56 protein-coding genes (2 of these 56 running past the window's edge) are annotated in these 57,671 nt (G+C 34.7%); 38 read left to right on the top strand and 18 right to left on the bottom strand.

What is annotated here, in order from left to right:
- Positions 1-584 carry the end of a S41 family peptidase gene (locus ABJF08_RS03850; RefSeq protein ID WP_348114726.1) on the top strand. 994 nt of this gene lie to the left of the window's left edge, so the window shows 584 of its 1,578 coding nt (coding positions 995-1,578); the start codon falls outside the window, past its left edge; it ends in the stop codon at positions 582-584.
- Between the two features lie 7 nt (positions 585-591).
- Here ABJF08_RS03850 and ABJF08_RS03845 read toward each other — a convergent pair whose 3' ends face one another.
- The 3 genes from ABJF08_RS03845 to rpe all read right to left on the bottom strand — a co-directional run bounded on the left by ABJF08_RS03845 (position 592) and on the right by rpe (position 2,279).
- Positions 592-792: a hypothetical protein gene (locus ABJF08_RS03845; RefSeq protein WP_348114725.1), complete on the bottom strand. Its 201-nt coding sequence runs from the start codon at positions 790-792 to the stop codon at positions 592-594.
- 2 nt (positions 793-794) lie between these two features.
- Positions 795-1,397 (bottom strand): MarC family protein, encoded by a 603-nt coding sequence (locus tag ABJF08_RS03840; RefSeq protein ID WP_348114724.1) that lies wholly within the window; start codon positions 1,395-1,397, stop codon positions 795-797.
- A 222-nt stretch (positions 1,398-1,619) separates the two neighbouring features.
- Complete coding sequence (gene rpe / locus ABJF08_RS03835; RefSeq protein WP_348114723.1) at positions 1,620-2,279, bottom strand: ribulose-phosphate 3-epimerase; 660 nt, start codon at positions 2,277-2,279, stop codon at positions 1,620-1,622.
- Between the two features lie 151 nt (positions 2,280-2,430).
- Between rpe and ABJF08_RS03830 the strand changes: the two genes are divergently transcribed.
- The 4 genes from ABJF08_RS03830 (at position 2,431) to ABJF08_RS03815 (ending at position 7,099) form a co-directional block, all read left to right on the top strand.
- Entirely contained in the window at positions 2,431-4,929 is a 2,499-nt protein-coding gene (locus tag ABJF08_RS03830; RefSeq protein ID WP_348114722.1) for a chondroitinase-B domain-containing protein, read from the top strand.
- Positions 4,930-5,057: 128 nt separating this feature from the next.
- Complete coding sequence (locus tag ABJF08_RS03825) at positions 5,058-5,315, top strand: hypothetical protein (protein WP_348114721.1); 258 nt, start codon at positions 5,058-5,060, stop codon at positions 5,313-5,315.
- An 85-nt stretch (positions 5,316-5,400) separates the two neighbouring features.
- A complete protein-coding gene (locus ABJF08_RS03820) occupies positions 5,401-5,925 on the top strand; it encodes a hypothetical protein (protein ID WP_348114719.1) in 525 nt (174 codons plus the stop codon).
- A 481-nt stretch (positions 5,926-6,406) separates the two neighbouring features.
- Positions 6,407-7,099, top strand: coding sequence for a hypothetical protein (locus ABJF08_RS03815; protein WP_348114718.1), 693 nt, complete (start codon positions 6,407-6,409; stop codon positions 7,097-7,099).
- A gap of 517 nt (positions 7,100-7,616) precedes the next feature.
- On the opposite strand, the gene ABJF08_RS03810 is transcribed toward ABJF08_RS03815, so the two are convergent.
- The 3 genes from ABJF08_RS03810 to rpsO all read right to left on the bottom strand — a co-directional run bounded on the left by ABJF08_RS03810 (position 7,617) and on the right by rpsO (position 10,383).
- On the bottom strand, positions 7,617-9,848 hold the full coding sequence (locus ABJF08_RS03810) for a polyribonucleotide nucleotidyltransferase (RefSeq protein WP_348114717.1): 2,232 nt from the start codon (positions 9,846-9,848) through the stop codon (positions 7,617-7,619).
- 94 nt (positions 9,849-9,942) lie between these two features.
- Positions 9,943-10,068, bottom strand: coding sequence for a hypothetical protein (locus ABJF08_RS03805; protein WP_348114716.1), 126 nt, complete (start codon positions 10,066-10,068; stop codon positions 9,943-9,945).
- Between the two features lie 45 nt (positions 10,069-10,113).
- Positions 10,114-10,383 (bottom strand): 30S ribosomal protein S15, encoded by a 270-nt coding sequence (gene rpsO / locus ABJF08_RS03800; RefSeq protein ID WP_104514560.1) that lies wholly within the window; start codon positions 10,381-10,383, stop codon positions 10,114-10,116.
- A gap of 231 nt (positions 10,384-10,614) precedes the next feature.
- Between rpsO and ABJF08_RS03795 the strand changes: the two genes are divergently transcribed.
- From ABJF08_RS03795 to ABJF08_RS03780, 4 genes are all read left to right on the top strand, one after another.
- Complete coding sequence (locus tag ABJF08_RS03795; protein ID WP_348114715.1) at positions 10,615-11,232, top strand: TIGR04282 family arsenosugar biosynthesis glycosyltransferase; 618 nt, start codon at positions 10,615-10,617, stop codon at positions 11,230-11,232.
- Entirely contained in the window at positions 11,229-12,050 is an 822-nt protein-coding gene (locus ABJF08_RS03790) for a purine-nucleoside phosphorylase (protein ID WP_348114714.1), read from the top strand. Before ABJF08_RS03795 ends, ABJF08_RS03790 begins: the two co-directional genes overlap by 4 nt.
- 146 nt (positions 12,051-12,196) lie before the next feature.
- A complete protein-coding gene (locus ABJF08_RS03785) occupies positions 12,197-12,973 on the top strand; it encodes a DUF547 domain-containing protein (RefSeq protein WP_348114713.1) in 777 nt (258 codons plus the stop codon).
- A 36-nt stretch (positions 12,974-13,009) separates the two neighbouring features.
- Positions 13,010-13,714 carry a TIGR04283 family arsenosugar biosynthesis glycosyltransferase gene (locus ABJF08_RS03780; RefSeq protein WP_348114712.1) on the top strand — a complete coding sequence of 235 codons (705 nt, stop codon included), beginning with the start codon at positions 13,010-13,012 and terminating at the stop codon, positions 13,712-13,714.
- A gap of 5 nt (positions 13,715-13,719) precedes the next feature.
- Here ABJF08_RS03780 and gldA read toward each other — a convergent pair whose 3' ends face one another.
- Positions 13,720-14,622, bottom strand: coding sequence for a gliding motility-associated ABC transporter ATP-binding subunit GldA (gene gldA, locus ABJF08_RS03775; protein ID WP_348114711.1), 903 nt, complete (start codon positions 14,620-14,622; stop codon positions 13,720-13,722).
- Positions 14,623-14,922: 300 nt separating this feature from the next.
- Between gldA and ABJF08_RS03770 the strand changes: the two genes are divergently transcribed.
- From ABJF08_RS03770 to ABJF08_RS03660, 23 genes are all read left to right on the top strand, one after another.
- The gene (locus ABJF08_RS03770) at positions 14,923-15,735 is read left to right on the top strand and encodes a prephenate dehydratase domain-containing protein (protein ID WP_348114710.1); all 813 of its coding nucleotides are present in this window, start codon (positions 14,923-14,925) and stop codon (positions 15,733-15,735) included.
- Complete coding sequence (locus ABJF08_RS03765) at positions 15,732-16,895, top strand: aminotransferase class I/II-fold pyridoxal phosphate-dependent enzyme (RefSeq protein WP_348114709.1); 1,164 nt, start codon at positions 15,732-15,734, stop codon at positions 16,893-16,895. Before ABJF08_RS03770 ends, ABJF08_RS03765 begins: the two co-directional genes overlap by 4 nt.
- Positions 16,892-17,752, top strand: coding sequence for a prephenate dehydrogenase (locus ABJF08_RS03760; protein WP_348114708.1), 861 nt, complete (start codon positions 16,892-16,894; stop codon positions 17,750-17,752). The genes ABJF08_RS03765 and ABJF08_RS03760 overlap by 4 nt, the downstream gene beginning before the upstream one ends.
- Complete coding sequence (locus ABJF08_RS03755) at positions 17,742-18,824, top strand: bifunctional 3-deoxy-7-phosphoheptulonate synthase/chorismate mutase type II (protein ID WP_348114707.1); 1,083 nt, start codon at positions 17,742-17,744, stop codon at positions 18,822-18,824. The genes ABJF08_RS03760 and ABJF08_RS03755 overlap by 11 nt, the downstream gene beginning before the upstream one ends.
- 111 nt (positions 18,825-18,935) lie before the next feature.
- Positions 18,936-19,943: a ribosome small subunit-dependent GTPase A gene (gene rsgA, locus ABJF08_RS03750; protein WP_348114706.1), complete on the top strand. Its 1,008-nt coding sequence runs from the start codon at positions 18,936-18,938 to the stop codon at positions 19,941-19,943.
- Positions 19,940-20,389: a D-aminoacyl-tRNA deacylase gene (gene dtd, locus ABJF08_RS03745; RefSeq protein WP_348114705.1), complete on the top strand. Its 450-nt coding sequence runs from the start codon at positions 19,940-19,942 to the stop codon at positions 20,387-20,389. Before rsgA ends, dtd begins: the two co-directional genes overlap by 4 nt.
- A 72-nt stretch (positions 20,390-20,461) precedes the next feature.
- On the top strand, positions 20,462-22,366 hold the full coding sequence (locus ABJF08_RS03740) for a DUF3857 domain-containing protein (protein WP_348114704.1): 1,905 nt from the start codon (positions 20,462-20,464) through the stop codon (positions 22,364-22,366).
- Positions 22,366-24,363, top strand: coding sequence for a DUF3857 domain-containing protein (locus ABJF08_RS03735; RefSeq protein ID WP_348114703.1), 1,998 nt, complete (start codon positions 22,366-22,368; stop codon positions 24,361-24,363). The genes ABJF08_RS03740 and ABJF08_RS03735 overlap by 1 nt, the downstream gene beginning before the upstream one ends.
- Before the next feature lies 1 nt (position 24,364).
- Complete coding sequence (locus ABJF08_RS03730) at positions 24,365-24,694, top strand: nucleotide pyrophosphohydrolase (protein WP_348114701.1); 330 nt, start codon at positions 24,365-24,367, stop codon at positions 24,692-24,694.
- Positions 24,695-24,697: 3 nt separating this feature from the next.
- Positions 24,698-25,981, top strand: coding sequence for a 3-phosphoshikimate 1-carboxyvinyltransferase (locus tag ABJF08_RS03725; RefSeq protein WP_348114700.1), 1,284 nt, complete (start codon positions 24,698-24,700; stop codon positions 25,979-25,981).
- Between the two features lie 67 nt (positions 25,982-26,048).
- A complete protein-coding gene (gene queA, locus ABJF08_RS03720; RefSeq protein ID WP_348114699.1) occupies positions 26,049-27,101 on the top strand; it encodes a tRNA preQ1(34) S-adenosylmethionine ribosyltransferase-isomerase QueA in 1,053 nt (350 codons plus the stop codon).
- A gap of 190 nt (positions 27,102-27,291) precedes the next feature.
- Complete coding sequence (locus ABJF08_RS03715; protein WP_348114698.1) at positions 27,292-28,947, top strand: T9SS type A sorting domain-containing protein; 1,656 nt, start codon at positions 27,292-27,294, stop codon at positions 28,945-28,947.
- Positions 28,948-29,044: 97 nt separating this feature from the next.
- Positions 29,045-30,088 (top strand): 23S rRNA (adenine(2503)-C(2))-methyltransferase RlmN, encoded by a 1,044-nt coding sequence (gene rlmN / locus ABJF08_RS03710; RefSeq protein ID WP_348114697.1) that lies wholly within the window; start codon positions 29,045-29,047, stop codon positions 30,086-30,088.
- Between the two features lie 249 nt (positions 30,089-30,337).
- The gene (locus tag ABJF08_RS03705) at positions 30,338-31,429 is read left to right on the top strand and encodes a T9SS type A sorting domain-containing protein (protein WP_348114696.1); all 1,092 of its coding nucleotides are present in this window, start codon (positions 30,338-30,340) and stop codon (positions 31,427-31,429) included.
- Between the two features lie 234 nt (positions 31,430-31,663).
- Positions 31,664-32,641 (top strand): polyprenyl synthetase family protein, encoded by a 978-nt coding sequence (locus ABJF08_RS03700; RefSeq protein WP_348114695.1) that lies wholly within the window; start codon positions 31,664-31,666, stop codon positions 32,639-32,641.
- Between the two features lie 142 nt (positions 32,642-32,783).
- On the top strand, positions 32,784-34,088 hold the full coding sequence (der, locus tag ABJF08_RS03695; protein WP_348114750.1) for a ribosome biogenesis GTPase Der: 1,305 nt from the start codon (positions 32,784-32,786) through the stop codon (positions 34,086-34,088).
- Positions 34,089-34,271: 183 nt separating this feature from the next.
- Positions 34,272-37,040: an outer membrane beta-barrel protein gene (locus ABJF08_RS03690; protein ID WP_348114694.1), complete on the top strand. Its 2,769-nt coding sequence runs from the start codon at positions 34,272-34,274 to the stop codon at positions 37,038-37,040.
- Positions 37,041-37,215: 175 nt separating this feature from the next.
- Entirely contained in the window at positions 37,216-37,698 is a 483-nt protein-coding gene (locus ABJF08_RS03685) for a hypothetical protein (RefSeq protein ID WP_348114693.1), read from the top strand.
- Between the two features lie 66 nt (positions 37,699-37,764).
- The gene (locus ABJF08_RS03680; protein WP_348114749.1) at positions 37,765-38,466 is read left to right on the top strand and encodes a glycosyltransferase family 2 protein; all 702 of its coding nucleotides are present in this window, start codon (positions 37,765-37,767) and stop codon (positions 38,464-38,466) included.
- Positions 38,463-39,947: a cellulose synthase family protein gene (locus ABJF08_RS03675; protein WP_348114692.1), complete on the top strand. Its 1,485-nt coding sequence runs from the start codon at positions 38,463-38,465 to the stop codon at positions 39,945-39,947. Before ABJF08_RS03680 ends, ABJF08_RS03675 begins: the two co-directional genes overlap by 4 nt.
- On the top strand, positions 39,947-41,353 hold the full coding sequence (locus tag ABJF08_RS03670) for a hypothetical protein (protein WP_348114691.1): 1,407 nt from the start codon (positions 39,947-39,949) through the stop codon (positions 41,351-41,353). The genes ABJF08_RS03675 and ABJF08_RS03670 overlap by 1 nt, the downstream gene beginning before the upstream one ends.
- 11 nt (positions 41,354-41,364) lie before the next feature.
- The gene (locus ABJF08_RS03665) at positions 41,365-42,021 is read left to right on the top strand and encodes a peptidoglycan-binding domain-containing protein (protein WP_348114690.1); all 657 of its coding nucleotides are present in this window, start codon (positions 41,365-41,367) and stop codon (positions 42,019-42,021) included.
- A gap of 274 nt (positions 42,022-42,295) precedes the next feature.
- On the top strand, positions 42,296-42,592 hold the full coding sequence (locus ABJF08_RS03660) for a DUF4870 domain-containing protein (protein WP_348114689.1): 297 nt from the start codon (positions 42,296-42,298) through the stop codon (positions 42,590-42,592).
- A gap of 321 nt (positions 42,593-42,913) precedes the next feature.
- Here the strand turns inward: ABJF08_RS03660 and ABJF08_RS03655 are convergent, their stop codons facing one another.
- The gene (locus ABJF08_RS03655) at positions 42,914-43,918 is read right to left on the bottom strand and encodes a pseudouridine synthase (RefSeq protein WP_348114688.1); all 1,005 of its coding nucleotides are present in this window, start codon (positions 43,916-43,918) and stop codon (positions 42,914-42,916) included.
- Between the two features lie 219 nt (positions 43,919-44,137).
- A complete protein-coding gene (locus ABJF08_RS03650) occupies positions 44,138-45,391 on the bottom strand; it encodes an ABC transporter permease (RefSeq protein ID WP_348114686.1) in 1,254 nt (417 codons plus the stop codon).
- Positions 45,392-45,563: 172 nt separating this feature from the next.
- Here ABJF08_RS03650 and mvaD point away from each other — a divergent pair, with 172 nt between their 5' ends.
- Both mvaD and ABJF08_RS03640 read left to right on the top strand, forming a co-directional pair.
- Positions 45,564-46,619, top strand: coding sequence for a diphosphomevalonate decarboxylase (gene mvaD, locus ABJF08_RS03645; RefSeq protein ID WP_348114685.1), 1,056 nt, complete (start codon positions 45,564-45,566; stop codon positions 46,617-46,619).
- Between the two features lie 9 nt (positions 46,620-46,628).
- Entirely contained in the window at positions 46,629-47,567 is a 939-nt protein-coding gene (locus tag ABJF08_RS03640; protein WP_348114684.1) for a mevalonate kinase, read from the top strand.
- 76 nt (positions 47,568-47,643) lie between these two features.
- Here the strand turns inward: ABJF08_RS03640 and ABJF08_RS03635 are convergent, their stop codons facing one another.
- The 9 genes from ABJF08_RS03635 to pepE form a co-directional block, all read right to left on the bottom strand.
- A complete protein-coding gene (locus ABJF08_RS03635) occupies positions 47,644-48,054 on the bottom strand; it encodes a hypothetical protein (RefSeq protein ID WP_348114683.1) in 411 nt (136 codons plus the stop codon).
- Positions 48,055-48,068: 14 nt separating this feature from the next.
- A complete protein-coding gene (locus ABJF08_RS03630; protein ID WP_348114682.1) occupies positions 48,069-48,719 on the bottom strand; it encodes a hypothetical protein in 651 nt (216 codons plus the stop codon).
- Between the two features lie 22 nt (positions 48,720-48,741).
- Complete coding sequence (locus ABJF08_RS03625; RefSeq protein WP_348114681.1) at positions 48,742-49,521, bottom strand: hypothetical protein; 780 nt, start codon at positions 49,519-49,521, stop codon at positions 48,742-48,744.
- 109 nt (positions 49,522-49,630) lie between these two features.
- Positions 49,631-50,401 (bottom strand): M48 family metalloprotease, encoded by a 771-nt coding sequence (locus ABJF08_RS03620; protein WP_348114680.1) that lies wholly within the window; start codon positions 50,399-50,401, stop codon positions 49,631-49,633.
- Positions 50,402-50,435: 34 nt separating this feature from the next.
- The gene (locus ABJF08_RS03615) at positions 50,436-51,125 is read right to left on the bottom strand and encodes a M15 family metallopeptidase (protein WP_348114679.1); all 690 of its coding nucleotides are present in this window, start codon (positions 51,123-51,125) and stop codon (positions 50,436-50,438) included.
- On the bottom strand, positions 51,122-51,577 hold the full coding sequence (locus ABJF08_RS03610; RefSeq protein WP_348114678.1) for a GNAT family N-acetyltransferase: 456 nt from the start codon (positions 51,575-51,577) through the stop codon (positions 51,122-51,124). Before ABJF08_RS03610 ends, ABJF08_RS03615 begins: the two co-directional genes overlap by 4 nt.
- A gap of 6 nt (positions 51,578-51,583) precedes the next feature.
- Positions 51,584-52,126, bottom strand: a complete 543-nt coding sequence (locus tag ABJF08_RS03605) for a GNAT family N-acetyltransferase (protein ID WP_348114677.1) — start codon at positions 52,124-52,126, stop codon at positions 51,584-51,586.
- The gene (locus ABJF08_RS03600; protein WP_348114676.1) at positions 52,123-52,404 is read right to left on the bottom strand and encodes a GNAT family N-acetyltransferase; all 282 of its coding nucleotides are present in this window, start codon (positions 52,402-52,404) and stop codon (positions 52,123-52,125) included. The genes ABJF08_RS03605 and ABJF08_RS03600 overlap by 4 nt, the downstream gene beginning before the upstream one ends.
- A gap of 24 nt (positions 52,405-52,428) precedes the next feature.
- Positions 52,429-53,145 carry a dipeptidase PepE gene (gene pepE / locus ABJF08_RS03595; protein ID WP_348114675.1) on the bottom strand — a complete coding sequence of 239 codons (717 nt, stop codon included), beginning with the start codon at positions 53,143-53,145 and terminating at the stop codon, positions 52,429-52,431.
- Positions 53,146-53,263: 118 nt separating this feature from the next.
- Here pepE and ABJF08_RS03590 point away from each other — a divergent pair, with 118 nt between their 5' ends.
- From ABJF08_RS03590 to ABJF08_RS03575, 4 genes are all read left to right on the top strand, one after another.
- The gene (locus ABJF08_RS03590) at positions 53,264-54,142 is read left to right on the top strand and encodes a carboxypeptidase-like regulatory domain-containing protein (RefSeq protein ID WP_348114673.1); all 879 of its coding nucleotides are present in this window, start codon (positions 53,264-53,266) and stop codon (positions 54,140-54,142) included.
- Positions 54,132-54,683 (top strand): hypothetical protein, encoded by a 552-nt coding sequence (locus tag ABJF08_RS03585; protein WP_348114672.1) that lies wholly within the window; start codon positions 54,132-54,134, stop codon positions 54,681-54,683. Before ABJF08_RS03590 ends, ABJF08_RS03585 begins: the two co-directional genes overlap by 11 nt.
- Positions 54,684-54,759: 76 nt before the next feature.
- The gene (locus ABJF08_RS03580) at positions 54,760-55,329 is read left to right on the top strand and encodes a DUF6702 family protein (protein ID WP_348114671.1); all 570 of its coding nucleotides are present in this window, start codon (positions 54,760-54,762) and stop codon (positions 55,327-55,329) included.
- Between the two features lie 62 nt (positions 55,330-55,391).
- Positions 55,392-57,671, top strand: partial view of a M1 family metallopeptidase gene (locus ABJF08_RS03575; RefSeq protein ID WP_348114670.1) — the 5' portion only. It continues 18 nt past the right edge of the window; only the first 2,280 of its 2,298 coding nucleotides appear in the window; its start codon is at positions 55,392-55,394; its stop codon lies off the right edge, out of view.

Below are 57,671 nucleotides of genomic sequence, written 5' to 3'. Positions count from 1 at the left end.
TAGGAGATGGTAGTTCAGTACGTTTAACTATTGCAAGATATTACACGCCTACCGGTAGGAGTATTCAAAGACCCTATGAAAATGGTAATGAAGATTACTTTAAAGAATATATAGATAGATATAATAATGGAGAGTTATTAGATGAGTCTAATATAGAAGTAAACGACTCATTGCGCAAGGTGACACCTGGTGGTAAAGTAGTTTATGGTGGTGGTGGTATCATACCTGACGTTTTTGTACCTAGTCCAGATGGTTATATCTTACAGACTTTAGATTACTTCGGTAGAACAGGATTTGCAGATCAATTCGTTAATAAATACCTGCAAGAAGAAGGACTTTCTATGAGATCAATGCCTCAAGAAGAATTCATAAATAACTATGAAGTTTCAGAACAACTGATGGAAGATTTTATAGTCTATGCACAACTATACAATACAAGCATGAAGTTGCCAGGCTACAGAAGTGAAATAGCCTTAATTATTAAGTCTTCCATGGCAGAGCAGCTTTTTACTACAGAGCTTAAAATCAAATTGTTAAATCAAGATGATATAATGATCGAAAAGCTGCTGGAATTAAGTAACTAAGGGTTGCTTAGTTTTTCTCGTATTTGTCCTTAATTTTATATGACACTAACATAATACTCATAAGTATAGCTACGCACAATGCTGCCACTATGCTTATAGCGCCTATCTGGCTTTCTCCTTGAAGCAAGTTGTTAATGTCTAATTTTGTTGCGTTAAAAACGATACTGGCGATCGCAAGAATTAGGATAAAATAAAATACATATTTCATAACTAGAATAGCTCTTTAATGTTTGCTGTAAATAATTTTACAGCTATGGCTAGCAAGATAACACCAAAGATTTTTCTAACCACGTTAATTCCTTGTTTACCTATTAGTTTTTCTATGCGACCAGAGTTTTTGAGTACTATGTACACAAAACCGATGTTAAAAATGATCGCTAGTATAATATTAATAGCAGAGTATTCAGACCTCAAAGAAAGTACAGAAGTTAATGTTCCTGCACCAGCGATAAGAGGGAACGCGATAGGGATAATCGCAGCAGTTTCTGGCGCGTCATCTTTATAAAGCTGTATACCTAAAATCATTTCTAGAGCAATAAAGAAAATGATAAAAGCACCAGCTACAGCAAATGAGTTTACGTCTATACCTATAAGTCCCAACATGCTCTCTCCTACAAACATAAAAACGATCATAAGAATACCAGCAACTATAGACGCTTTTTCACTTTGTACGTGACCTACTTTACGTCTTAGATCAACAATAATAGGAATACTACCTATAATATCAATAACGGCAAAAAGTATCATTCCAGCCGTAAAAGTCTCCTTAAAATCAAAGGCAGTAAAAAATTCTATAAATGCATTATTTCCCATAACATCTGTTTTTCAGCGTGCAAAAGTAATTCTAATAAACTGTTTAATGATTAACAATATAAGTTAAATAAACATTAAGGATGTTGTATAAAGTGCTACTGGTGTTTTTTATCGCTTAAATGCTAATAGCCTTATCATTACATCGATTAATTTGATGTAGCGACAAGGCTATGTAGTGTTTTTATGGAAACTAAATTATAACTTACTTGCTATTTCTATAAATTATGAATTTGCTAGTTTTTTAAGACCAGCAACGGTAGCTTCTTGATCACTAGATTTAAATACATAACTACCTGCAACTAGAACATCTGCTCCAGCGTCTACCAGTTGTTTTGCATTCTTATCAGTTACACCACCATCTATCTCTATAAGAGTGTCGGCACCTTTTTCAGTAATTATCTTTTTAAGAGCTTTTACTTTATCATAAGTGTTTTCGATAAAGCTCTGACCACCAAAACCAGGGTTTACACTCATAATACAGACCATATCTAGATCTTGTATCACATCTTTTAATAAATCAACACTTGTGTGTGGATTTAATGCTACGCCAGCTTTCATTCCATGAGATTTGATCAATTGCAGCGTTCTGTGTAAGTGTGTGCACGCTTCATAATGTACCGTGAGAATGTTACAGCCTAAATTTGCAAAAGTCTCTACATAACGATCTGGATCAATGATCATCAAGTGACAGTCGATAGTTTTTGTCGCATGCTTTACGATATCTCGCAATACAGGCATACCAAAAGAGATGTTAGGTACAAAAACGCCATCCATAATATCGATGTGAAACCAGTCAGCATCACTGCGGTTAATCATTTCTACATCACGTTGTAGGTTAGCAAAATCTGCAGCAAGTACTGATGGTGCAATAAGTTTAGACATCTTGTGTGTTTTAAAGGTTTTGCAAATTTAAGTTTTTTGATTCCGCTTTCGCGAAAGCGAATTCAAAAAAGATATCTTTCTGAGATAATTATTTATTTATAAATTCTTAAATTGGTCAACCAATTTTTATAGTATGTTTAAAAAGTCCCCTATGATTTCACGATATTCTCTTTTAGGGATTTTGGTTTTTACCGTATTAAGTTCATTTCAAGCACTAGCTACAGATTATACTGTAAATTCGGTAAGTCAGTTCAATGCATTGAATCTTCAACCGTGTGATGTCGTTACATGGACTGATGGTATTTATTCTAATCAAAATATAGTTTTTAATGCTTCTGGTATGCCTGGAAGCCCTATTGTTTTAAAGGCTCAATCGCCTGGTGGTGTTATTTTTAACGGTAGTTCAGAAATGAATATTTATGGGGATTATTTAATAATAGATGGTTTTTACTGGAATGGTGGAGTAGGTACTAGAAATCATGTAGAATTTAGACGCGATGGGTCGAGCAGTGATTTTGCTAACAATAGCATTATTAGAAATTGCACCTTTAATAACCTAGCGACCGCAGGAGATGAAAAAAGTCGATGGATAGTTCTTTATGGGCATGATAACACCATTGAAAATTGTACGATGATGAACAAGAACTCTACAGGTGTTTTTATTCTGGTAGAATTATCTCATCAAAATAGTGGCGTTGCAGGTCATGTTATAAAAGATAATTATTTCTATAATGTGCCTCCTAAAGATGGACGCGCAAACTCAGGCGATTCTGAAGGTATACGTATAGGGTCTAGTGGTAGGCAATTTGTTAATGCCGGTGTGTTGGTTGAGGGGAATTATTTTCAAGATGTAGATGGCGAGTCTGAAATTATATCAAATAAGAGTTTAGGAAATACGTATCGCAATAATACTTTTAGAAGCTGTCGTGGCTCATTAGTATTAAGACATGGTGCTGGAGCTCTCGTAGAAGGGAATTATTTTTTAGGTGAAAATAAATCTAGTTCTGGAGGAATTAGAGTTATAGATCAGGATCATATTATCATTAACAATTACATGCAAGGACTTAATAACTCTAGCAGTACATTTAATGGTGGTATAATTATTATGGGAGGTGATTCGGTTTCTGGAGGAACTAGCAACAGTTATCAATTTGTAAACAACGTGTTGATTGCTTTCAATACGATCTATAATTCTGACGACCCTATTTATTATAATAGTGAGAGAGCGACTACACCACCACAAGGGATTATTGCAAATAACCTCATTTATAGTACTAATGGGACTATTATATCTGGTTCTGTTGCTGCAATAGGTGGGCAAATGACGTATCAAGGAAATGTTTTTGGTGGTTCCAACATCGGAATCACTAATTCTGGAATTACAAATGCAAATGCTAACTTCAGTCCAAGTGGCGAGATTTTTAAACCAAGTACAACTGGTCAGGCAGTTGATGCCTCTTCTGGAACTTTTAATCAAGTCTCTAAAGATATAGAAGGATTTACTAGGCCGTCTACAAATAAAGATGTGGGCGCGCATGAAATAGTAGGAGCGACTGGTATGGCTACAAATCCATCTCCTATTATAGATGCTCAGGTAGGTAATGGTAAAGGATCTTGTTATATTAATGCCATAGGAACTACCGTTGCTTCAACATGTTCCCCTATTGTTACATGCGCACCTATTTCAGTAACTGGGCTGAGTGTTAATCCGACTACCGCAACGGTTCAAGAAACAGGAACTATTCAAGTGATAGCAACTGTTACTCCATCAACTGCCACAAATCAACAAGTGAATTGGTCTTCTAGTGATATCACGATAGCAATTGTGGACGCAAGCGGTGTAGTAACTGGAGTGGCAGCAGGAAACGCAACCATCACAGCTACTACAGTAGATGGTGGTTTTACGACAACATCTATGATTACGGTAACAGCGCCGTTAATGGCTCCAGATTGTACACCTGGAACTAACCTTGCGTTAAATGCTAGTGTAGATAGTTTTACAGATGAGCAAGCTGGTAATGAAGCTATAAATGTAATAGATGGAAACGATAGCAATAGATGGAGTGCGATGACATTTCCACAGTCTATGGTGATCGATTTAGGAGAAGGACTCAATGTAAGCGGTATGAATCTATTTCCATTTTCAGGACGTGATTATCAATATCTAATTGAAGGTTCTTCCACATCAGCGACTTCAGGATTTACAACCTTAGTAGATCGTCAGGCAAATACGACTGGAGGTACTTCTATAAACGACACGTTTAATCCTACTGTTGTACGTTATGTAAAATTAACAGTTACAGGAGCAGCAACCTATACAGGTCCATGGGTCTCCATATCTGATCTAGAGATTATTTGTGGTGGAGCGGTATTATCTACTACAGATGCTATTCTTGAGAAACCTCAGGTACGTATCTATCCTAATCCATTTAAAGACCAGTTTACCATATACATTCCAGATGCTTTTATCGATGAAGTTAGTTCCATAAGACTGGTTGATCTTTTAGGGAAAGTGGTTTATAAAAACGATCAAATAAATTCAAGTAATAAAATTTTAATAAGCAAATCATTGAAACTTGGAATGTATTTTATACAAGTCACAGGAAATAATAATCAAGTTTTATTTACTGATAAAGTGATCAAACAATAGTAATAAGTAACGATTTATGTAATCAAAAAAGCCTTGTAACTTAGTTAACTATAGATTTTTTGATTCCGCTTTCGCGAAAGCGAGATAGCAAATAGTTGCCCCATAAAAAAAACTATTATTTTAGAATCATGAAAAAAACAACCAGCCTTCCTATCCTTATCTTTTTATTTCTTTTTGTTTATTACATGTTTGTAATGAAATATGTTGAGGACTTCAGAATTCAGATGGCTATTTTATTAGTAGCAATAGCTGTTTTTAGCTTCTTGATTTTTAAGAAGGTTAAAAATGGCGAGATTGTAAAAAGTAGAACCTCTTGGATTATTTCTGGAGTGTTCATTTTAGGGGCTTTGGTATATGGCGGCTACATGATATTTAATGAATTGTAAATTCTTTACTAAAAGTTTTTTAAGATTATAGTAGTTTTATAAAAGCCAAGATAATTTGGGTAGCTTATAATTTAAATTTTTTATAATGAAAAAATATTATCAACGATTCTTAGTTTTAATCTTTTTTTCTTTTTCGATAATATTTTTGTACAGTTTTTCTAAAGCTCAAGCTTTAGAAAATGAAGAGATAATATTTACTGAACAAGCCTTTGTAGAAGCTGGTGGGCTAGTACATTGGTATGATGGTCATTTCACATCAACTTCTGATCTTATGTTTAGATCTGGGAAATGTGCTTTTGTGAGAGTTACAGTCTTTTACCATGAACCAGACGGAACCAAAATTATATGGACATCAGGTATATGGAGATCAGACGAATGCGATGGAATGCAACATCAAATAGGCAACGGATATAGAAATGAGTATGAGATTCCATGTAGATACGTCGAATATTTAAATGGAAATTTACAGAGTTTCTATCTCGAAATAGATGGAGATGAAGAAACTAAACCATGTTTATATGATTTCTTTATTGAACATCCAGTTGGTGAACAAGTAAATTCTGTTGTAAAGAAATCTATAACAGATATTATTGATAATCTTGATGAATAACTTGTTTCATTTTATATAAGTATTTTTAAATCCCTCTTGAAATTTCAAGAGGCATTTTAATTTATAAGCTTTCGCGAAAGCTAAAATATGATCTAATTATTCTGACTTAGATTCATTATCATCTCCACAAAGTATAGGTTTACTTCTTTTTCGCTTTTCAATTGGACTTGCTGCTCGTTTTATTTAATTCAGTGGATGTTTTATTTCATTTTCATGAAAGGTTATATTTTATAGCGTTTAACTATTATTAAGAAGCAATAACTTTGTTTAATTTCAATAAGAGATGTCACTTTTATTTCTTAAACAATACATTTACAATGAGTTAAAAAAAAATTAAAAAGATGTGGGAAGCTTGTTAATGATTAGGAAGCAAGCGTTTTTTTTCTTTATAAAAGATTTGCAAATCTATATTAGTTTATCCCCTTAAACTTGGTAAGCCGAAAATCGTTAAGAGTAGGCATTAACTTTAATTTACTTTATAATGAAAAAACATTTTAAATTTTTACCATTTTTATTATTAGGACTTTGTTTAATTTTGAATTCTTGTAGTGAGGATGAAACTCTAAATGACTTAAATCAAAACTCGGTTTATCCTGAAACTAATTTAAAATCAGAAAATGTTAGTTACTCTGAAGATGAAACTGAATTAGCTCTTGGATTGCTTTATATAATGGAAGACATCTCTTTTGATAACAGAGTCAATGATTTTGATTCAGAGGTAATGAATGAGGAGGCTAAGTCTTATTTTGAAGCAAATGAAAATCAAAATTATCAATCATTTGGAGATTTTATTGAGAGCTATGCAGGTCTTAGTTCAACAAAAAATGTGGAACTACTGAATTATATAGAGTCTAATTCAGAGCTAATAATTAATATGGAAGCTGAATATTTGTATAACCTTCTTATAAATGTTTATAACTCACCAGCGTATAATACGCGCTTTGAGACAAAAGGATTCTTTTCTAGTTTAATTAATATAGTTGCCGATGCAACTGGTACTGAAATAGGAGCCTGCGCGAGAGCAGGAATGGCATTTGTTGAAACCGTTATAAGTGGTGCAGTAATGGTAGCAACTGCTCCTACGGGCGTTGGTGCTGTAGTAGGATACGCAAATATGGCAGGGTCATATGCTGAAACCATATATTTTGCAACGCAATGTGATGGTACTTTGTAACTGTTAATTTTTATTTATTATGATGTCTTTTATAGAAATATTGCGAATAATTATGTTGCCAGTTACAATAGCTGTTCTTATTATCGATAGGAAGCAAAGAAGGAGTAAGCCTAGTGAGAAAGAGAAAAAAATAATTTTGAAAAGAATTATTGTATTGCTAGTGATTGTCACAATAATTATGCTACTATTAAATCCAGAAACATATTATGAATTAATTCAAGGCGTTATTACAATTATTTGGTTAACAGCATTAATTTGGTGGATTTCATCTAGACTTATTAAGTCAAAGAAATCATCCATTTAGAGCTTCTTGATTTTCATTGAATATCATATTGAAAAAAATACGCATGGCATATAAGACACTAACTCAATAGAGCAGTTGGTTTACTAGTATAAATAAATCAATCACACTAAAAAATCCCTCTTGAAATTTCAAGAGGGATTTTAAATTTATAATAATCTATAAGAATAATACTATCAGACTCTGAAATGAATTCAGAGTGATAGTTTTAATTTATTACTCAGACTTAGAATCATTAGCATCACGACGTGGCCTGTCGTCTTTCTTGCGGTCATCACGACGTGGACGACGGTCATTAGAACGACGGTCATCACGCTGGCGTGGTGGACGCTCTACCCAACCTTCTGGTTTAGGCATACATTCTTTACGAGAAACTTTTTGCTTCTTAGTACGTGGATCTACACCCATGTATTTTACGTCAAGAACATCTCCTACTTTAAGAACTGTAGATGGGTCTTCAATACGCTTGTAATCAAACTCACTTACGTGAAGTAATGTTTCTTTACCAGGTCTTAATTCTACTACTGCACCAAAGTCAAGCATTTTTACAACTTTTACGCTGTAAACCTCACCGACAGTCGGTTCAAAAATGATGTTTCTGATTTTTTCTAGAGCTGCCTCGATCTTAGCACGGTCTGTACCAGCTATCTCGATAACACCCATATCACCATCTTCTTTGATGTTGATTACAGTCTCAGTTTCTTTTTGCATCTCTTGGATAACTTTTCCACCAGGTCCTATTACAGCACCTATGAATTTACCTTCGATCTCTAAAGATTCCATTTTAGGAGCGTGTGACTTCACGTCTGCAGCTGGTACAGCGATAGTGTCAGTAAGTTTTCCTAATATGTGCATACGACCATCTCTAGCCTGCATTAAAGCGTTAGTAAGGATTTCATAAGAAAGACCTTTTACTTTAATATCCATTTGACATGCAGTGATACCATCTTCTGTACCAGTTACTTTAAAGTCCATATCTCCTAAGTGATCTTCATCACCTAAAATATCAGAAAGAACTGCGTATTTATCACCATCTGTGATTAATCCCATTGCGATACCAGAAACTGGTTTTTTCATAGGTAAACCTGCATCCATCATAGCCATAGTACCAGCACAAACTGTTGCCATAGAAGAAGAACCGTTAGATTCAAGTACTTCAGATACTACTCTTACTGTATAAGGAAGATCTTCTGGTAACATTCTTTTTAATGCACGTTGTGCTAGGTTACCGTGTCCTATCTCACGTCTAGACGTACCACGTAATGGGCGAGCCTCTCCTGTAGAGAATGGAGGGAAGTTATAGTGTAAGTAGAAACGCTCTTCTCCTTCTTGAGATGCCATGTCTATTACATTTGCATCTCTAGATGTACCTAGAGTTACTGTTGCTAGTGCTTGAGTTTCTCCACGAGAGAAAATAGCACTACCGTGAGTTGATGGAAGGTAATCTACCTCACACCATATATCACGTATGTCTGTAGTCTTACGACCATCTAGACGTACACCTTCGTTAAGTAGTACATCACGTACTGCTTTCTTATGTGTTTTGTTGAAATACTTAGAGATAAGATCTCCATTTTCAGCTTGATCTTCTTCAGAAAAAGTTGCTTTGATTTCTTCTTTGATTTCAGAGAATGCTGCGCTACGTTCGTGCTTTGCACTTCCTTTTTTAGCAACATCATATACTTTTTGGTAAGCAAGTTCTGCTACTTTAGCTTCTATAGTAGCGTCTTCTTTTTCACCTTCGTACTCACGTACATCTTTCTTACCTACTTGTTCAGCAAGAGCGATTTGTGCAGCACATTGATCTTTGATAGCTTCATGAGCGGCTTTGATAGCAGCGATCATTTCTTCTTCAGAAATTTCACTCATCTCACCTTCCACCATCATTACAGAGTCAGCACTAGCACCTATCATCATCTCAAGATCTGCCGCTTCTAGCTGTGCATAACTTGGGTTGATAACAAACTCACCATCCACACGCGCAACACGTACTTCAGATATAGCACATTCAAAAGGTAAATCAGATAGTTGTATTGCAGCACTTGCAGCAAGACCAGCCATCGCGTCTGGCATTACTTCTGGGTCATGAGACATTAATTGAATCATTACCTGTACTTCTGCATGGTAATCTTTAGGGAATAATGGACGTAATACACGGTCTACAAGACGCATAGTAAGTACTTCTCCATCGTTAGGACGTGCCTCACGCTTAAAGAATCCACCTGGATATTTACCGGCAGCGGCAAATTTCTCACGGTAATCTACAGTAAGTGGTAAGAAGTCTAGTCCAGTTGATTTGTAGCTGGATACTACGGTTCCTAGAAGCATTGCTTTTCCACATGTGATCACAACAGATCCATGTGCTTGTTTTGCAAGCGCTCCAGTTTCGATAGTGATGTCAGGCCCATTGGCCATTTTAATCACTTGTTTAAAAACTTGTGGTTTCATAATTATAGTTAAACATTAATCTCAAGTTGTGTGGTAGAGAAGGCGTTTACTTTGTGAGAAACCAGCTTTGATTTGCAGTGCAGTCCTTACACTGTTAAGACGCATCGCATGCATCTAGAACTGCGATTTGTATTTTTGTTACGCTTTCGCGAAAGCGTAAGTAGAATCTATCTTCTACGTTTAATAACCGCAATGTATGCGGTAAGAAATTTCTACGCATGCGATGCGCAGAAAACAAAAAAGGGGACGCAAGGTCCCCAATTTATTATTTTCTAATACCTAAGTCTTTAATCAACTCACGGTAAGCAACGATATCTTTTCTCATCTTGTAATCAAGAAGTGAACGACGCTTTCCTACTAGTTTTACTAGACTACGCTCTGTGTTATAGTCATGACGGTTTTTCTTAAGGTGTCCCGTTAAGTAGTTAATGCGGTAAGTGAATAACGCGATTTGTGCGTCTGTGTTACCTGTGTCGTTTGCGTCTTTTCCGTACTTTGCGAAAATCTCTGCTTTTTTTTCTGGTGCTAAATACATGCCAAAATTATTTGATAATGAATATTATGTATGTCAGTCTATCTGACGGTGCCGCGAGATTCATTCTCTTAGCGTTTGCAAAAATACGATTAATTAATAATATGCGATCATTTATATCTTTATTTTCTAGATAACTATATTTAAGGTTGAAAAATACAACGTTAAATTAATGATAGCTGTCATAAAACCGTGATCTCTTTATCTTAATATTGTAATCATAAATCATTTCTTTTGAATACAAATAACTCTAATTGTCTTATCATTTTTACTCGCAATCCTGAAATAGGAAAGGGTAAACGCCGTCTTGCCGCTACGGTAGGAGATCAAGTTGCATTTGATATTTATAAATTTTTACTGGCTCACACCAGAGAAATTACGGTAGACCTTAACGCTACTAAACAAGTCTGGTATAGTGAGCGTGTTCATGAAAACGATTCTTGGGATAATAAGGTGTATGATAAACATGTGCAAAATGGTGAAGATCTCGGCCTGCGTATGGAAAATGCTTTTCAAAAAGCATTTAAAAATCATGACCATGTTATTATCATTGGGTCTGATATGCATGATATGAGTCAGGCAGATTTAGAACATGCTTTTAATCAGTTAAAAACTAAGGATGCTGTAATAGGCCCTGCCGAAGATGGAGGTTATTACCTTCTAGGGTTTACTAAAAAACTAGTTGATGGAGTTTTTGAAGATAAAGAATGGGGAACTGAAACGGTTTTAGAAAAAACACTTAGTAATCTAAAAAATGTAAATTATGCTATGCTGGAAGAGCGTAATGATGTAGATTATTATGAAGATATAAAAGACATTCCAGCATTTCAACCTTTTTTAAAAAACATATGATGCTTAGTAAAAAACAACTCACACAGTCTATAGAATATTTACAATCTCAGGGTTTTGAAGCTCCTGAGGTAGGAATCGTTCTTGGGACTGGTCTAGGTAAACTAGTAGACAGTATAGAAAATCAAAAAGTAGCACACTATAATCAGATACCTTCTTTTCCACTGGCGACGGTAGAATTTCATTCTGGTAAATTAATTTATGGAGATTTAGGTGGTAAAAAAGTAGTGGTCATGCAAGGTCGTTTTCATTTGTATGAAGGTTATGATTTTATTGATATAACCTATCCGGTAAGAGTAATGCATGGTTTGGGAATTAAAAACTTATTAGTTTCTAACGCTGCAGGTGCTGTTAATCTAGATATGAAAAAAGGTGATTTAATGCTTATCGATGACCATATCAACTTGCAAGGTGGTAGTCCACTTGCGTTTAAAGGTGTAAGTGAATTTGGCGAGCGATTCACAGATATGAGTGCTCCCTATGATAAGGAGATGAATGATAAATTAAAATCGCTTGCAGCATCTCAAAATATTTCTCTTAAAGAAGGTGTTTATGCTAGTGTAGTAGGACCGCAACTAGAAACTAGAGCAGAATATAGAATGCTCAAACTATTAGGAGCAGATGCCGTTGGTATGAGTACGGTTCCAGAAATTATTGTTGCAAATCATTTAAACTTGCCAGTAAGTGCTATATCAGTATTAACTGACGAGTGTGATCCTGATAACCTTGAGCCAGTAGACATTGCAGATATTATCGCAATAGCTGGTACGGCAGAACCTAAGATGGTTGCCTTATTTAAAGGTTTGATAGAATTGATCTAATGATATCTATATCAATTGTTATATTGATGTGATACTATCCTATTACTTTTACAATGAATTAAAAAGCGGAATCTTGTTTCCGCTTTTTTGTTCTTTAAATCTAAGGTAGAATTGTTGTGCTTGCAGCAACACTAAGTTTTGATATTATGAAATACATAGTTGTAGTGTTATTAGTTTTATTAACGGCATCTTGTGTGGGTGGTGGAGATCTTTATTACCAGACTTTACAAAAAGATCAAGAAATACCATCTGAAAAAGGTCAGCTAGATCATAGCAAATGGGACGCAATTCTCAAAGAATATGTAGATGACGAGGGATTTGTAGATTATGCAGGTCTTAAAGAAGAACAGGCAGAATTAAAAGAATATTTAAATTACTTAAACGTAAATGCTCCTCAAAAATCATGGGGTATTAATGAGCAATTTGCTTATTACATCAATTTATATAATGCAAATACAGTAGATCTTATTCTTATGAATGATATGCCTACTAGTATTAAAGATATAGATGGACCTTTGGGTCAGGTGTGGTTAAAGAAGTTTGCTCAAGTAGGTAATAAAGAATATTCTCTCGCAGCAATAGAAAAAAATGTCCTTCAAAAAATGGGAGATGCCCGCATACATTTTGCTATTAATTGTGCTAGTTTCTCATGTCCTAAATTACAGAATACAGCTTTTACAGCAGCTAATGTGGATGCGCTTATGGATAAAAGTGCAAAAGAATTTGTAAATTCAGATAAGAATGACCTTAGTGATCCACAAAATCCTAAATTGAGTTCTATTTTTGATTTTTACCCAGCAGACTTTACTCAAAACGGTATGACCCTTGCACAGTTTATTAATCAATATGCTGACACACAGATAGCAGAAAAAGACTCTTATTCTTATAAGGATTATGACTGGTCACTAAATAGTCAGAAATAAAAACCGAACCTAGTTTGCTTACGTACATGTGACCATATGATCAGTATTATTATTCCGGTTCTTAATGAAGAATCTTCAATTATAAAATTATTAAACCACCTCTATGACTATGCAAATAATGCTAGTTTATTAGAAGTGATTATTGTAGATGGTGGTAGCAAGGATGCTACTGTAAAGTTAGTAAATGATTTTGCTCTTACTAATCCAGAAATGTCTGTTCAATTAATTACCTCAGAAAAAGGACGTGGTAAGCAATTACATAATGGCTCAAAAGTAGCTACAGGAGAAATTCTCTATTTTCTCCATGCAGATTCTTATCCGCCTAAGGATTATGATTTGTTAATTATAAATGCGGTTAGAAATCACCATCCTGCTGGTTGCTTCAGGATGAAGTTTAAAAGCTCTCATCCTTGGTTAATTATCATAGGATGGTTTACAAGATTCTCATGGAAAGCAAGTCGCGGTGGTGATCAATCTCAATATATTACACGAGAGCTTTATGACCAGATAGGTGGTTATAATACCAGCATTCCTATTTATGAAGATTATGATCTTATTACAAGATTGTATGAAATAGATCAATATTATGTAATCCCAAAATGGTTAAAAACCAGTGCGAGACGCTATCATGAAAAAGGCGTGCTCAAACTTCAGTGGTTTTATTTAACCATCTATTGGAGAAAATATCGAGGTGCAACTATTGACGAGTTGTATGAATATTATTTGAGTAAATGTGATTGATGCTATTACTCTGCAGTGAGTTCAGTGAACATAGCTTCTAGATTTTTGTTCTTTTTATTCAGCGATAGAATTTTTAATCCATTATCATGGGCAAAATCAAAAACCGTACTGCGCATATCTTCCTTAGTCTCAAATTTGAGACTGTAGTTAAAACCCTGTAGTTGTTTTACTTCTCGTACTCTATTTATTTGATTAAGTAATTCTGGCTCTACTCGGTAATCAAATTCTACTTCAATAACCTGAATTGCATCGCTATTAAGATTTTCAAGATAATCGTCTGCGACTATTTTACCTTTATTAATGATAATCACACGATCACACATAGCTTCTACCTCTTGCATGATGTGCGTGGAGAGAAGAATGGTAGTGTTTTCTCCTACTTTTTTAATTAATTGACGTATTTCTACTAGTTGATTTGGGTCTAGACCTGTGGTAGGTTCGTCTAGAATTAAAACTTTAGGACGGTGCAGTAACGCATTAGCAAGTCCTACACGTTGTTTGTAACCCTTAGAAAGTTCGTTTATTTTTTTACCTACGTGGGACGTTAATCCTGTTTCTTCAATAACCTCGTTAATTCTATTTTTAGAATCGGTGATGTTATAAACTCCAGCACTAAAAGAAAGATATTCCTTCACATACATATCTGGATATAAAGGATTGTTCTCTGGTAAGTAGCCTATTGATTTTTGCACCTCACGTTGTTCTTCTACAACATCATGTCCGTTAACTATCGCATTTCCTTCATTTGCATTAAGATAGGTGGTAAGAATGCGCATCATGGTAGATTTTCCAGCGCCATTAGGGCCTAGAAACCCAACTATTTCACCACTATTAATGGTGAAACTTACTTCATCGAGAGCTTTTTGCTGCCCGTAATATTTAGATACTTTACTTACTTCTATAGACATAAGGTAAAGATAAGAAATGTAAAGCTTAGAAGATTGTTTTTTATCTCGCTTTCGCGAAAGCGAGAACATTACAATTACCCTACTACAACGATAGAGTAGTAAATATTCCTTAAAAGTTCTTGAAAACTAATGGATTTATAAAAATCTATTTTACATTAGCTGCTTATTATGATGACAAATATTTATTTCTGGTATGGATTTTACTTCTATTTTATAGAGGGAAAGGCTGTATTGTAATAATTAAACAATTTATATAACAACAAAGCCTTGATCTAATCAAGGCTTTTTTTTTACTCAAAAATGAAAGTAGCTATTCAAGGTATTAAAGGTTCTTATCACCATCAGGTGGCTGTCGAGCTATGTGGTGATGTGGATTTATTAGAATGTGATTCATTTGACCAACTAGTGATAGCTGTTTCAAACGGTAAGGTGGATAAAGGCATTATGGCTATAGGTAATTCTATAGCCGGTAGCATATTGCCTAATTATAGCTTGATTAGAGAGCAAAAACTGCATATTACAGGAGAGTATTATTTAAATATAGAGCACCAGTTAATGGCGCTGGCAGGTCAGGATATAACAGATATAATAGAAGTACAGTCACATCCTATGGCGTTGTTGCAATGCAAACCGTATTTTAGAAATCACGAACAAATCAAACTAGTTGAAACAGATGATACTGCAGCAGCTGCTTATAGAATTGCCCAAAGTAATAAACGTGGTATTGCAGCAATAGCGTCTGCACATGCAGCACAATTATATGGATTAGAGATTATATCAGGAGATATTCAAGAGGTTAAGAAAAACGCAACCAGATTTGTGATCGTAGAGAAATCAAATGGTTTTGTAAAAGAAGTAAATAAAGCGACTATTAATTTTACTGCTGGACACCAGCCAGGTAGCCTTGGAGAAATATTAATCACTTTAGGTAAACTAGGTATTAATGTTTCAAAAATTCAATCCATACCTATTGTAGAAAAACCGTTCTTATTTTCTTTTGTCGCAGATCTTGAGTTTAAGAGAATAGGCCAGTTCGAAGAAGCAAAATTAGAGCTAGGTATTCTAGTAGAATCACTAGTTGTTTTAGGAATATATAAATCACACTCGCTATGATACAACCAGCAAAGAGACTCGATAGCGTCCAAGAATATTATTTTGCGACAAAGTTGCGCGAGGTAAGAGGTTTAATTAATAATGGTAAGCCTGTTATAAATGCAGGTATAGGCAGTCCAGACTTACTGCCGCCGCCTAATGTGGTGCCAGCGCTTATAGAAGCAGTACAAGACGCCAGAGCACATGGTTACCAAAGCTATTTAGGATTGCCAGAATTGAGAAAGGCAATAGCCGGCTTTTATAAAAAGCAATATCAAGTATCAATAAATCTAGAGACTGAGGTAATTCCTTTAATGGGAAGTAAAGAAGGGATTCTGCATATTTCTATGGCTTTTTTAAATCAAGGAGATGAGGTTTTAATTCCAGACCCTGGTTACCCTACGTATGCAAGTGCGACTAGATTATGTGAGGCAACTGCTGTAACTTATAATTTAACAGCATCTCAAAACTGGATGCCAGATTTTGAAGCGTTAGAAAAACTAGATCTTTCTAGAGTAAAGATCATGTGGACTAACTACCCTCATATGCCTACAGGTGCTGCTGGGTCGTTAACTGTTTTTGAAAAATTAGTAGCATTTGCAAAAAAGTATAACATTCTAATAGTAAATGATAATCCATACAGCTGTATAGGTTATGAAAATAAAATAAGTATCCATCAGATACATGGTGCTATGGACGTTGCTCTGGAGTTGAACTCTATTAGCAAAACGTATAACATGCCCGGCTGGAGAGTAGGTATGCTTACCGGTGCTGCTGGTTTACTTAAAGAGGTACTTAAAGTAAAGACTAACATGGATAGCGGTATGTTTTATGGTGTGCAAAAAGGAGCAATTGCTGCATTGCAAACAGATAACAGCTGGTTAAATACTCAAAATGAGATTTATAAAAAGCGTAGAGCTGCAACCATTAAACTTGCAACAAGTTTAAACTTAATGCCGCAAGAGCAAGATGGCGGTTTGTTTTTATGGTGTAAACTACCAGATGGACAGTCAGATGATAAGGCATTTGTAGACCATTTATTACATAATAATGATATCTTCATCGCTCCAGGAAGTATTTTTGGTAAAAACGGAATAGGTTATGTGCGTTTTTCTCTTTGTGTAGAAGAAAAGCAAGTAGAAGAAATGATTTTAAGAGTGACTAATACTGTAGAGAGATGAAAAATATATTTCTGATAGGGACAGGTTTAATAGGTGGTTCAATCTTAAAAGATTTGCGCAACCATTACCCAGAATCTACATTATACGGTATTGATAAAAATGAGGAACATGCTTTAAAGGCAAAGAGCAACAAGATTATCGATCACGTTGCACAGTTAGAAGATGTTAAAGATGCACAGTTAGTCATCGTTTCTATACCGGTAGATGTGGCACTAGAAGTTTTACCTCAAGTACTCGATCTAGTAAATGAAGATGCGCTGGTTATAGATGTAGGATCTACTAAGGAGGCTATTTGTAAAACGGTAGAAGGGCATAAGAATAGAAGGCAGTTTCTAGCCGCGCATCCTATTGCCGGCACCGAGTTCTCTGGGCCAGATGCAGCGATCCATAATTTGTTTAAGAGCAAAACCATGATAGTTTGTGAGGTAGAAAAAACGGCTTTTAAGTTGCAAGAAATGGCAATTGAGCTTTTTGAAAAGTTAAAGATGCGTGTGCGCTACATGACGCCCGCGGCACATGATAAACATATTGCTTATGTTTCTCATTTATCACATATCTCTAGCTTTATGTTAGGGAAAACAGTGATACAAGAAGAGGTGAATGAACGCGATATCTTTGATCTTGCTGGTAGTGGTTTTGAGAGTACGGTACGATTAGCAAAAAGTTCTCCGGCCATGTGGACACCTATCTTCGCACAAAATAAAGAACACGTTCTAGCTAGTCTAGATGGATATATTGAGAATTTATCTCGCTTTCGCGAAAGCGTAAAAAACAACGATCACAACGCCATATTTAAAGATATGGAACAAACAAATAGAATAAAAACGATACTGAAAGGAATAGAAAATGGAAAATAAAAAAGAATTCAGGAGTTGGTTAGACGCTCACAAATTAGAGCATCCGATAGTAATCGCTGGGCCATGTAGCGCAGAGACAGAAGAGCAAGTGCTTAAAATTGCACACGAGTTAAAAGATACTGATGTGACTTATTTGCGTGCCGGTATATGGAAACCTAGAACACGTCCAGGTAACTTTGAAGGTGTAGGAGCGATAGGTCTTAAATGGTTGCAAAAAGCCAAAGCGGAAACGGGACTTTTAACAGCTACCGAGGTGGCAAATCGCGCACACGTAGAGCTAGCGCTAGAACATGATATTGATTTATTATGGATAGGAGCACGATCTACGGTAAGTCCTTTTATAGTTCAAGAAATAGCAGATGCTCTTGAGGGAACGGATAAAGTGGTACTTGTTAAGAATCCAGTAAATCCAGATCTAGCCTTATGGATAGGTGCTGTGGAGCGCTTTCATACAGCAAATATTAAAAACCTAGGTGTTATTCATAGAGGTTTTTCTACTTATGATAAGTCAAAGTACCGTAATAATCCAGAATGGCAAATAGCTGTGGACTTCCAGACTCGTTATCCTGATATTCCTTTAATATGTGATCCATCTCACATTACTGGAAAAAGAGATATGATATTAGAAGTATCGCAAACGGCGCTAGATTTAAACTTTGACGGTTTAATGATAGAGACGCACTATGATCCAGATAATGCATGGAGTGATGCTGCACAGCAGGTAACACCAGATTCTCTTATCCAGATTTTTAAAGATTTGCGTATAAGAAAAGAGCAAGATGATGAGGTAGGTTACCAGTCTAAGTTAGGTGTTCTTAGAGCTCAAATAGACATTATAGATAATTCTATTATTGAGACATTAGGTAAAAGAATGAAAACTGCCGATGCTATAGGAGCGCTTAAAAAAGAACGTAACGTTGCTGTTTTACAATCTAAAAGATGGAATGAGATTTTAGGTAAAATGATTCTAGCTGGTGAAGAGCAAGGATTAAGTGAAGAGTTTATTCTACGTGTTTTTAAAGCAGTGCACCAAGAATCTATCGTGCATCAAGAAAAAGTGATTAATAATTAAATCACCATATTCATAAGGGCAGATTAATTTCTGTCCTTTTTGATTTTTAGAAAAATCTCTTTAGCTTTAAAAAGCGTAATTTTGTGACATGCAGAAAACACAACTTAATTAATGACTGGAATTGTTTATAGGTCAACAGGTAGCTGGTACGAAGTAAAAGGTGAGGATAACGCATTTTACTCTTGTAGAATTAAAGGAAAATTCCGTTTAAAAGGAATCAAAAGTACTAATCCTGTTGCTGTAGGTGATAAAGTACAGTTTGAAATTGAGAAAAAAGGAGATGAAGAAATAGGGATTATTAATGTGATAGAAGAGAGAGATAATTATATCGTGCGTAAATCGGTTAACTTATCTAAACAAACTCATATTATAGCTTCAAATGTGGATCAGCTTTTTTTATTGGTTACCTTAAATAATCCGCCCACATTTACTTCTTTTATAGATCGCGTCCTTGTCACTGCCGAAGCTTATCACATACCAGTAGTTATCGCTTTTAATAAAGTGGATACTTATAACGATGACCAGGGTGAAGTATTGATAGATCCAGAAACTGGAGAAGAGTTGCTTACTATGACAGAGCTGGATGAAGTGCGATATTTAATGAGTCTTTATAAATCTATAGGTTATGAATGTATTGCTATAAGTGCCGCTGGCGGTAAAAATATAGATATAATAAAAGAAAAGATGAAGGGTAAGACCAGCATGTTTGCAGGTCATAGTGGTGCAGGAAAAAGTACGCTAGCAAATGCTGTACAACCAGGATTACAGATAAAAACAAAACAAATTTCTGAACAGCACAAACAAGGTCAGCATACCACCACATTTGCACAAATGTTTGATTTGGATTTTGGTGCACGTCTTATAGATACACCTGGTATTAAAGGTTTTGGAGTAGTAGATATGGAAAAGGAAGAGATAGGAGATTACTTCCCAGAAATACAAGAGTTAAAACAAGACTGTAAATTCCACAACTGCATGCATATAGAAGAGCCTAAATGTGCAGTAAAAGAGGCAGTAGAAAATGGCGAGATGATTTTAAGTCGCTATGAAAGCTATGTACAAATAGTAAATGGAGACGAAGAAAATTACCGTCAGGATAAACACCAGGCACAACCATGAGAGTAGTCATACAAAGAGTTACTAGTGCAAGCGTTACCATAGAAGGTAAAATTCATGGAGAGATAGGTAGCGGACTCCTTGTTTTGTTAGGAATTACTAATGGAGATACACAAGAAGATATAGACTGGTTAGTTAATAAAATAACCGGTATGAGAATCTTCTCAGATGCAGATGGTAAGATGAATTATAGTGTAAAAGATATTGATGGAGATATATTGTTAATATCACAATTCACTCTATTTGCAAACGTAAAAAAAGGCAATAGACCCAGTTATATAGAGGCTGCAAGACCAGATGTAGCGATACCTTTATATGAAGCTTTTATAGATTCGCTTTCGCGAAAGCTAAACAAAAATATAGCCACAGGAAAATTTGGAGCTGATATGAAAGTTCAACTACTTAACGATGGTCCTGTGACCATTACTGTAGATAGTAAGAGTAAGTGATTTTAAGGTTATTGATTAACTTCTCTCTTTTTTTATGGTTGTTAACCATAATTTTATTTTCTTTGAGATGTTATGAAAAAACTACTACTATTCGTTTTTTGCTTGTCTATTTATCAAGTTCTTAAAGCACAAGACAAGGAATATCAATCTTCTGAAAATATACCAGCACAGCTTTTAAAAAATGCCAATGCGGTAATTAGGAAAAACAATGTTTCTATACTTATTAAAGATTATGATGATGTTGAAGTGACGACGGATAGAATAGTCACAGTACTGAATAAAAAAGGACTGTCAGATATTAGTGCGGCAGAATCTTATGATGACGATACTAAGGTAGATGAGATAGAGGCTACTATTTACGATGCTGCAGGTAATAAAGTTGTTAGAATTAAAGAAAAGGACTTTAAGGATGTAAGTGCTGTTTCTAATGGGACTTTATATAGTGATAATCGAGTAAAATATCTAGATTATACACCTCGCGACTATCCATTTACGATTCATTTTACTTCTACTGTAGAATATAGTACTACGGCTTTTCTACCTAGCTGGGTGCCATTAGAATATTTTTATGTGAGTACGCAATCTTCAAATTATGAAGTGATCAATAATTCAGGGATTGAGGTAAAGTTCAAAGAGTCTCATCTCGATAATTATGCTATAACTAAGAATGGTAATTTAAATTATACAGCAACTAACTTAACCGCACTTGTGCCACAGGCTTATAGTCCAGGGTTTGATACTTATGGGCCAATGGTGAAAATTGCTATGAAGGAATTTAGTATGAAAGGTGTGGCAGGTATAAATAACGACTGGAAAGACTTTGGTAAATGGATGAATGATGAATTATTGTCTGATGTAGGAGAATTACCTAAAGAGGTAGTAGATGAAGTAAAAATGCTTACTAAGGATGCTAAGACTCAAAAGGAAAAAGCAAAAATAGTATATGAATTCATGCAAGAAAGATCTCGTTATATAAGTGTACAAGTAGGTATAGGTGGCTGGAAACCTATAGATGCAATGAGCGTGCATAACGTAGCTTATGGAGATTGTAAAGGACTGTCTAATTATACCAAAGCTTTATTGAATGAAGTAGGAATAAAGTCTCATCACGCAATTATTTATGGAGATAGTAATATACGTAGTGTGGATAAAAGCTTTTCTTCTACACAGGGAAATCACATGATTTTATATGTACCACAACTTGATGATGAAAAGAATATTTGGTTAGAGTGCACGAGTAAAACAAATCCTTTTGGTTATATAGCTGGATGGACAGATGATAGAGATGCCTTAGTCGTAAGTGATGCAGGTGGAGAGATTCTTCATACTACGGTTTATGATACAGAAAGTAATTTACAGAAGAGTAAAGCTCAAATTGAGTTGCAAAAAGATGGAAGTGCTAGGGCACGTATTCAAATGAGTACAACAGGTTATCAATATTCTTTTAGAGATCAATTGGATAAGAAGTCTAAAAAAGATTTAGTAAAGATGTATTCTAATTTTTGGGGTCATTTAAATGGAGTACATATTGAAACTACGGAGGTTATTAACGATAAAGAATTGGTACAGGTTACTGAAATTGTAGACTTAACAGTTGATAAGTACGCTTCTAAGACAGGCAATTTAGTTTTATTTAAACCTGTGTTTTTTAATAGGAATGAAACAGAGCCTAAAAGATATAAAGCTAGATACGCTGATTTTGAAATCGATAGAGGTTATGTAGACGTAGATGAATATGAAATTAATCTTGATGCAGCATTTGCAATAGATGCATTGCCCGACGAAGTGAAATTGAATACTAAATTCGGTGAGTATAGATTAGTTATTAGTGATTTAGGTAATAATAAATTAAAAATAAAGAGATATCTTAAAATTGAAAAAGGGTATTTCGGTAAAGAAGATTATGAACTTTATAGAGAATTTCGTGCATTAATTGTAAAGCATGATAATTCAAAAGCGGTATTAAAATTTATTTAATGAAAAAAGTATTATTAGCCTTATTGTTTAGTTGTGGTAGTTATTCATTTGGTCAAGATTTGGGTTTAGGAAAAGTGACTATTGAAGATTTTGAGATAAAAACAGAAGATACAAGTAATAATCATGATGCAATCATCATTTTAAATAGTGTAGATGTTTTTTTCGTTGATTTTAAACAATATTTATCCTTTCGTCAAAGAATAAGAATCGAAACGGAAGAAGGCTTAGAGTATGCAACTAATAGTATTCAATTGTATAGCTCAGATAGTGGCAGTGAAAGCTTAAAAAGCATGGTCGGATCGACTTATAATCTAATAGATGGAAAAGTAGAATCCATAGAGTTAGATGTTAATTCTGTTTTTACAGAAGATCTTAATGAGTATTATAAATCGAAGTCTTTTACAATGCCAGACGTGAGAGTTGGGTCAGTAATAGAATTTAATTATGTTATAGAATCCCCATTTCCACTTATAGATGATATTAATTTGCAATATGGTGTGCCTGTTGTCAATCTAGAAGTCGGAATTCAATTCCCTGAATATTATTCTTATAATGTAGTTTTTAATCCTAGAGCAAGTTATAAGATTGATTTCAACGCATCAGATTTTGAAAATAGCTTAACCTCTTCATTAATCGTAGCTGGTGAAAGTGATGACTTTGATTCTGATCAAAAAATTCAACAGGTTAGATTATCAAATAAAGCAATTTCTTTTTCCCAACAGCATATACCAGCCTTGCTTCCAGAGTTTCTTGCCGGTGATTTAAACAATTATCGTGCAAAGATGATTGTTAATTTAGCATCAGTGAACTATGTAGGTACCGGTAAGGTAAAAAAGGAATATGGGACAAGTTGGGAGAAAGTAGCAAAAACTATTTACGATAGTGATAATTTTGGTGATGAAATAAAGCAATCTAGATTTTATAGAAAAGATTTAGAAGAAATTATTGAACCATCTGTTACTGATAAACAAAAAATAGTCGAAGTTCTGAGTTTTTTAAAATCCAAGGTTAAATGGAATAATAAATATGGGGTATTTACTAAGAACGGTTTAAAAGATGCTTATAAAACTGGTTCAGGTAATGTTTCTGAAGTGAATTTACTACTTGTTTCAATGCTGAGAGAAACAGGTATAGAGGCTTATCCAGTATTAGTGAGTTCTTCTGATAGTGAGACTCCTATTTTTCCAACAAGAGAAGGTTTTGATTATATAGTAGTTCAGGCTACCTATGGTGATGAAAAAGTACTTCTAGACGCAACAGAAAAATATGCAGGGCTTAACTTAATACCATTAAGAGCTGCAAGTTGGAAAGGGCGATTGATAAAAAAGGATGGTAATTCTGAATGGATCAAGCTTACCGAAAATCAAAAATCTGAAGAGATCACATTATTAGAGGTTGCTTTAGATAATGATTCCCATGCTATGGGTAATGGACAAAAGAGGTATTCTAATTATATGGCTCTTAGGGCTAGAAATTCTAATACTAACTCTACTGAAGATGAGCTAGAGAAATATGTCCAGAATGATAATGTAGGGTTAGAAGTAAGTGAAGTAAGATTAGAGGGTCTAGAAGATGTAGATTCCTACCTTACTTTAAGATACGATGTAAAATATAAAAATGCAGTAGATCACGTGGGTGATAAAATTTATTTAACGCCACTTTTGTATGAGGCAAATGAAGAGAACCCATTTAAACTTGAGACTAGAAAATTACCTGTGGACTTGTCATTTCCTGTAAAAACAAAAACTATTGTAAATATAAAAATGCCCGAAGGCTATGAAATAGAGTCTATGCCTGAAAATGTAAAAATAATGTATAACGATAATGTCGGTTATTACAAGTATATATCTAGTTATACTAATGGTGTTATTTCAACAGTTGCTACATTTGATTTATCAACTTCGGTCATACAACCAGATAGTTATGTAGCGTTTAAAAAATTCTTTGAGGCAATCGTAGAAAAAGACGCTCAAAAAATAGTCCTCAAAAAAATATAATATGAGTATTAAGAAATCACAAGAGCAGGTTGATCAGTGGATCAAGCAGCATGGAGTACGTTACTTTAATGAGCTTACTAATATGGCGCAACTTACAGAAGAAGTAGGTGAAGTGGCGCGTATTATAGCAAGAAGATATGGAGAACAAAGTGAGAAAGAAAGTGATAAGGATAAAGATCTAGGAGAAGAACTAGCTGACGTGATGTTTGTCGTTTTATGTCTTGCAAACCAGACTGGGACAGATTTAGAAACTGCATTTAATAAAAAACTGCAATTAAAAACAGAGCGAGATCACGATAGACACCATAACAATGAAAAATTAAAATCTTAATACATGGATTTAAGATTACATAAAGTAGATAAGCCTAGAGGACACGTGGCATTAACTATTTCAGGATCAAAAAGTGAAAGTAATCGCTGGTTGATATTGCAAGCGCTTTATAAAAATTTAGACATTGATAATTTGTCAGATAGTGATGATAGCGATCATTTAAGTCATGTTTTAAAAAGCGAAGAAAGTATTCTTGATATAGGACATGCAGGTACCGCGATGCGATTTGGGACCGCTTTCTTTGCTTCTCAAGAAGGTAGAGAAATTACTTTAACTGGTAGTGATCGCATGAAACAACGTCCCATAGGTATATTAGTAGATGCGCTTAACGACTTAGGAGCAAATGTGTCTTATGTTGAAAAAGAAGGATTTCCACCTTTAAAAATAGTTGGGAAAAAGATTCAAGGTGGTAAACTATCGGTAGACGGTAGTGTGTCCAGTCAGTTTCTTACAGCCTTACTTTTAATAGCTCCTAGCTTTGAGAATGGACTTCAGCTAGAAATTTATGGAAATCTGACCTCGCGACCTTACTTAGAAATGACTGTAGATATTTTAAAACAGATAGGTGTAGATGTTAGTTTTTTAACTACTAGCGGGAATGAAGGTACGCAAAAAAGTATATCAGAGAAAAATGAGCTCATAGAGGTAAAACCATTACATCATAATGCTATTACTATCGCACAAGTAGAAAGCGACTGGAGTAGTGCAGGGTATTGGTACAGTTGGGTAGCGATGCAAGAAGTAGGATACGAAATGAGTCTTTCTTTTTACAGAGAAAATTCATTACAAGGTGATAGCGAGTTGGTTCAAATATATAAACCGCTAGGTGTGGAAACCGTTTTTATTGAGAACGGAATTCGTCTGGTTAAAATAGATCAACAACTCCCAGATATAATCATGTTGGACTTAACTAACGAGCCAGATCAGGCTCAAACGGTATTTGCTACTTGTTTGGGATTGGGTGTAGATGCACAGTTTACAGGTTTACATACTCTTAAAATTAAAGAAACAGATCGTATAGAAGCAATGAAAACTGTTGGAGCACGCTTTCGCGAAAGCGAGATAACAACAACTAACGACTCTATAAAATTACATTTTAAAACCCCATCTAGTTTTAATCCAGAGGTTATCGTGGATACTTACCAAGATCATAGAATGGCAATGGCATTTGCACCGCTGTGCATGAAAACAGAGCTCATTATTAATGAGGCGATGGTGGTGACAAAAAGTTACAAAAACTTTTATAATGACCTTAATAAGGTAAATGTAAGGATTACAGAAATTTAACCGCTTATTTACTTGACAAGGCCTATGCGCAAATCGTATATTTGCAGCTTATAATAAAAAGGAATTAATGAAGTTATCACAATTTGGTTACGATCTGCCAGAAGATCGCATAGCACAATATCCAGCAGAAAATAGAGATGAGTCTAAGTTAATGGTCTTGCACAAGAAAACTGGAGAAATTGAACACAAGATGTTCAAAGATGTGATAGACTATTTTAATGAAGATGACATTTTTGTGATGAATGACACCAAGGTTTTTCCTGCCAGATTATATGGTAATAAAGAAAAAACTGGTGCTAGAATCGAGGTTTTCTTGTTGAGAGAACTTAATCCAGAAACAAAGCTTTGGGATGTTTTAGTAGATCCTGCAAGAAAAATAAGAATAGGTAATAAATTATATTTTGGTGATGATGAGAGTCTAGTCGCTGAGGTTATTGATAACACGACATCTAGAGGGCGTACGTTACGTTTTCTTTATGATGGTAGTTATGAAGAATTTAGACAGGCACTTAAGGATTTAGGAGAAACACCTCTTCCTAAAGAATTAAATAGAGAAGTAGAGCCGGAAGATGAAGAGCGTTTTCAGACTATTTTTGCTAAGAAAGAAGGAGCTGTAGCAGCACCTGTCGCAGGTTTACACTTTTCTAAGCATTTATTAAAGCGTCTAGAAATTAAGGGTGTGAAAATGGCTACGGTAACTATGCATATAGGTTTAGGAACATTTGCACCTGTAGAAGTAGAAGATCTATCTAAACATAAGATGGATAGTGAACAAGCTTTTATTACAGAAGAAACTTGTACTGCGGTTAATGAAGCGTTGAATAATAAAAGGAATGTTTGTGCTGTAGGGACTACCACTATGCGTACTTTAGAAAGTGCTGTTAGTAGTAATGGTCGTTTAAATACATTTGATGAGTGGACTAATAAGTTTATTTTCCCTCCTTATGATTTTTCTATTGCAAATAGCATGATTACTAATTTTCATCCTGCAAAATCTACTTTGATGATGCAGGCAGCTGCATTTGCAGGTTATGATTTACTTAAGAAGGCCTATGATGTTGCCCTTAAAGAAGATTATAAATTCAGTACATATGGTGATGCTATGCTTATTATAGACTAATAAGAGTTAAATTAATTATTTTAAAAATGCCACAAGTTTTACTTGTGGCATTTATTTTGTTTCTAATGTAAATTATGAGTTAATTAAGGTTAATTAGAGTTTATGTTTTCATTAACAATTTAACCTTAGAAATTATGTGAGTTAATTACATTGAATTATCTTGCCATTATTCCCTTAAAACTATTTAATAATGAAAAAATTATACTTTTTAGCTGTATTATTTGTTTCTCAAATTGCGCTAGCACAGGTAACAAATGAAGAAACCCCACGTGGTTGGGATTTGACTTTTAAAAGTCAGCCTCAAAAAATAACTATGCCTCAGTTCGATCAAGCGTCTTTGGAGCAAGAAGATGCTTTAGCGAGTTTTGAATTGACTAAGCCATATAGATTTGGAGAGAAAATTCCTGTTGATCTTAATTTGTTTAACTCAGGTCAGTGGTTAGAGTTAGATAACGGTGATAGAATATGGAGGTTAAATATCGAGTCAATAGGAGCTAAAACTATAAACTTTTTGTTTGATCGTTATGAGCTTCCTGTTGGAGCTGAGTTGTATTTATATAACAATGAGCATACTGATAAGATAGGTCCTTATACTCACAAAGAAAATCAAGAAGATGGAATTTTAGGTTCTTGGATTGTTTATGGAGATAACATATGGTTGGAATATTATGAGCCAGCAGCTGTTAAAAATCAAGGTCGTATATCTATTGAAAATGTAGTTCATGGTTATAGAGGTTTTGGAGAAGAAGAAACTAGTTTTCTTAAGTTGAATGAATCTGGAAGTTGTAATGTTGATATGATGTGTGACCCAAATCAGGGATCGTCAAATGGTCAAGATTGGACTACTATTAGAAATAACTATAGACATGCTGTTGCTAGGGTTATTATTAATGGTAATGGTTTGTGTACAGGGACATTAGTAAATAATGTAAGAGAAGATGCTACGCCTTATTTTTTAACGGCAAATCACTGTCTTTCAACTGCTGATGGTTCTTCAACATCTTATAATGCGAGTAATTTGTCTTTCGGTTTCGATTGGTTTACCAACACGCCAGATTGTGCTACAACTAGTAATACCATAGGTAATTTAAATCCAACTAGAGTTTTAACTGGTGCTACTTTAAGAGCAAATAGAGGAGCGAGTGATGTAGCGTTATTTGAAATTAATCAAACTCCACCAGCATTATGGAACCTTTATTATGGTGGATGGAATAACGGGAGCTCTGCAGCTTCTTCACAAATTAGTTTTCATCACCCATCTGGAGATATTATGAAGTTAGCTCGTAATGATCAATTTACTTTTGCTCAAACAGCGTCAGGTGTTGCTTGTTGGACTATATCTGATTGGGATTACGGAGTGACTGAAAGAGGGTCTTCTGGTGGTTGCCTGGTAAATCAAAATGGTCAAATAGTAGGTCAATTGCTAGGTGGTGGTGCAGCTTGTAGTGGAACGACAGATAATGGTGCTCCAGACTATTATGGTAGAATGGATACATCTTGGGCAGGCGGTTTTAATTCAGCTACTCGATTGAGAGATTGGTTAGATCCTGATAATACTGGTGCTACGTTTGTAAATGGAGATTATTATGATGTTTTGAGTAATGATGAAGTAAATACTATCATGAATATTCAATTGTATCCTAATCCATCTAGGGGTATTGTTAATGTGGTGTTAGAGAATCCTGCTAATTATAGTGTTTATGATCTTTCTGGTAAGGTGATACGTTCTGGTTCATTTAACCAAATAGAGAATCAATTAGATATTCAAAATTTATCTAATGGTATTTACTTCTTGAAAATTCAAGATGGGAATAATTCTATAACAGAAAAGATTTCTAAAATTTAACTGCTAAGATTAGTTAAAAAGTAATAAACTTAAGATTTCATACAAAACGCGTTGCAAGATCATGTAATTTTGCAATGCGTTTTTTTTATATACTATTTTGAAAGAGAAGAAGAAAGATATTAGATCACTTACTAAAGATCAACTTAGAGATTATTTCGTTAATAATGGAGATAAGGCTTTTAGAGGTAACCAGGTTTATGAATGGTTATGGAAAAAAGGTGCGCATTCTTTCGATGATATGACTAACGTTTCTAAGGATACCAGATTGTTTCTTGAAGAGCACTTTGTTATCAATCACATTAGGGTAGACGATATGCAAAGGAGTGAAGATGGTACAATAAAAAATGCCGTTAAACTTCATGATGGTTTAACTGTAGAATCTGTACTAATACCTACCGCTACTAGAACCACTGCTTGTGTGTCTTCTCAAGTAGGTTGCAGTCTCAACTGTGAGTTTTGCGCTACTGCTAGGTTAAAACGTATGAGAAACTTGCAACCAGATGAGATTTATGATCAAGTAATAGCTATAGATCAACAAAGTAGATTGTATCACAATATTCCTTTATCCAATATTGTATTTATGGGTATGGGAGAACCGTTGATGAATTATAATAACGTTCTTAAATCTATAGAAAAGATTACAGGTAAAGATGGTTTAGGTATGTCACCTAAGCGTATAACACTTTCTACAAGTGGAGTTCCTAAGATGATGAAAAAACTTGCTGACGACGGTCCTAAGTTTAACCTGGCGCTTTCATTACATAGTGCGATAGATGAAAAGCGTACTAAGATCATGCCTTTTAATGAGCAATTTCCATTGTCTGATATAAAGGATGCTTTGAAATACTGGTATGAACAGACAGGTACAAAGGTTACGTATGAATATGTGGTGTGGAAAGGTATTAATGATACAGAAGAGGATGTACATGAATTGGTTAAATTCTGTAAGGTCATACCTTGTAAGGTAAATATTATTGAATATAATTCTATAGATGATCCTAGATTTGAACAGGCTAGTCCCAAGGCTATAGAATTGTATAGATCACAACTAGAACGCAACCGTATAGTCGTAAACGTTAGAAGAAGTAGAGGTAAGGACATCGATGCTGCTTGCGGTCAACTGGCAAATAAGCAACAATAAAACAATTCTAATCTTGTAAATCTTTTATTTTGAATAGTATCATACATTTAAATAAATTATGATTAAAGTATTATAATTCATTCTTTGTTTATGGTTTTTGTTATATAGTCTGCATTTGAACTGACGGATATGTAGTTTGTAGATTTAGGTTTTTCTAGTTCTTGAAAATCAAAAAACTAGAGGCTATTTTAACATTTTTTTTTATATTTATTAGCGAGTTTTATTATTTTTACTTAAAATTCCATAACAATGAAAAAAACTTTACTTTTAATCAGTGCTTTTGCACTGTCGATTACAGTTTCTGGTCAAGTTCTAGATTCTGAAAATTTTAACACACTTGCGATCGGTGATACACATACAGCTGCTGATTTAGGATTTAATGGAGGACCAGGTGAAGGAGGTTATTTTAGAAGTGTTTTGAATGGTGATGCTACGGCTGTTCCAGCAGAAACAACAAATAATGCTGGGAATTCTAACGTGCAGATTGTTGCTAACGGATTGAATTCAACGCGTGGTATGCAAATCACAAACCCAAATGGTACGGGCGGTTTTAGACAAATTCTTAAAAACGGTTTTCAATCATCTGATTGGGCAAGTAGAACCGCTGGAAACGATGTGTTAGATGCAACTATTTCTATTTTTACAGGTGCAACTACTTCAAGTGTTACAACAAATAGATTTGTAGTTTCGGCTCCCGATGGTAGTACTATAGTAGCAATGGATTATGACTTTAATACTAGAGAGATTTCTGGATTAGGAACTTTAAATAATGGTGGCGCTATTGGGTTGTTTGCATTTTCTTTAGGTCCTGATGATACTGCTGGAAATCCTACGGCACTCATAGCACCTGCAAATACTTGGGTGACGCTAACAATGTCATATAATTCTACAACTGGTGAGTTAATATGGGCTACAGATCTTAATGGAGGTACTTCAGAGGAGTTTGGTACAGCAGCCTTTGTTATTACTGGGCAGATACCTGATGTAAACCAAATATTTGGATTCTCTGGAGATGGAAATGCAGCAGCATCTTCTATTATTATAGATGATTTTATACTGACTGCGGTTTCTAGAAGTACTTTAAGTATCGAAGAAGATTTATTAGTTAACAATGAAATTAAACTTTTTCCAAATCCAGCTACAGATGTTATAAATGTAAGTAGCTCAATTTTAACGGTTAATAATCTTAAGCTAGTTGATTTAAACGGTAGAGTAGTTATGGAAAAATCAATACAAAATGAGAATTCTTCCTTAAATGTAAGTGATGTTGCAAGCGGTATTTATTTGCTGAATGTTACAACTGGTGACACGATTTCTACAAAGCGCGTGATCATTGACTAACTTTTAATAAGTATCATAATTTTTATTAAACCGTTTTGATGTCAAGTCAAAACGGTTTTTTTCGTTTCAAATTTTGATTTTAACCTTAAAAATAAATTAAAGCGAGAGAAAAGTATTTAAACAAATCTCTAATCACTATTGGAATGGTATAAAGTGATCCATATTCATCTCGTATTTAAATGTTAGTTAATGATTGCTGTTTTAAAATATCACTATCATTATATTTGCAACCTTATGAAGATAGTAGAGCAAATAAAAGAGCCTATAGCTCATGAAATGGAGCTTTTTGAAAAGAAGTTTCATCTTTCTATGGCTTCGCGCATTGCTTTATTAAATCGAATTACGCATTTTATAGTAAATCGCAAAGGGAAACAAATGCGACCTATGTTTGTTTTTCTAGTTGCAAAAATGGTGGGTAATGGGCAGGTTAATGAGCGTACTTATCGCGGCGCGTCTGTTATAGAGCTTATTCATACAGCTACGTTAGTTCATGATGATGTAGTGGATGATAGTTTAAAGCGTAGAGGCTTTTTCTCTGTAAATGCTTTATGGAAAAATAAAATAGCTGTTTTAGTAGGTGATTATCTGCTTTCTAAAGGACTACTTCTTAGTATAGATAACAAAGATTTTGATCTTTTACAAATCATAAGCGTTGCGGTACGTGAAATGAGTGAAGGTGAATTATTGCAAATAGAAAAGGCTAGACGCCTAGATATTACAGAAGAGGTCTATTACGATATTATTCGTAAAAAAACGGCAACTTTAATAGCCGCATGTTGTAGCTTAGGAGCTGGTGCTGTCTCTCCAGAAAGTGAAGATGTGGAGAAAATGCGCAAATTCGGTGAGCTTATAGGTATATCATTTCAGATCAAAGATGATCTTTTTGATTATGGAAATGAGCGTATAGGAAAACCTACTGGAATAGATATTAAGGAACAAAAAATGACTTTGCCGTTAATTTACTGTCTTAATAACGCTAGTGCCAAAGATAAAAAATGGCTTATCAATTCAGTTAAAAAACATAATCGAGATAAGAAAAGAGTGCGTCAGGTTGTTGACTTTGTTAAGAATAACGGCGGTTTAGACTATGCGATAAAAGCTATGTATCAATATAAGGAAGAGGCACTTGCTATCTTAAATACCTATCCAGAGTCTGAGTATAAGAATTCACTTAGAATGATGGTCGATTATGTAATAGATCGTAAAAAGTAAGAACCTAACTTCATGCTTTTATTGCACAAAACGGTTTGTGTTTAGTCCGCTTTCGCGAAAGCGGAATTTTTATCAAACATCTTATCCTAGCTAGTACGCTAATCCTCAATAAAAAACTACCTTTGCAGACGCAAAAAATGCCATCATGAGTATAGTAGCAATAGTAGGAAGACCTAATGTAGGTAAGTCAACTCTTTTTAATCGTATGATTCAAAGGAGAGAGGCGATCACTGATTCTGTAAGTGGAGTAACTAGAGATAGACATTATGGAAGAAGTGACTGGAACGGTAAGGAGTTTTCTCTTATTGATACTGGTGGGTATGTAGTCGGTAGTGACGATGTCTTTGAAGAAGAGATAGATCAACAAGTAGAGCTGGCTATTGATGAGGCAGACGCGATTCTTTTTATGGTTAATGCCGAAGAAGGTATTACACCTATGGATGAAGATGTGGCTACTCTATTGCGTAAGGTTACTAAACCGGTGTTTCTAGTAGTTAATAAAGTAGATAACAATCAGCGTGAGCAAGATGCTTATGAATTTTATAACCTAGGTCTAGGAGAGTATTTTTCTATTTCTAGTATGAATGGAAGTGGTACTGGTGACTTATTAGACGAAGTAGTAAAAATATTACCAGATACAGAAGAAGAAAAGGTAGATGATTTACCACGATTTGCTGTAGTAGGAAGGCCTAATGCTGGTAAAAGTTCTTTTATCAATGCACTTATAGGTGAAGAAAGATATATCGTTACTGATATCGCTGGTACTACAAGAGATTCTATAGATACAAAATACAATCGTTTTGGCTTTGAATTTAATCTAGTCGACACGGCTGGTATTAGAAGAAAGAAAAAAGTACGTGAAGATCTAGAGTTTTACAGTGTAATGCGTAGTGTAAGAGCTATAGAACATGCAGATGTTTGTATCGTTATGCTGGATGCAACTAGAGGATTTGATGGTCAGGTGCAAAATATTTTTTGGCTAGCAGAGCGTAACCGTAAAGGAATCGTTGTTCTAGTGAATAAATGGGATCTGGTTGATAAAGAAACTAACACGGCTAAGGAATACGAGGCTATGATTAGAAAAGAAATGGAGCCTTTTACAGATGTGCCTATTGTCTTTATTTCTGTAATGAATAAGCAACGTATTCATAAAGCTATTGAAACTGCTGTGGCGGTTTATAAAAACCGTAGTAAAAAGATTAAAACGAGTCAACTTAATGAGGTGTTACTTCCATTAATTGAGAGCTATCCGCCGCCATCATTAAAGGGTAAGTTTGTGAAAATTAAATTTATTACTCAATTACCAACACCGCAGCCACAGTTTGCATTTTTCTGTAACTTACCACAGTATGTAAGAGATTCTTATAAAAGATATCTAGAAAATCAATTGAGAAAACATTTTGATTTCAATGGTGTGCCGATTAGTGTATACATGAGAAAAAAGTAAAAGAAATTTTATACTATTTAAAAGGCATCCTGAAAAGGATGCCTTTTTTTATGCCCATCATTGAGATTTAAATAAACGAGACGTGGTTCTTAATAAATTGTTAAGAATAGCGCGACGTTAAAATTTTACTAATAACATTGCGTTTCCCTCTAGACCGTAACTAACTAACCAAACCACTCAGCTATGAGGTTATTCTTCGTTGCCATTTTTTTAATGGCTTTTTCTATCTCGTCACAAGCACAGCAGTTTACTATTAAGGGAATAGTAAATGATTCTTTAACTAATGAAAAACTCCTAAGCGCAACCGTTTACCTCGAGAGTGCAAAAGATTCTACTTTAATTACGTACTCTATAACTGATATAGAAGGCGTTTTTACCTTGTCTGGTAATACGGCTTATGAAAAAGTCGCGCTTATCACCTCTTTTCAGGGGTATAAAAATTATTCTAAAACTATAAATCTTAATGATGGTAGAGAGTTGGATCTAGGTGTGATTAACTTGAGTAATGATATAGAATCCTTAAATAGTATAGTAGTTAAAGCTAGAAAAGCACCTATAACTGTGAAACAAGATACTCTAGAGTTTAACGCAAAATCATTTAACACAAAGGCAGATGCTACTCTGGAAGATGTAATGAAAGAGCTGCCAGGAGTGAAGGTAGATAAGGATGGTAAAATAACTGTAAACGGTAAAGAGGTTTCTAAAATACTAGTGAACGGTAAAGAGTTTTTTGGTGACGATCCACAAATCGCACTTAAAAATTTACCAAAAGAAATTATCGATAAAATCCAGGTGACAGAATCTAAAACAGATGCCCAAAAAGCAAATGGTGAAGATGGAGATGCTAACATAAGTGAGATTAATATAACTATAGATGAAGATAAAAATAAAGGTTGGTTCTCGCGATTAACAGCTGGTGGCGGTACCGATGATAGGTACTCCATGAGTGGTATCGTTAATTATTTTAATGAAGATTTTAAATTAAGTGTTCTAGGAAGTAGTAATAATATCAATAGTCCCGGATTCTCCTTTGACGAGATATATGACGCCATGGGTAGTAGTGCTTATTCAATTTCAAGGAGTAGTAACGGTAGTTTTGGTGTTAATGGTGTCAACTTTGGTGGTAGCGGTGGTATAACTTCCAGCGATAGCGCTGGACTTAATATGTCTAACGATTGGGGTAAAGAAGTAAGTGCGTCTTTAAACTACTTTTATGGAGGTAATGATACACAGTCAGCATCTGATAGTCGTCGTACTACGTTTTTACCAGATAGAACATTTAATACAGAAAGTTCTAGCCGTGGTGATAGATCTGGAAATAGTCATAGAATAAGTGGACGTATAGAAGTTAAACCAGATACTCTTACCACTATTAGTGTAAGGCCTAACATAAACCTTTCAGATAACTATAGCGATAGTACGAGTAGTTCTATATCTAGTGATGAAAGTGGTAATAATATTAACACTGTTAATACATCTTCTATATCGGACTCAAAAAATAGGTCTTATAGAGCAAGTCTTAACTTATCTAGAAGAACACAGGAAAAAGGTACTAACTATGGTTTTTATGGAGATTTAAATAAAAATAATAGTGATTCTCAAAGTGATTTTAATAGTACAACAACCACCTTTGATACAGCAGGTAACCCTGAGACTCCAGAGATTCAAGATCAATTAATAGATGAAGAGTCAGATTCACAAAGGTTTTCTATAACTCCATATCTTAATAAGAAGCTTACAGAAACTATGGGACTTGTTTTAAACTATAATTTTGAAGCAGGAAAAGAAACTAATCAGAGAAGCGTTTTTGATAGAGATGGATCTGGTAATTTAGTTTTCAATACGACGCTAAGTAATGATTATGAGGTTAAGAATACACAGCAAAGGCCTAGTGTAGGATTAAAATATAAGAAAAATGATTTAAGGCTAGATGTTAGTGCAGGAGTTATTTATCAAACACTAGATAGTGAAGATCAATTGTTGAGTACTAGTTTTGAGAAGGAGTTTACAGACCCTTATGTAAGAGCAAACCTTAGTTATAAATTCGGTAAGTTCGGTAGGATATATTTAAACTACCGCAATAGTGTAAACGTGCCCAGCGTGCGACAGTTACAGCCCGTAGAAAATAGAACAAACCCTCAAAACATTATTATAGGTAATCCAGATCTTGATGCGAGTCAGCAACATAATATCTACTTTAACTTAAGTCGTTATGATTGGGAAAAGGGTTCTGGTTTTTATTCTGGTGGAGGATTTACCTATACAGATAATAGTGTTGCTGCGATTACGACTACAGATTTAGATCTTATTAGAACCACTACATATGCTAACATAAATGGAGAGTATAACGGTTATCTTTATTCTAGTTTTTCAAAAACATGGAAAAAGGATGCTAGAGAGATAGGTTTTGACTTCAGTTTAAATGCAAATATTTCTCTAGATAAAGGTTTTACTAATGGAGTAGCTTTTCAGTCAGATAATTTAAGTTTTTCTCCTAGTCTAACTTTTGAGTATAGTCTAAGAGATTACATAGATGTAGATCTAGAGTACCAAATCACGGCAAATAAAACGCAATATGATATTCCTTCTATAAGCGATCAGGATTTTGTAAACCAGCGTGTAGCGATTGATATTACTACTTCTTGGCCACAACATGTTATTCTAGGATTGCGTGGTGAGTACAATAAATTTGGAAATATTTCTGGAAATTTTGATGACGATTCTATTGTACTTATAGGTAGTCTAGGGTATAAATTTGCTAAGGATAAAGCGACTGTAAAACTTAAAGCTTATGATATACTTAATCAGATTATAGATACTAATAGAAGTATTACTGGTGATTACGTTGCAGACACGAGTAGCCTTGTTCTTAAGCAATACTTTATGCTTAGTTTTACTTATAAGTTCTCAAAATTCGGTGGTAAAGATCCTAATAGAGATAATGGTTTTTAAATGTTAGATGAGTGTTCCGCTTTCGCGAAAGCGGAATCCATTCCAGACTCAACCTTATTTTATATATAGTTCCCTACTTATGTCAGATTTTACCTTTTTGAAATAGTAGATTACTCTTTTGTGATCAAAATGTGATGTGTTTCTATGTTCTTTGATAAGAGTAAGAGATATAATCATGAAATATATAGGAGCCTTAATTTTAGTATTAAGTAATTTGTTGTTTTTGAGTACAGATAGGGAGTATGTCAAAGATTATCAAAACGGTGTGTTAACAAGTGAAGGTTGGGTAGTAAACGGAGAGAAAGATGGTTACTGGAAATTTTATAATGCTGGTGAGATAAGTGCTCAAGGGCATTTTAAAAGTAATGAAAAAGACGGTTATTGGTATTTGTACACAAATGGCATGTTAGATAAAGAAGGATTTTATAAAAATAACTTTAAGCAAAACTGGTGGGTGTTTCATAATCATAATGGATATCGTACCATTAAAAAACAGTACGAACGCGGCAAAGTTTCCGGTTATGCACTGTACTATAAAAAATCTAGCCTCTCTAAAGTGGAAGAATATAAGTCTAATGAAAAATTAGGTGAATGGACCAGTTACTGGAAGTTTAGAGCAGACCATCCAGGTTTTTCTATGAAAGATTTAAAAAAGTAAAATGGCTAGTTTTTATGACTAACCCATTCATAATCCTTAAATTGCCCCACTTTTAAACTTCCTGTTCTGAAAACAAATCCTATTATAAGAGTTATTATACCTGCCTATAACGAGGCAGATTCTATACCTCTAGTCATAAAAGCAGTGCCTTCTATGGTTACTGAGATAATCGTATGTAGTAATAATTCTAGCGATGACACGGTAATAAACGCTCGTGATGCTGGTGCTACGGTGGTAGAAGAATCTACACCAGGCTATGGAAATGCATGTTTAAAAGGAATGGATTATGTCGCTTCATTACCTGAGCCTACAGATATTATCGTATTTCTAGATGGAGATTATAGTGATTATCCAGAACAACTGGTAGAGTTGGTGTCACCTATAATAGATAAAGATATAGATTTTGTTATAGGTTCTCGAGTTAAAGAATTAAGAGAAGCTGGTTCTATGACCGGACCTCAAATATTCGGAAACTGGCTGGCAACTAGTTTAATGCGATTGTTCTTTAACTCTCGTTTTACAGATCTAGGACCTTTTAGAGCGATTAAGTATGATAAGCTTTTAGAGCTTAAAATGGAAGACCGTACGTATGGATGGACCGTAGAGATGCAGCTCAAGGCTTTAAAGAAAAGTTTTACTTACACTGAAGTTTCTATGAAATACCGCAATAGAATAGGTGTTTCAAAGGTATCAGGTACGGTTAAAGGTGCTATCTTTGCAGGCGTTAAAATTTTGACATGGATTTTCAAATACGGTTTTAAAAAATGATTTTAGAGTGGATATGTATAGTAGTTTATTCTATATCGTTGATTTTGATTTTATTCTATGCTTTTGCACAGCTTAATTTATTAATTAACTATGTAAGAGCACAAAAAATAGTAGATAACTCTCCTTTATTAGATCTTAAGAATCCTGAAGAGGTGCCTTATGTAACTATTCAATTGCCTGTGTTTAATGAAGCATATGTAATGGATAGATTGCTAGATAATATAGCTTTAATAGAATACCCTAGAGAAAAATTAGAAATACAGGTGCTAGACGACTCTACCGATGAGACGGTAGAAACTACAGCGGCACATGTAAATAGACTAGCAGCGACAGGTCTCGATATAGTTCATATCACAAGAACAGATCGCAGCGGATTTAAAGCAGGTGCCTTAAAAGAAGGTCTAGCTATCGCTAAAGGTGATTTAATAGCCATATTTGATGCAGATTTTTTACCAGATGCAAACTGGCTGTATAAAACTATTCCTTATTTTAAAGATTCAGAAATAGGAGTGGTGCAAACGCGATGGGCACATCTTAATCGTGATTATTCTATTCTTACTCAAATACAAGCATTTGCACTAGATGCTCACTTTACCTTAGAGCAAGTAGGTCGTAATTCTAAAGGACATTTCATTAATTTTAATGGAACCGCTGGTGTATGGCGCAAAGAGACTATTTATGATGCAGGGAACTGGGAAGGTGATACTTTAACTGAAGATCTAGATTTAAGTTATAGAGCACAATTAAAAAACTGGAAGTTTAAATACCTAGAACATGTAACTACTCCTGCAGAGTTACCTATAGTTATAAGTGCTGCTAGATCGCAACAGTTTAGATGGAATAAAGGTGGAGCAGAGAATTTTAGAAAAATGTTTAAAAGAGTAGTTTCTTCAGAGATGTCTTTTAAATCTAAAATGCATGGTGTACTTCACTTGTTAAATAGTACGATGTTTCTTAATGTACTTATAGTAGGTATTCTTAGTATACCTATGCTGTATATTAAGAATGAATACGGTCATTTACGTGAGTATTTTATCGTTATGAGTTTCTTCGTAATTAGTACCATCATATTTTTTATATGCTATTGGTACATGTATAAGAAGACTTATGGTAGTGGTGTTAAAAATTTCATATCATACATAGGTATGTTCTTTACATTCTTCTCTATTGCGATGGGATTCTCTTTTCATAATTCTATAGCAGTATTAGAAGGTCACGCAGGTAAGCGCAGTGAATTTGTACGTACTCCTAAGTTTAACTTAAAAGCAATGGGAGGAAATTGGAAAAAAAATAAATACCTCCGTAAAAAAATCAGTCCGCATGTTATTATAGAAGGGATTTTAATGTTGTATTTCGCTTTTGGTATGTATTCTGCCTTTGTAGTGGGGACCGAGCCAGATTTCGGACTGTTTCCTTTTCACTTAATGCTTACTGTTGGTTTTGGATTTGTATTCTTCCGTAGTTTAACAGATAAACAATAATGGAACGCCGGTTAAGTAATGCTCTAGGCATTTTAACCATAATCAATGCTGTTCTTTACGGAATATTTTTTTCCATAGAACGCAAAGAGTTTTCTAGTTTGCTTACTATTTACGTATTGTTGTTTGCTGCATTTGGAGCTTTAATTTATGTTCTGGATATAGCGGCTAAAAAAGATCTTAAACTCTTACCTAGTTTTATAGGAAAACGTTTTTACGGAATGCCATTACTAGGTGGGGTGTTTTTAATCGGACTGTTGTTAAGGTTTTTATTAATTGATAATACGCCACATCTTTCACAAGATTTTTTTAGATTCATATGGGATGGACATCAATTAATTAATGGTTTTAACCCTTATTTATACTTACCAGATGATGTTATAGCTTCTGGAGCAACGCATATCCCAAATGCCTCTTTTTTACATGCTTCTATGGGAGAACTCTCTAGTGGTTTGTATACAAATTATCCACCTTTAAATCAGTTATTCTTTGCCGCAGCCTCATGGTTAGGTGGTGATAGCATTCTAGCAAGTATTGTGTGGATGCGCGTATTCTTAATTCTTGCAGATGTAGGTATATTTATTTATGGTATTAAACTTTTACGCTTGTTGGGTAAGTCAGAGTGGCTCATTGCTTTGTATTACCTCAACCCTTTTACAATTATAGAACTTACTGGTAACTTGCATTGGGAAGGTATGATGGCCTTTTTTCTACTGGCTGCTATTTATCATTTATTAAAAGCGCAAAGAATACAAAGCATGCTTCTTATGGGCTGTGGAATACTTTTGAAATTGTTGCCAGTTATGGCGCTTCCGTTACTTTTAAGGAGATTAAAGTTTAAAAAAGCATTAGTTTATTACTTTTCGGTTTTAGTGATTGTAATAGCAGGATTTAGTCTTTTTGTATCTCAACAATTGTTAGATAACTACGCTGCTTCGGTAGGGTTATGGTTCGGTAAGTTTGAATTTAATGGTAGTATCTATTACTTAGTTAGATATGTAGGTTTCAAGATAACAGGTTACAATATTATAGAGACAGCAGGTAAAATCTTACCATTGTTTACCTTTTTCATTATTATCCTTATTAGTTTTATTCGTAAAAATGAAATTCCAGAAATACTTATTTCAAGTATCATGTTTTCCTTTTTCACATATTTAATGTTTTCTACTACGGTACATCCTTGGTATTTAACTATACCGTTGCTGTTCTCTATTTTTACAAAGTATCGTTTTATGTTGGTATGGAGTTTTACGATATTTTTAACTTATTACGCTTATTCAAATCCAGACTTTGCAGAAAGTAGCTTGCTACTCACTATAGAGTACGTTTTAGTCTTAATAATGTTTATTTTTGATTTGTACAACAATAGGGTTTCTCTCAACAACACACGACCTATTGATGTGCCGTAAAACCTTTAACCATGAAACCTATCATTATATTCTTATTACTGTGTATCCTGGGCTTTGTATCTTACGATTTTTATAAAGATTGGGATAGATTCCACGCACCTGAATACCATTATCAAACAGAGGTTGTTATCGATAAAGACTACCATGACTCCTCGGTAGTGATTGATTACCATGCAGCTATTCAAGACCTTAATTCTTATGTTAAACTTCAATGGACGGCAAACGACATAGATGTAAGATTACCAGAAGAAGATGATTTAGAAACAACACTCGCTGTAGAAAAGTATGCTCAAAAACTTGCGCGTGTTTCTTATCTAGAGCAAAAACTAGCACAGTCTGCAAGGTATAAATCTAAAGGATGGAACAATCAACAGATTATCGATTTTGAAAATAATCACAGTAGTCCTGAAAAAATCAAAACTATAGGACAAAAGAGCTTAATGAAGCAACTCTATAATAATCATTGGGAAAATAGTCAACGCATAGGAGTAAAAAACGTGCTGATTTTTGAAATTCAAAAAGTATTGATTTCAAAAGGATATTCCATTGAATTAGATGGTGTTTTTGCAAAAGCTACTATGGAAGCGCTGGCCAATTTTGAATCAAAAAACAATCTTTTCCCAGATGGGAAAATAGATGTGCTAACTTTTGAGGCTTTATTAAAGTAGTTTTTTAAAGTACTGTATGTCAGTAATTTTACATTATTGTCGTAAGAGTGACGTAAACAAGTCAGTAGTATAATTTGTCCTTCAAACGACTTCATTCTTAGATTTGTTTCACTAATTTGAGATCGTTAAACATATGAACCTAGTAGGTACTAAAATCAGAGAAATACGTCTCAAAAAAGGTATGTCTTAACAAGAGCTTGCTACAGATTCTCAAGTCAGTTTACGAACCATACAACGTATCGAGAATAATGAAAACGAACCGCGTGGTAAAACCTTGCAGCTCATTTGTGAAACACTAGTAATTAATATTGAAGAGTTATTGGATTGCGGAAAACACGAAGACCGACAGTTTTTAATGTTTTTTCATTTGTCTGTTCTTGCGGGCATGTTTATACCTATTGGAAATATCATTTTGCCACTAATATTATGGCTAACTAAAAAAGGCAAAATACAAGGACTTCAAAGAATAGGAGCGAAGCTATTGAATTTTCAAATCGTTTTTCAAACCATTGGATTTATAATCTTTGTTTCAGTATTAATATTAAATATTCTTGATAAAGAAGTTTTTTAATTTCAAACTTTTTAGAGATTGTATTGGCTTTGGGTGTTTTGAACGTCATAGCAGCCATCATTTTTGCTGTTGCAAATTTTCGTGGTAAACAATTCACCTTTCCTAGTATTATTGCTATGATTAAATAAAAAAGGGTTTCTTATTCTTTATAAGAAACCCTTTTTTATTTTAGGCTAAGCCTGCTTTCTACTCACCTCATACTAGTCAGTCCTACGGTGTTTTAAATTATCCACATCAGCCATAAAATTATTATAGCTTAGGCAATCATTTAATTCTATAAAGTAGGACTCAATAAAAGTTAACGATTTACTAAATAATCTATTAGATCATCTTTAAATTAATCACTTCTTGATCTTTAAGTTTACGGTAATGACCACGAGGTAAATCTTTCTTAGTAAGACCACCTAAAACGACACGGTCTAAAACTTTTATCTCATAACCTACAGCTTCAAATACACGCTGTACAATATTATCTTTACCACTGTGGATCTCAATTCCTACTTCGTTATTCTTACCGTTCTCTACGTAGTTTATTTCTTTGATCTCAACCGGTTCGCGATCGATTAAAATACCGTTACGTAACTGCATTAAATCTTCATGCTTAAAGCTACGGTCTAAGGCAACTTGATAAATTTTACGTAGTTTTTGTTTAGGATTGTTCAGTTTGTTAGCTAACTCAAGATCGTTAGTAAATAACATGATACCTAGAGATGCTCTACCTAATCTACCTACAAAGTGCAGACTGTTAGGACTCGCACTCTCCATAAGGTCTAGAACTGTTCTACTAGAACGTTCTCCTTTACGAGGTGAGTTAAATCCTTTAGGTTTATTAAGAATAAAATATTCCTTTTTAGATGGTTGTATAGGCCTATCGTCAAAACGGACTTCATCGCCAGGCATTACCTGATAACCCATTTCTACTACAGGTTTACCGTTTACACTTACACTACCAGCTTTTATATAAATATCTGCATCACGACGACTACATAAACCAGAATTTGCGATGTACTTATTAAGTCTCGTACCTGCTTTGTCTGTCTTTCTTTTAGTAAAACTTTCTGCTTTTTTACGATCTATGTATTCTTTTTTAGTAACAGGTTTTCCAGAACGAGATGTTCCTACTACCTGATTTTTACCACCACGAGTAGTAGGACGCTCGTCAGACTTTTTACCACGAGATGAAGATTTCCCCTTATCGCTATATGGTCTGTCATTACGTCTATCATTACCTTTTGAAGCACCAGCGCTTTTGCCATCACGGCGACCGCTACCTTTACTTTTTGATCCTTCGTTACCTCTACTCATCGTATTAAAAATTTTTTGCAAAGATAGACTTTTAGTTATTTGGATATCAACATGAAATCCAAATTATAATAGACTATTTCTTACGTCTTTAAATGATCTTAAATTGCCTAGATAAAAACATGAAAATCAATCTTTTTTAACATGAGACTCTCATGTTATTTAACGAACATATGTATAGATAATTGAAGTGTAAATGTCGTATAACCTATTCTTCTTGATAAAATAATATAAAGTTAGAATCTACATTCCTGTTCTTATAGCTTCTACAGGATCTAGTCTTGCTGCGATAAAAGCAGGTATGATACCTGCCACTAAACCTATACCGGCACTTACACTTGTACCTAAAAGTACATTATATGAAGAAAGTACAAAGGTGAAATCTTCGGCCATGGCATTTGCTAGCAAGGTTCCTAGCCAAACAAATAATAGTCCGAAAAGACCGCCAAAAAGTGCTAGGATAATAGATTCAAATAAGAATTGAGATAGGATAAAACGTCTTTTGGCACCCAGAGATTTTTGAATACCTATTAAATTCGTACGCTCTTTGACACTTACAAACATGATGTTTGCAATACCAAAGCCACCTACCAGCATAGAAAAACCTGCTATAATGACCCCTATAAAAGTTAATACACTTGTAACCTGGTCTATTAAATCTGCAAAGCCTTTTAAAGGATTGATAAAGAAATTAGTGATTTCATCAGGTTTTAAACCTCTGTAAGAACGTAGTTGCTGTTCAAAGGTTGCGATAAATTCATCTTGATCTACTCCTTTTTTAGGTTTTAAAATAAGAGCAGCGGTTCTGTTTTTATTATTGTCACCATAAATTTTACGTACAAAATTAACTGGCACATAAGCACTACCATCCTTAGAAGGCCCCATAATTCCCTGACCTTCTTTTTCTAACACACCTATTATAGTAAATTTATTCCCATATAATCTAACACGTTTACCTATCGGATCACTATCTCCGAATAGACTAGAGGCAACCTCGCTACCTATTACTGCCACTGGACTACCACTATTAGATTCTGCTCCATTAAAGAAACGTCCTTCCTTTAATTTAAGATTTTCTATATCATAAAAAGATTCTGTACCTGGAGTGATGCTTACACCGGTAGCTGTTTTATCTTCATATTTAATGTTTTCTGGAGAGGCAAAAACCGTGTAAGTAATCGCATCTATGTCATCCATACTACGTTGTAGCATCTGGTACTCGTCATAAGAAACATTAGGGAACTTTTCATATTCATAACGCTCTAATTCTGTAGGACCGAAGGATCTATTCAATACATATATAGTAGAAATATCTAGCGAACTTAGGCCGTCGGTAATTTCATTTTCTAGAGAATCTATGGCTGCTAGAACGCCTATGATAGAAAATATCCCAATAGTCACACCTAGAAGAGATAGAAAAGTACGCAGCAAATTTGTGCGCAATGCATTCATGGCAAAAAAGAAACTTTCTTTTAAAACTCTTAGATAGATGAGCATGGATTGACTTTAAATTTTAAGCAGGTTAAAAATACGCTTTCTCATTGGACAAAAAAGAACCTAATTTGTTACAAAATTGTTGGATTTAATTCCGCTTTCGCGAAAGCGGAACCTCAAATAACTTCTAAACGCACAAGGTGACTTATCTTTGCATCTTAAATACTATCGACAATTGGAAGAGAATTTTAAACTTACAGATCAAGTAGAATTAAAGGAATCGCTGTCTACAAAATGGCAAGCACCCTCTAATATTGCACTAGTTAAATACTGGGGAAAACACGGTGTACAACAACCGGCAAATCCTTCTATAAGTTTTACTCTCGATGCCTGTCGTACTATTACTAGCGTTAATGCGAGTAAGGGAACTCATGGTTTTAGTATAAGTTATGATGGTGTAGATAAGCCAGAATTTGCTCCTAAAATCAAAGCCTATTTTGAACGTATTTCTAGCTATTGTCCATGGATTAAAAGCTATAAATTTGATATCGATACACACAATACATTCCCGCACAGTTCTGGAATAGCGAGTAGTGCGAGTAGCATGGCTGCGCTTAGTGCTTGTGTAATGGATTTTGAGAGCCAGCTTACAGGTACATCTTTAGATTACCATAAAATGTCTTTTTTATCTCGTTTAGGTTCTGGTAGTGCCTGTCGTAGCCTGCAAGGTGCAGCTGTTTTATGGGGCGAGCATGTAGATACTGATAACAGTTCTAACCTTTATGGAATCGATAAAAGTGATTTATTGCATCCTGTTTTTCAAGATTTTCATGATACAATATTGTTAGTAGACAAAGGTGAGAAGGTGGTAAGTTCTACAGTAGGTCATGATTTAATGAATGACCATGCTTATGCTAGTGCAAGATTTGAGCAAGCACAAAGTAATTTAACGATATTAAAAAAGGCGTTAAAAGATGGCGATCTAGCTACTTTCATTAAAATAACAGAAAGTGAAGCGCTTACTTTACATGCGATGATGATGACCTCTCATCCTTATTTTATACTCATGAAGCCTAATACGCTGTCGATAATCGAGGAGATCTGGAAATTTAGAAAAGATACGCAAATACCTGTCTGTTTTACACTAGATGCTGGAGCAAACGTACATATGTTGTACCCTAGCGAGCATAAAGCAGCTGTCGATGGACTGATTAACAACAAATTGACGCAATATTGCCAAAACTCTCATTATATTTGTGATCAGATAGGCACAGGAGCAAAAAAGTGCTAAATTAGTCATATGAAAGGACCTTTATTTTATTCTAAGATTTTACTCTTTGGAGAATACGGCATTATTAAAGACTCAAAAGGTCTCTCGATTCCTTATAACTTTTATAAGGGAGCGTTAAAAATAAGTGACGCATTAACTGATACAGCTGCTCAATCTAATAAGAACCTAGAACGCCTAGCGAGGCATATTGAATCACTTCAAGAAACTGATGAAAACTTTCCTAAGTTTGATATCGCTAGTTTTATGAATGATGTGAATGCTGGAATGTATTTTGACTCCAGTATACCACAAGGGTATGGAGTAGGTAGTAGCGGTGCTCTAGTTGCTGCTGTTTACGATAAGTATGCGATAGAGAAGATTACAGTTTTAGAGAATCTAACTAGAGAAAAGTTATTGATCTTAAAAGATATTTTTGGTCAGATAGAAAGTTTCTTTCATGGTAAGAGTTCAGGACTAGATCCATTAAATTCTTATTTAAGTTTACCGATTCTTATCAATTCTAAAGAAGATATAGAGCCAGCTGGTATACCATCGCAACTTGCGACAGGTAAAGGAGCTGTTTTTCTTTTAGATTCTGGAATAGTAGGAGAGACAGCACCTATGGTTAACATCTTTATGGAGAACATGAAACAAGAAGGTTTCCGTTCTATGTTAAAAGATAAGTTTGTAAAATACACAGATATGTGTGTGGAAGACTTCTTAAGTGGTGATGTAAAAGGACTTTTTGGTAATGTAAAAAAACTATCTCACGTTGTGTTAGATAATTTTAAACCTATGATTCCGGCTCAATTTCATGACTTATGGAAACAAGGTCTAGATACTGGTGACTATTACTTGAAACTTTGCGGTTCTGGTGGTGGTGGCTACATCTTAGGATTTACAGAAGATCTAGAAAAAGCAGAAAAAACACTTGAAGATTATAATCTAGAAGTAGTTTATTCTTTTTAAGAAATAACGATTTATAAAAAAAATGCTCAACTTTAAGTTGAGCATTTTTTGTTTGAAAGCACTTTAAGATTTTACATTAAATCTCTTCTTTCCATGCAAATCCATACGGGCCGTCTTTAGAAACCGCTTTGGAATATGGTTTAAGTTGTTCAAAATCTATTTTTAAGAAAGGGATGTTTTTAACCTCTACTATTATCTCTACCATGTTTATGGATATATTGACCTCTGTAGCTAATAGATTTTCTTGTATTGCCTCTGTAGATGCATACTCTTCCATTAAAGGTGGTTGAGAGCCTTTTTCAATGAATTGTTTTACATCTTCATTATTTTGAACGGTAAGACCACGAGAGCATATAAAGCCGTCACAGAGAATTTGATATTCTTCGTTTACATTTTCAAAAACATAGGCCCATACACTATGCTCATCACCTTCTACAATAACATTAAACTCTCCAAAGGAGTCAGATATATAAATTTCTTCATTCATAAATAAGGGGTGTTTTAAGCAATGATATCACCATCTGGAATGGCTGGTTCTAGCGTTATAGGACTTAGTGTGGGATAGTAATTGCGTTTATAATGTGTGCGCTCATCATCACCTATTTTTCTAATAGCCTGATTACCTAAATTTGTAGTAACCAGTACTTCTTCATCATTAGGAAAATGAGGGAATTTAGTCTTCCATAAAGGATATTTCTTATTCTTTCTAGCTCTGTAAGATTCGTATTCAAACTGCTCGTGATAAGCATGGATAAACTCGTGTGCAAGAATAGAGGCAGCGGTGTTGCGACCTACATTAGATTTATGCCACGATTTTCTCAAATCTTTACGGAACATCGATCCCATCTCATCATAAAAAGTAATGATGTCACGAGTACCTTCATATTGGTTTATAGTTCCATCTCTTATTATTAGGTTTTTACCATGGCTAGATATAAATTCTTCTAGTATATCTACTACACGACCATCAGGAAATTCTAATACTAGAGCCTCTTTTTCATAGATAAAGTCTAGTGTTTTAAATGTATTGTGGACAAATAGATTTGCCTCTGGATTAATATAACGATCTGGATTATAGTGATACGGCTCAAACTGCCACTTACCAGCATTGTTCCAAAGTATTTTTATGTTGCTTTCTAGCATGATGTTCATGATGTGGTAGTTTATTTGAATCTTATTGTTTTACTTCAAATTCTTGCGAGAACGGAACCTCAAACTCGCCATCGCGATTGTAATATTTAACCCTACCCTTTAGGCTATATATTCCATTCTCTAGTGAGTCTAAAGTAATTTTATAAAAAGAAAAATCCCCTACACTATCATATTTCAGGTCAACTTTCTTTCTATTTGATGTTAATTGATCGACTAATACATGACGATTGTATGGATTATGTTGTGCGATTTCAGATGATAAGATAATTTCAGTGTTGTTGGCATTGTTAACAATGGCTTTGGTATCGATATGGTCGAGTACGTGAATACCATCAATATAAGTTCTATATCTTGTCAGGTACTCATATGCATATGACATAGAAATAGCAAGATTATTTTTTAGTATTAAAACATGAGTTTCAGAATTATTTTTTAAGTCATCACTTATTATCATGTTATCATCAATCATGTAAGTTTTGTCAGCTTCAACAGCTGTTTCTAAATAGTCTATAAATTTTTGATATTCTAAAAGTAAAGAATCAGAAACTTTTTTATTTTGATTGATTGAATTATCTAGTTTTCTCTGAATTGCTTTATATATAGTGTCATTTAATTTAAAGCTCCCATATTCATTAGGCTGTTCTATACTTAATTGAGTATAGTATGCCTTCTTTGTATTTAGATTCCTTGTATTAAAATCAAAATTTGTAATAAGAAATGAATTTATAGAGTCATTTTTATTATCTAGGTTACATGATGATAAGCAAGATATGACAATTAAATAGAAAGCTATTTTTTTCATTTGTATGCGTAATTTCGGGCGAGATAAATCCCGCTTTTTTCTATTGCGGTATTATATCAGAATTTCTAATTTTCTTAACTGTTAACTGTTAACTGTTAACTGTTAACTCTTAACTCTTCTTATAATATTCAATCGCCTCCTTAATGCGTTCGATTCTGTTTTCAGGATCTGGGTGTGTGCTTTGAAATTCTGGTGTACGATTAGGGCCACCAGCAGCTTTAAGGATTTCCATAACTCCTATCATTTCGTATGGATCAAAATCTGCGTCTAACATCATTTGCACTCCTAATTGATCGCTTTGCAACTCGTCATCACGACCATATTTCATGGTGATCATTTGTGCTATAGCTTCTGCTGCCTGGCCGCCACCGTCAGTTCCTACACTTACACCTGTAATCACTCCTTGAGCTAGGCCTTGCTGGCTCATTCTAGCGGCGCTGTGTTTTGCAACTACATGACCTATTTCATGTCCTAAAACTCCAGCAAGTTGGTCCACATTTTCTAGCTGGCTATAAAGTGCATAGGTGATAAAGCACTGACCACCTGGTAGGGCAAATGCGTTAATCGTACGCTCGTCTGCTAGTAGGTGAAATTCATATCTGTAATCGGTACCTTTACCTATACTGCTCTGTACTAGTTTTTGCCCTACAGCATCTACTATACCTTGATATTCTTGATTTTGATAGAGACCGCCATGTTGTTGCATCATACTGGGCGCGGCTTGCAGTCCTAAAGCGATTTCTTCATTTACAGTAAGGTCTATATATTGCTTTTCTCCCGTATGTTCATTAGTCTCTGCGCTGCCGCAATATTTTATAACGGCAAATGCCACTATGGCAAGCCCTATAAAAAGTCTGATTTTTCCTCCTCCGCGTTTCATTATGGTAGATTTAGTAGCTACTAATTTACTTAAATCAGTCTTTTAATTTAGAGTTTATACCTTTAATGTGTTCTTCTAGATAACGATTAATGCGTTCTTCACTTATTTTATCCATTCCCATGATGTTCTCTGATCTTAAAAAGGAAACCAGATCTATGGTAGTTAGATAGTCTTTGTATCGCTTTCGCGAAAGCGGAACATAACTATAGTGCCACGGCTCATATTTAAAACCTGTGCGGTTATCATTCATCGTGTAAACCAATTCAAAGTCATACTCTGAACTGTGTTTTTCCATCCAGTCTTTAAGTTTGCAGAAAGGACCGGTCCCATGAAATTTAGAAGGAACTAGTACGTCTCCTGTGTATTTTGCGTTAGTATCTATAATATCCATGTCAGTACCCCAGTGATGTCTAGATGTGCCTGGAACAGTGCTGTATTCTACAATTTTATCAAAAATAGCGTCTGGCTCAAGACCTTGTGCTTCATACTTTTTATACTTGCGATTCCAGATTTGAGTTTGTCGCTTAAAACTTCTATAACCAGAAACCACCGTAAGATTAATGCCGTCTTTTGCAGCTGCTACTTTCATTAAATTAAAGGCAGTTTGAGTTTCTTTTTCTAGAAGGTTTTTAGGGTTAGAAGTTTGTCCGGTAAGTTCTTTTTTATCTATTTGAGAAGTCGTGCCAGTTACTAGCAGTAAGAGGCAACATATAAATCGTATCATAATTTCTTTATCATTTTATAGTGTTCTCCTACACCAGGAATGTCAAATGAGTTGCCTACCAGCTGGTAGTCCATCTTTTCATAAAAAGCTGTTGCGTTAACGCGAGCGTTAAACCATAGTACTTCTATATTACGCTCTTTTAAAATTTGCTCGGCACGTTTAAGTATTTTCTTTCCTATTCCCTTTCCTTGAGCAATTTCTAAAACGGCCATGCCTCTTAATTGATAGCAATAGTGAAGTTTAATATCTTTAATCTGTTCTAGATGTACATCCTTATTCATGAGAAAGGTGGCAACGCCTATAATCTTGTCTTTTTCAAAAGCACCTAGATGGAAGGTAGTGCCTAAATCATCTCCAGAAAAGTGACAATCTTCAATAGGTCTTCCTTTTCTAAGGACAGGCTGCCTAACTGTAAAAGTTTCTCTCGCGGTTACTGGAAGTATTTCAATCATTTTTGTTTACTTGAATTTTTCAAAATAAGATGCGGCATCGATTTGGTAGAATCTTGCAGGCTCTCTACCGTCCCAAAGAAATCGATGATTAATAACCATTCCTAATTTTTTAGCCACTATTTGTGAACCATAATTTAATTCATGAACGTGAGCAACCAGATATTCTAAATTATGATCGTGGAAAGCATGTCTTAAGACCTCTAGTCCAGACTCTGTTGCATAGCCCTTACCCCAATATTTTTTCATGAATCGGTAACCTATGTCCACATATCCTTCTGTTACATTCTTTTTTAATCCAGACCAGCCTAGAAATGCGCCATCTTCTTTTCTTATAACCGCCATTCTTCCCATTTTATATAAAGTAAACTGTCCTTGCGCATTTGATACATAGTCTGTAGCAAAGTTTCTTGCAGCCTCTACATCTTTAAACGCAAAATCACCAGTATAACGCATCACTTCTTCATCACTGTTAAGTTCATAAAGAAATGGTGCGTCTTCTTTTTTAAATGGTCTAAGGTATAACCGTTCTGTTTCTAGCTTTAGAATCATATTCTTACATCACTCCAGCTTTCATTCTGGTCGAATAGGACTTCGGCAAACGGACATAATGGATTTATTTTGCGGCCTTTTTCTTTGGCAAATTCATAACTCTCTGTGATTAACTTTGTGCCTAAGCCGTTTCCTTCATGCGCAGGTTCTACTTCTGTATGGTCTATAGTCATTACATTATCTTGTAGAGAATAGGTTAGCTCTCCTATAGTTTTATCGTCTTCTTTTAGATAAAAAATGCCTCTTGAATCGTTTTCGTTATGTTGTATTGTTGTCATTATTATTTTAAATATAAAATTAAATCAGTTTGAAAGTTGGGCGAAATCATAGCCACTGTTTACCTCTATAGCCTCATTGTCTTTAGTAAATACTCTTGCGGTGTGTGGACCACATAGCAACTCTTCTTTATCAATTACTCTTATATAACTACCTTCTCTTAATCCTACAACTGGTAAATTATTGTAAAAATGAAACTCCTTGATACGTTCTTCTCTAGTTTCTCCCATGTGTGTAGAGGTTGTGTCAGGATCTAGATAATGTGCGTTAATATTATAACCTATAGCACCTGTTGTTTTAAAACTAGCTGGCATAACTATGGGCATGTCGTTAGTGTTTCTCATATTTAAACCACAAATATTACTGCCAGCACTGGTGCCTATGTAAAACGTGCCTGTATAAATTTGCTTGCGCAGGATCTCCATAAGATGAAGGTCATGCAGTGTTTTTACTAGGACAAAAGTATTACCGCCACCAGTAAAAATAGCTTGTGCATTTTTAATAGCATCCTGTGTGTTTTCATATTCATGAATACCTTTTACAGTAACACCGGTGTCTTTAAAGGCTTCTCTTACTTTGTCTGTATATGAGTCGTGAGAAATACCGCCTGGTCTGGCATATGGTATAAAAAGAAGGTTTTTTATATCGTTTGTTTTAAAGGCTTTGAGTATATCTGGTAGTAAATAAGCAAGATAACTACTACCGTGTATGGTAGATGTGCTTGCGATAATCATGTTTCTCATAGATTGCGTTTGCTAGGTTAAACATCGTTAAACTCTAGCAATGATAGGGTTAATTGTACGTTCTTTGTTAATATTAAACTTTTTTGACATTATTTTAAGTCAATTATAAACCTGCCAGATGAAAAATATATTAATTCTTTTAATTCTTATATGTGGTGTTGCTACCGCCCAAAAAGAACGTGTACAAATACAAGGTGTTATCAATAGCGTTACAAATGAGCCATTGGAAGGTGTTGCTGTTTTTAATCAGGCATCGCTTGAGGGGACTATAAGTAACAAAGAAGGTGGTTTTTTCTTACATGCTAGAAAAGGAGATAAGATATCTTTTAAAGCATTGCAGTTTGAGTCTTTTTCTTTGGTAATTACTGAGAAGGTTATGGAAAATAAAAAAGTAACCATTTCATTAAATGAAGGTGTTAACCAGCTAGACGAGGTAGTGTTAGACGATGGTTTAATGAGAATAGATGTGAAAAGAACTCCTTATGTAGATCCTAAAATCAATGAAGTAAGTGATTATAATCAAAAGACTAGAGCAGTAGACCGTATAGAAAATACTTTTTCTGACCGAATTAAGCAACCAGAAGAATATGCTATACGTAATGAGGCTTTTCAACAAAGTCAGTTGCGTTACAATATGTCTAACATATTAGGTGGGCTAGCATCTATGGCTTTTTTAGGTGCGTTAGATGGGCTTAAACTTGAGACAGGTTCTGCACCAGAGGCCGTGGAAAAAGAATTTGATGTTTATGTTTTAAAAAATAAATACAGTACTGAGTATTTGTTGAACTATCTGGATATACCGCAAGAAGATCTGTACGAATTTATGCACTTTGCAAAGGATAAAGGTCTTAATGAATCTATGTTTGAGCCAGAAAGAGAATTGGATCTCTTACAATTCCTTTCAAATCAAGTAACTTTGTTTAAAGAAAAGAAAAATTATCCTGAAAAAAATGAAGGCTTCTCACCTTCTACAAAAGAAAAAAGCAATGAAAAATAATTTACTTAAAAATGCCTTTTATGGTATTGCAGCTCTATTTTTAATAACTATTACTTCGTGTGATAGTGATGACGACTTGCCTACTGGACCATCAATAACCGTTAACACATTCTGCTACGGACTAGACTCTCTTAATTCAACAGATGTTTTTGATGCATTTAATCGCGAGGTGCTAGAAACCACGACTACCGGTGTTTTTAACACAAGAACCTTTATTGTGGATGATAATATTACTACAGATAATGGACAACTGGACGGTATAGGTTTTCTTATTACTCTAGATTTATATGGGAATAGAGAACAAGAGTTTCAGTCAGGAACTTATGCAATAGGTGATACAGAAGAGGTGGCAGATGCTGTAATTACTTACTTTACAGATTATGATGCTTCTATGAGAACAAATGTAGGTGTAGAGCTAGTTTCTGGTTATGTTGCTGTGACACCTTTCCGTACAGGTTATGCGCTAGAGATAGATGGTATTGATGAAAATGGAGATCGTTTTCATGGTATTTATCTAGGTGATGTAACGCCTCTTAATTAAATACTTGAAGTAATCCCAAGAACATTTGATTGTGGCATGAATCTAGTTAGATTTCTATCGCAATAAAAATTACCGCATGAAAAATTTCAGAATTGTATTGTTATTATCAGTATTGAGTTTAAGTCTTTCTTCTTTCTCATTAGATAGTAAAAATGAAAAAGAGGTAGAACTATCTCGCTTTCGCGAAAGCGAGAACAACAAAGGTCTACACAAATATTATATTTCAGTTTCTAACGTAACTTATAGCGAGAGCGCAAAAAGTCTACAGATGATTACTAGATTTTTTATAGACGATCTAGAAGACGTGCTTAATTCACGTATCGAAACCCCTGTAGAACTAGGCGATGATGCTACTATTCAAGATTTATATCCATTAATTAAAAGTTATTTAGATAAAAAACTAGAAGTTAAAATTAATGGTGAAGTTTCAAAAATTAACTTTTTAGGAGCCGAGTATGAAGGAGATCAAATAGCACTTTACATAGAAATACCTACTTTAAAAGAGCCTAAAGCAGTAGCTATGAAGTTCAATGCCTTTCTAGAATTGTTTGAAGAACAGAAGAATCTGGTGCATTTAAAGATTAATGGAGAACGTCGTACACTTTTAATGGATAAAAATAAGGATACTGATAGTGTGAAGTTTTAGTTAAATCCTTTTTAAATTCTTCTTAATTGTTAATTTAGCAAACCTTAATTTAAATCAAACACATGAAAGCTATTAAACTATTGTTTATCAGCATGATGCTTGTTTCTTATGGTTCTTTTGCGCAAGAGAAAGAAGTAAAAGAAGAGCCTAAGGCTGAAGAACATGCTAACATCAACAAATTCCGCCAGTTGTATCAGGAATTTTCAACTCCTAATCAATATCGTAGTGCAAGTGGTGCTCCAGGACCACAGTATTATCAGCAACGTGCTGACTACGAGATGGACATTAGATTAGATGATGAGAATCACCATATCTATGGTTATGAAACGATCACGTATACTAATAATTCTCCAGACGTACTGGATTATCTATGGGTACAGTTAGATCAAAACATGCGTGCAAAAGACTCTAAGACACCTCTTATAGAAGGTGGTGGAGTGCAACCGTATATGCAGCCTAGCGGTTTTGCTGGAGAATATCTTTCTGAGCCGTTTGATGGTGGATTTAATATTTTAAAGGTTCTTGATAAAAGCGGTAACCCATTAAAGTATATGATCAACAACACTATGATGCGTGTTGAGTTACCATCAAAATTAAAAACTGGTAAAGAGTTTGAATTTGATATAGAATGGGATTATAACATTAATAATCACGTAGAAGGTCGTGGCCGTAGTGGTTATGAGCAATTTCCTGACGGACACAGAGCATATGTAATCGCTCAGTTCTACCCAAGGATGGCAGTTTATAACGACGTAGAAGGATGGCAAAACAGCCAGTTCTATGGTCGTGATGAGTTTGCTTTACCTTTCGGTACTTTTGAAGTTAATATTACAGTACCTGCTGACCACTGGCTGGACGGAACCGGTAAATTAACGAACCGTAAAGATGTTTATTCTAAGACTGAACTTGCACGTTATGAGCAAGCACAAAAATCTTATGAAAACCCAGTAGTTATTAGAACACAAGAAGAAGCTGAAAAGCTTGCTATGATGCCAGGTTCTAAATCTACTAAGACTTGGAAACTTAAAGCAGATTATGTTCGTGATTTCGGATGGACTTCTTCACGTCGTTATATAACAGACGCAATGGCTGTTAAAGTAGGAGGAAAAGATGTTATGGCTGTATCTGTTTATGCACCAGAAGGAAATCCATTATGGGAGCAGTGGTCTACTAAGGCGGTTGCACAGACTTTAAAGTCTTATTCTAGAATGACTTTTGACTACCCTTACCACAAAGCAATCTCTGTACATGCAAAGAATCAAGGTATGGAATACCCTATGATCTGTTGGAACTATGGACGTCCTGATACAGATGGTAAATATTCTGACCGTGTAAAGTTTGGTATGATATCAGTAATTATTCATGAAGTAGGTCATAACTATTTCCCTATGATCGTAAACTCTGATGAGCGTCAGTGGACATGGATGGATGAAGGTTTAAACACTTTTGTACAGTATGTTGCAGAGCAAGATATGGGAGAAAATTACCCAGCTGCTATAGAAGGATTAGATGCTTATCCATCTAGACGTGGACCAGCAGCTAAAATTGTTCCTTACATGGCTGGTGATCAACGATACATTGCTCCTATTATGAGTAAAGGTTTAAATACATACCAATTCGGTTCTAATGCTTATGGTAAGCCAGGTACTGCACTTAATATCTTAAGAGAGACTGTAATGGGACGCGAGTTGTTTGATTATTCTTTCCGTACGTATTCTCAAAGATGGATGTTTAAGCACCCAACACCAGAAGATTTTTTCCGTACTATGGAAGATGCAAGTGCTATGGATCTAGACTGGTTCTGGAGAGGATGGTTCTACACAACTCAATTTAATGATATGGGTATTGAATCTGTAGATAAATATTTTGTTTCTAGTGAGAAAAACCAAGCTATGAAAGATCTTATGGCCGAAAGAAATATATCTGAAGATAGAATACCTGCATTAGTTTACATGGTAAAAGAAGGTAGTGAAGATTATAAAGAGTCTCTTAAAGGTCAAGAACCTGCTGAGGTAGTAGGTGAATTAAAATCTTACTTAATGGATAACTTTACCGCTAGTGAAAGAGCAGCTATGAAATCTCCTAAGTTTTTCTATGAAATTAAAGTAGTAAAGCCAGGTGGTCTAGTAATGCCTATCATTATTGAGTACACTTATGCAGACGGTACATCAGAAACAGTAACGCACCCAGCAGAAATATGGAGACTTAACGACAAAGAAGTAGGTCTAAGTAAAGCTAGTACTAAGGAAATCGTTAAAATAGTAATAGATCCTAAGCTAGAAACTGCAGATGTGGATACATCTAACAATACATGGCCAGCTGCTGCTGAAGTAAGCAAGTTT

The organism is Nonlabens sp., assembly GCF_039941875.1.
Taxonomy (GTDB): Bacteria; Bacteroidota; Bacteroidia; order Flavobacteriales; family Flavobacteriaceae; genus Nonlabens.
This window is presented reverse-complemented; position numbering and strand designations above follow the sequence as displayed.

Coding starts and splice junctions, on each gene's coding strand:
- ABJF08_RS03845 (WP_348114725.1), bottom strand. CDS start 792: ATGAAATATGTATTTTATTTTATCCTAATTCTTGCGATCGCCAGTATC.
- ABJF08_RS03840 (WP_348114724.1), bottom strand. CDS start 1,397: ATGGGAAATAATGCATTTATAGAATTTTTTACTGCCTTTGATTTTAAG.
- rpe (WP_348114723.1), bottom strand. CDS start 2,279: ATGTCTAAACTTATTGCACCATCAGTACTTGCTGCAGATTTTGCTAAC.
- ABJF08_RS03830 (WP_348114722.1), top strand. CDS start 2,431: ATGATTTCACGATATTCTCTTTTAGGGATTTTGGTTTTTACCGTATTA.
- ABJF08_RS03825 (WP_348114721.1), top strand. CDS start 5,058: ATGAAAAAAACAACCAGCCTTCCTATCCTTATCTTTTTATTTCTTTTT.
- ABJF08_RS03820 (WP_348114719.1), top strand. CDS start 5,401: ATGAAAAAATATTATCAACGATTCTTAGTTTTAATCTTTTTTTCTTTT.
- ABJF08_RS03815 (WP_348114718.1), top strand. CDS start 6,407: ATGAAAAAACATTTTAAATTTTTACCATTTTTATTATTAGGACTTTGT.
- ABJF08_RS03810 (WP_348114717.1), bottom strand. CDS start 9,848: ATGAAACCACAAGTTTTTAAACAAGTGATTAAAATGGCCAATGGGCCT.
- ABJF08_RS03805 (WP_348114716.1), bottom strand. CDS start 10,068: ATGCGTAGAAATTTCTTACCGCATACATTGCGGTTATTAAACGTAGAA.
- rpsO (WP_104514560.1), bottom strand. CDS start 10,383: ATGTATTTAGCACCAGAAAAAAAAGCAGAGATTTTCGCAAAGTACGGA.
- ABJF08_RS03790 (WP_348114714.1), top strand. CDS start 11,229: ATGATGCTTAGTAAAAAACAACTCACACAGTCTATAGAATATTTACAA.
- ABJF08_RS03785 (WP_348114713.1), top strand. CDS start 12,197: ATGAAATACATAGTTGTAGTGTTATTAGTTTTATTAACGGCATCTTGT.
- ABJF08_RS03780 (WP_348114712.1), top strand. CDS start 13,010: ATGATCAGTATTATTATTCCGGTTCTTAATGAAGAATCTTCAATTATA.
- gldA (WP_348114711.1), bottom strand. CDS start 14,622: ATGTCTATAGAAGTAAGTAAAGTATCTAAATATTACGGGCAGCAAAAA.
- ABJF08_RS03770 (WP_348114710.1), top strand. CDS start 14,923: ATGAAAGTAGCTATTCAAGGTATTAAAGGTTCTTATCACCATCAGGTG.
- ABJF08_RS03765 (WP_348114709.1), top strand. CDS start 15,732: ATGATACAACCAGCAAAGAGACTCGATAGCGTCCAAGAATATTATTTT.
- ABJF08_RS03760 (WP_348114708.1), top strand. CDS start 16,892: ATGAAAAATATATTTCTGATAGGGACAGGTTTAATAGGTGGTTCAATC.
- ABJF08_RS03755 (WP_348114707.1), top strand. CDS start 17,742: ATGGAAAATAAAAAAGAATTCAGGAGTTGGTTAGACGCTCACAAATTA.
- rsgA (WP_348114706.1), top strand. CDS start 18,936: ATGACTGGAATTGTTTATAGGTCAACAGGTAGCTGGTACGAAGTAAAA.
- dtd (WP_348114705.1), top strand. CDS start 19,940: ATGAGAGTAGTCATACAAAGAGTTACTAGTGCAAGCGTTACCATAGAA.
- ABJF08_RS03740 (WP_348114704.1), top strand. CDS start 20,462: ATGAAAAAACTACTACTATTCGTTTTTTGCTTGTCTATTTATCAAGTT.
- ABJF08_RS03735 (WP_348114703.1), top strand. CDS start 22,366: ATGAAAAAAGTATTATTAGCCTTATTGTTTAGTTGTGGTAGTTATTCA.
- ABJF08_RS03730 (WP_348114701.1), top strand. CDS start 24,365: ATGAGTATTAAGAAATCACAAGAGCAGGTTGATCAGTGGATCAAGCAG.
- ABJF08_RS03725 (WP_348114700.1), top strand. CDS start 24,698: ATGGATTTAAGATTACATAAAGTAGATAAGCCTAGAGGACACGTGGCA.
- queA (WP_348114699.1), top strand. CDS start 26,049: ATGAAGTTATCACAATTTGGTTACGATCTGCCAGAAGATCGCATAGCA.
- ABJF08_RS03715 (WP_348114698.1), top strand. CDS start 27,292: ATGAAAAAATTATACTTTTTAGCTGTATTATTTGTTTCTCAAATTGCG.
- ABJF08_RS03705 (WP_348114696.1), top strand. CDS start 30,338: ATGAAAAAAACTTTACTTTTAATCAGTGCTTTTGCACTGTCGATTACA.
- ABJF08_RS03700 (WP_348114695.1), top strand. CDS start 31,664: ATGAAGATAGTAGAGCAAATAAAAGAGCCTATAGCTCATGAAATGGAG.
- ABJF08_RS03690 (WP_348114694.1), top strand. CDS start 34,272: ATGAGGTTATTCTTCGTTGCCATTTTTTTAATGGCTTTTTCTATCTCG.
- ABJF08_RS03685 (WP_348114693.1), top strand. CDS start 37,216: ATGAAATATATAGGAGCCTTAATTTTAGTATTAAGTAATTTGTTGTTT.
- ABJF08_RS03675 (WP_348114692.1), top strand. CDS start 38,463: ATGATTTTAGAGTGGATATGTATAGTAGTTTATTCTATATCGTTGATT.
- ABJF08_RS03670 (WP_348114691.1), top strand. CDS start 39,947: ATGGAACGCCGGTTAAGTAATGCTCTAGGCATTTTAACCATAATCAAT.
- ABJF08_RS03665 (WP_348114690.1), top strand. CDS start 41,365: ATGAAACCTATCATTATATTCTTATTACTGTGTATCCTGGGCTTTGTA.
- ABJF08_RS03650 (WP_348114686.1), bottom strand. CDS start 45,391: ATGCTCATCTATCTAAGAGTTTTAAAAGAAAGTTTCTTTTTTGCCATG.
- ABJF08_RS03640 (WP_348114684.1), top strand. CDS start 46,629: ATGAAAGGACCTTTATTTTATTCTAAGATTTTACTCTTTGGAGAATAC.
- ABJF08_RS03635 (WP_348114683.1), bottom strand. CDS start 48,054: ATGAATGAAGAAATTTATATATCTGACTCCTTTGGAGAGTTTAATGTT.
- ABJF08_RS03630 (WP_348114682.1), bottom strand. CDS start 48,719: ATGAACATCATGCTAGAAAGCAACATAAAAATACTTTGGAACAATGCT.
- ABJF08_RS03625 (WP_348114681.1), bottom strand. CDS start 49,521: ATGAAAAAAATAGCTTTCTATTTAATTGTCATATCTTGCTTATCATCA.
- ABJF08_RS03620 (WP_348114680.1), bottom strand. CDS start 50,401: ATGAAACGCGGAGGAGGAAAAATCAGACTTTTTATAGGGCTTGCCATA.
- ABJF08_RS03615 (WP_348114679.1), bottom strand. CDS start 51,125: ATGATACGATTTATATGTTGCCTCTTACTGCTAGTAACTGGCACGACT.
- ABJF08_RS03610 (WP_348114678.1), bottom strand. CDS start 51,577: ATGATTGAAATACTTCCAGTAACCGCGAGAGAAACTTTTACAGTTAGG.
- ABJF08_RS03605 (WP_348114677.1), bottom strand. CDS start 52,126: ATGATTCTAAAGCTAGAAACAGAACGGTTATACCTTAGACCATTTAAA.
- ABJF08_RS03600 (WP_348114676.1), bottom strand. CDS start 52,404: ATGACAACAATACAACATAACGAAAACGATTCAAGAGGCATTTTTTAT.
- pepE (WP_348114675.1), bottom strand. CDS start 53,145: ATGAGAAACATGATTATCGCAAGCACATCTACCATACACGGTAGTAGT.
- ABJF08_RS03590 (WP_348114673.1), top strand. CDS start 53,264: ATGAAAAATATATTAATTCTTTTAATTCTTATATGTGGTGTTGCTACC.
- ABJF08_RS03585 (WP_348114672.1), top strand. CDS start 54,132: ATGAAAAATAATTTACTTAAAAATGCCTTTTATGGTATTGCAGCTCTA.
- ABJF08_RS03580 (WP_348114671.1), top strand. CDS start 54,760: ATGAAAAATTTCAGAATTGTATTGTTATTATCAGTATTGAGTTTAAGT.